Below are 55,865 nucleotides of genomic sequence, written 5' to 3'. Positions count from 1 at the left end.
GCACCGCCCCGACCGCCGCGACGACGAAGAGCACGCCGGCGAGGGCGACCCGCCACAGGAGGCCGGACCAGCCCCCGGCCGCGCCGAGCACGCCGCCGCCGATGGATCCGGCGAACGGCTCCAGGAACGGGGCGCGGTAGGACTGCATCAGCCCCGTGACGAGGTAGAGGAGGAAGCCCGTGGGCTGCAGGACGACGAACCACAGGTCTCGCTGCGCCTCGACGACGGCGACCGTCGACAAGGAGCGTGCCATCATGACCACGCCGACATAGGCCAGGCCGAGCGGCACCACGTAGGCGACGAGTTGGGCCACGATGCGGTAGCAGGCCTCCACGGCGTCGGGCGTGTTCGCGCCCCAGCCGGCGAGCGCCAGGCCAAGTACGACGAAGTCGACGACGACGATGACGTAGAAGAGGCCGACGCCGAGATCCCGGCCGATCAGACCCGGCCCGAACGGGATGACCACCATGGCAAGCGCGACCCCGCCGAGCGCCACCGCCGGCCCGGCCGGCAGCAGCCAGCGGTCGGCGTTGGGCAGGTCCAGGCCGCGCCTGAGGTCGACGTCGCGCGCCGGCCCGGCCTCCAGGCCCCGCCGCGAGAAGAGGCGCTCGACCGCAAGGGTCAGGGCGGCGCCTCCGAGGAGCGCAGCCAGCACCGCCGCGGCGCTCGCCACTACTCCCATCGCAGGCCGCCCATGCCCCAGGCGTAGGCGATGCCCGCCGAGAGGAGCGCGATGAACACCAGCATGTCCAGGAACGCGGTCACGCCGATATCGGCGAAGACGATCGCCCAGGGATACATGAAGATCATCTCCATATCGAAGGCGAGGAAGATCAGCGCGTATACGGCGTAACCGAAGCGGAACTGCGCCCAGGCCTGGGGTGCACGGCTCGTCCGCCTCGGGACCCGCGCGAATGCCGCCGCGGCCAGCAGCGCGAGGCCGGCGGTCATCAGCAGCACCAGCGCCACGAACGCGTAGTCGCTCACGGTCGACCCCGGCAGCGGTTCCATCCTTGCTCCTCCCCTCCCTCGACGGGCTTCGCTCGCCAGGCCCGGGCCACGGGACCGCACCGCCCCTGCGCCTGGAACCGATGTCGCGACGGCGGGATACGCCCCGGCCTTCCTCAATCTTCCTTGAACGCCCGCCGGACCTGATCGTTGAGGGGCTTCGTCAGGTAGGAGAGCACCGTCCGCTCGCCCGTCTGGATGAAAACCTCGGCCGGCATGCCCGGCACGAGCTTGATCCCCTTGAGCCGCGCGACGTGGTCCGGTTCCGGCTTGACGTGGACCTTGAAGAAGCTCGTGCCCGTCTTCTCGTCCGTGATCTGGTCGGCGGCGACGAGGCTGACCGTGCCCTCGATCTCCGGGGTGGTCCGCTGGTTGAACGCGGTCAGGCGCAGCACGGCCTTTTGTCCGAGCCGGACCTGGTCGATGTCCTTCGGGGCGACCTTCGCCTCGATCACGAGCGTGTCCGCCCTCGGGACGATCAGCATGATGGGTTCGCCCGGGCTGACCACCCCGCCGATGGTGTGGACGGCGAGTTGATGGACCATGCCGTCCTGCGGGGCCCGGATGTCGATGCGCTTGAGCTGGTCCTCGGCCGCGACCCGCTTCTCGACGAGCTCGGCGATCTTGCCCTGCACCTCGCTCAACTCCTTCGCCACCTCGCTGCGCAGGTCCTGGTCGACCTGGATCACCTGGAGCTCGGTTTCGGAGATCTTTCCCTTCGCCTGCGCGACGGAGGCGACGAGCTGCCCGTGCTCGCCCTCCAGGCGGGCGGCGTCGCGCTCCAGGGCGGTCACGCGCTGGATGGGGACCAGGTTTCTTGCGCCAGAGGTCGCGCACGCCTTCGAGCTCGCGGTTGATCAACTCGGTCTCGCGCCGCTTGCCGGCGATCTGGCCCGTCAGGCCCTGGATCTCCTCCCGGAGCTGGCCGGTCCTCTCCTTCAGCTGCGCCTTCTGGCCCGCGCGGGCGTCCCGGCGCAGCTCGAACAGCCGGGTCTCGCCTGCCATCACCCTCCCCGCCTCCGGGTCGCCTTGGGCGCGGCCCCGGAGGACGGCCGCGAACGAGACCCGGGGGGCGCCGTCGCGTTCCGCCTCCAGGCGGCCCTGGCGCGCGGTCAGCTCGGCCAGGCTCTTGTCGACGACGGCGAGGTTGGCGCGGGTCACGGTCTCGTCCAGCCGCATGACGACCTGGCCGGCGCGCACGAGGTCGCCGTCCCGGACCCGCAACTCGCCCACCACGCCTCCGGTGGGGTGCTGCACCTTCTTGACGAAGGAATCGACGACGAGCGTCCCCGGTGCCACGACAGCGCCGGCGAGCTCGGTGGTGGCCGCCCACCCCCCGAGGCCGACGGTGAGCAGGGCGGCGGCCGCCAGGCTCAGGACGAGGTGGCGCCGGACGGAGCGGCGGATGTCCCAAGGGCGCTGCGCGCTCATGCCCGCGCTCCTTCTGACAGGGCCCCTTCGGCGTCGGCGACCACGCGCAGCGGCACCGGTCTCTCGGATGGCGGGCGCTCCTTGCCCTCGACCCGAGGCAGCCGGGCGCTCGCGGCCGCGGCCGGGCGCTTCAGGGCGGACAGGACCTCATCCTTGGGCCCGAAGGCGCGGACCCGGCCGTCCGCCATGAACAGCACGCGATTGACCGCCGCGAGGGCGCTCGGGCGGTGGGCTACGATGATCACGGTGCCGCCGCGGGCGCGCACGTCCCGAATCGCGCGGTTCAGGGCGTCCTCGCCCTCCGCGTCGAGGTTGGAGTTCGGCTCGTCGAGGACGACGACGAACGGCTCGCCGTAGAGGGCGCGCGCCAGCGCGATGCGCTGGCGCTGCCCTCCCGACAGGGCGGCCCCGCCTTCGCCGATGGGCGTGTCGTAGCCCCTCGGCAAGGAGCACACGAGGTCGTGGACGCCGGCGGCGCGTGCGGCGGCGACGATGGCCTCGGAGGGCGCGTCCGGGTCGAAGCGCGCGATGTTCTGCGCCACCGTGCCGGCGAAGAGTTCGACGTCCTGCGGCAGGTAGCCGATGTGCCGGCCCAGCACCTCCGGCGGCCACTGGTCGAGGGTGGCGCCGTCGAGCCGGACGCAGCCGCGGAGCGGCGCCCAGATCCCGACCAGGGCACGGATGAGCGAGGACTTGCCGGAGCCGCTGGCACCGATGACGCCGAGCCCCTCGCCGGCCCGCAGCGAGAAGGTGGCGTCTTCGACGAGGGCATGTTCGAGCCCGGGGGCCGTGACCGTCACGGCCTCGACCCGGACGCTCTCGCAGGGGGGCGGCAGGGCGACGCTCAACCGCTCGCTCGGGAACGAGGCGAGGAAGGCCTTGAGGCGCCCCCAGCCCTGTCGGGCCGCCACGAGCGATTTCCAGTGCGCCACCGCCAGCTCCACCGGGGCCAGGGCCCGGGCGACCAGGATCGAGCTCGCGATCATGATGCCGCCCGTCGCCTCGCCCGCGATCACGAGGTAGGCGCCGACGCCGAGCACCAGGGATTGCAGGGTAAGGCGCAGCACCTTGGCCAGGGCCCCGAACCCGCCGGCGACGTCCGATATGCGCCGCTGGGCCACGAGGTTGCGCTCGCTCGCCTCGGCCCAGATGTCGCCCGTGCGCGGGGCCATACCCATTGCCCGCAGAACCTCGGCATTGCGCCGGCCGGCCTCTGCCAGGGTGTAGCGCTGTCCGGCCGCTGCGGCCGCTGCCCGCGACGGACGGCGGGTCAGGAGGTCCGTGACGAGGGTGATGGAGACGAGAAGCAGCGCACCCCCCAGCACCGCCGCGCCGATCCAGGGGTGGAAGGCGAAGCAGAGCAGCAGGTAGAGGGGGATCCAGGGCAGGTCGAACAGGGCGGCCGGCCCCGGGCTCGACAGGAAGGTGCGAACCTGGTCGAGGTCGCGCAGCGGCTGCAGTCCGTCGCCGTGACGCGAGGCGACGAGCGGGGCCTGCACCACGGCGTCGTAGGTGCGGCGCCCGAACGCCCGGTCCACGGACGCGCCGATCCGGACGAGGAGGCGGTTGCGCAGCACGTCGAACAGGCCCTGGAAGCCGTAGAGGACGAGAACGATGGCGGCGAGCCCGAGCAGCGTGGGCACGCTGCGGCTCGGCAGCACCCGGTCGTACACCTCCAGCATGAACAGCGAGCCGGTGAGATAGAGCAGGTTCACCAGGGCGCTCAGCAAGCCGACGCCGAGGAGCGCGCCCCCGATGCCGGGACGCACCTCGGCCGTCGTGGAAGACGGTTCGTCATCGTTGGCCGCCACGGCGTTGTTCGCGAGCGCGGTTGGCTGCATGTCGTTCTGCCTCATGCGAGGGGGCTGGCGCGGGATGGCCGGGCGGCCTTCCAGGTGCGGGCCGGGCAGCGCGAAGCACCCGGCCGCGCGGCCCCACGCATGAGCGCGGGGCCGCACCCGCTCAGGCGAGCATGTAGTCGTGCTCCGGGCTGGCGGACGCCGTCGCGGTCTCCTGGAAGATCAGCCTGGAGCCCTCGCCCGTGATGGCCGGGTCGTCGATGAAGGAGCCTCTCGTCCCGTCGTCGGCATTCCACATGAAGTCGTCCTGCGCGAGATCGCTCGTCTTCAGCCCCTGGAGCAGGATCGAGCCGTCGCCCTCCGTCGTCGTCCAGCTGACGCGCACCCCGCCCGAGACGTCGGCGACCGTGACCTCGTCCGGCGTGATGTCGCGGAAGGCGATATGGTCGAACGCGCCCGGACCGGCGTCGAAGCCGCCGGAAACGATGTCGTTGCCGGTGTCCGGACCGACGATGAAGGCGTCGGCGCCGTCGCCCCCGTTCAGCACGTCGTCGCCCCGGCCGCCGTCGAGCATGTCGTGGCCGGCCCCGGCGTAGAGCACGTCGTTGCCGTTCTCGCCCATCAGGTTGTCGGCCTGGTCCCCACCGTAGAGCTGATCGGCGCCGCGGCCCCCCATGAGGTGGTCCTGCCCCTCTCCGCCGTCGAGGACGTCGCGTCCGGCGTCGCCGGACAGGTCATCGTCCCCCGCGCCGCCGGAAAGATGGTCGGCGCCATCCTGGCCATAGTAGAAGTCGCGGTCGGCCGTACCCTCGAAGGCGTCCCGGCCCGCCGTGCCGACCTTCACGTTGAACTCGTCGAAGCGGAAGGCATCCTCGGCGGTCGTCGCGCTGCCCGCGTCGGGGGCGGAGAGGTTGCCGCCCTCGTCCTTGATGAACTTGTCGGCCGTGACGGTCTCGGCGTCGGCGCCGGTCGGACGGATGACCTGGCGATCGTCGGTGAACATGAAGTCGTCCTGGGCGAGCTGCGACTTCTCGAACCCGGCCAGGAGGACCGACCCCCCCTCGCCCACATCCCAGCTGATCCGCACGCCGGCGTCGGTGTCCTCGAAGCGAAGGTCCTCGGCGTTCAGGCCGCGGACGGCCAGGTGGTCGAACATGCCGGGGCCGCCCTGGAAGTCCTGGATCACGTCGTCGCCGCTGTCGGGGCTGATGACGAAGGCGTCGCCGCCGGGCCCGCCTATCAGGATGTCATCGCCGGCGCCGCCCTCAAGGTCGCCGTGGCCGACCCCTTCGTCGAGGTAGTCGCGCCCGTCCTCACCGCGGAGTCCGTCGGCCGCGTCGCCGCCGATGAGCACGTCGGCGCCCCTGCCGCCATCGAGGTGGTCCATGCCACCATCGCCGACCAGGACGTCGCGACCGTTGCCCCCGAGCAGGTCGTCGTTCTCGCCGCGGCTCGCCAGGTAGTCGGCGGCGCCCCGGCCGAAGGCGGTGTCCATCGCGCCCGTCCCGGGATAGGCGTCGAGGCCGGACCCGCCGATGTACAGCCTGTGGTCGCCGAAGCTCAGCTGGCTGGCAGGTTCGTCGTGGGAGCTCTGATGCTGCCGATTGTGCGTCATCTGCCGGGTCCCTGCGCTGTTCGAGGGAGCTTGCGTGCAACCCGCCGGCGTGTGGTACTAACCGGACATACCCCTGCAGGGTACACCTCGCTAGAACTCCGGCATTTGCCGCATTGTTTCCCGCTTTTCCTCCATCTGGGGCCGTTTGACGCGACCGGGTGCGCAGGGTCGGCGACGGAACCTTCGAGGCTCGGGCCGGGACGACTGCGTCGCATCGGATACCGTGGGAGGGTTTGTTGCGCCGGTCCGGGACGCTTCCGATGTGGATCGTGCCGCGTCCTGCGGGTCCGCGACGGCGGGCGAACTTGTCGTCGGCGCTCGGCCGGCGACGTTCGCAGGCCTCGCTCAGCGAGAGGAGCGGCGCGGCCTCGGGACCCCGCCTACGGCCGGAGGCGCGCGGTCACGGGACGCGCGATGGCCAGCACGCCCTTCAGGCCGCTGCCGAAGCGCGCGATGCTCGCGCGGTGGTCGCGGAGCTCGCTGTAGGGAAGGTAGCGCAAGTCCAGCTCGCCCACCCGGGAGAAGGCCGGACGGGCGAATTGCGCCCTGACGTCGCCCTCGCGACTGTCCGGGGCCACGAGGAAGAAGTTGCGGCCGGTTCCACCCTCGATGCCCAGCGCGAGGTCGAGCATGCGCACGATGCCGGAGTAGATGCTCGTCGTGTGCTCGACCTCGAAGGCCGCCGCGACGTCGCCGCTCGCCCCGTCGAGCCAGATCACGTCGATCAGGCGGACCGTTTCGGCCGAGCCGTTCGCGGTCAGCCGTGCAGGCAGGCGCTCCAGGCATCCGTCCGATAGCCGGCCGCCGGCGTAGGGCCGGCTCGCGTCGTTCGCGGCTATCCAGACGCCGAAGCCGAGCGCGAGGCCGAGATCCCGCAGCCAGCCCTGGATCTCGGTGTGTGTGTGGTCGGCGTCCCGGGCGGCCTCGACGGCCTTCGAGGCGCCGGCGGCCTCCGCCCGGACGCGGCCGAGGTCCTCGCGCCAGCGCTCCAGCGCCCCCGCCGTGTCGCGTTCCGGCAGCGGGTAACGGCCGGAGCCGACGTCGAACAGGAAGCCGGCGGCCGCGCCGAGGTCGTTCGAGAGAAGCGACCGGTGGGCGTCGTTGAGGGCGAGGATGCCCCGGCGCATGGCGAGGTACTCGTCCCACCTGCCGAGCTTCACGTTGGCGCCGGCGAGGGCGTTGTACCCCTTCACGATGGCGGTGTTGAACGGTGGCATCCAGGTCGGGTGCAGGAAGTAGAGCAGGTTCGCGGCCGCGGGGCCCAGGCCCTTGATGCGCGCCCGGTCGAGCGCCTGGACCGCCGACAGGACATGCGCCTCGGCGTTGCAACACAGGCACGTGTCGAGGAACCGGCCGAAGGCGAGCTGGTTGTCGCGGTTCTCGTAGATATCCGGGATGCGCAGCTTCGGCTTCCAGAGGAAGGCGTGGTCGGCGCCCTTGAAGACCTGGCGTTGCTCCGCGATGGAGTGGACAACCGTCTCCAGCGAGGAGCCTCGGTACGCATTGCCGAAGGCGCCGGTCCGGATCTCCTCGACGACGGCCTGGATGCCGCGCCGGATCGAGCGGAAGTTCTTGATACGCTCCTCCCACAGGAACCACGTCCTGTAGGAAGCGCCGGCATCCTCGCGCCAGTGCCGGAGGAGCTTGCCGACCCAGGCTTCGTCCACGTCCGTCCCCCCTCCTAGACCCGAGCCAGGCTTCCGCCGCGGAGCATGCCCCGGCCCGGTATCCGACGCCACTAGGTCAACTCCGAGTCGTTCCGGCGCCGCCGAGATCGCGGCGGCGGTGTCGCAACGGCGCAACGGCCTGGCCGTCGTTCGGACCACGGCGGCCGGTCAGCCGGACCGGGCTGCGGGCCTTGCGCGTGCACCGGCCACGGCCCCGGTGCCGGGTCGCCGTGCGCAGGCGCCGCCAGGAAGCCTTGATCGTCATCAGGGCGACGATCTCCGGTCCCGCGGTATCGCCATCGTTGTGAGGTCCCGGGAGGTCCCGGCGAGGCACGTGCGCAGGCGCGCGGCTCGCCCGGGGAGCCCGGCACCGCCCGCAGCCAACTCGCGCGTGGCGAAGTGGCGAGTCGGTTTGAATTGACCCGGGCGTCTCGACGGAGGAGGCCTGGTCTCGCCGCAGGACAGGACCGCACGTGCAGCAGTGCCAACGCTCGCCCCGCGGCTTTCGCTCCACCCTCGTGCAGGCCGAGCAGCCCGCCGTCGTGTCCCGGCGGCCGGGCATGACGAGGATCGCGCCAATCCTATCCGCTGCCGCCGCTAGCAGGTCGATGAGCAGGGCTAAACGGGTGGCGCGCAGGTGTTGCGCCGAATGGCCCTCGCTCGGCGCTCCTCGCGGCGCATCCCGCGCAGGGCGGGCACCGGCAGTCCCGCCTCGCGGCGGGCGCGGCGCTCGGCCGGGCCGTCCAGCCGCAGCAGCGGCGGCACCATGCGCGTGGGGTCGGTGGCGACCAGCACAGGCACGTCGCGCATGAGCAGGGCCGCGTTTTGCCGGGCGCGGGTGAGCGAGCGGTTGGCACCGCGCTCCGCCAGCCTGAGCACCGTCGCCCGCTCGCGTTCGTCAGCCCACGAGGTCTCGCGGGCAGCCATCCTGCGGGCCCTGCGCGCCCGGTTGCGCTCCGTGGTCACCGTGCACGCGTGTTCGGCCTTGGCTGGCCGATGGGCATGATCGGTGCCGACGCGGAGCAGCCAGAAGTTGTCTGTCGTGACCGACCAGTCGTCGGTGCCGCGGAAGCGCAGCTTCGGCAGCGGCCTGCCCGCCTCCCTGGTCATGACGCGGTCCCGCACGCACTGGACCCTGGCGCGGCAGCCCTCGGCGACGGCATTGTTGAGCATGGAGTACGGGAAGGAGCGCAGGACCGGGAGGCGCTCGCACGGCCGGGTCAGCTCCGGCTCGGGCCGACGGCAGTTGGTACGTGCAGGAACCTGGGCGACGTCTCAGGCGCCGGGGTAGGGCCCTTTCCATCCGCCTAACCTCACGGAGAGGCAGTGGGCAAAGGCGTGGGCGAAGGGGACGCGCGCCTCGATGGCGGCATTGCAGGGCAGACGGCAGAGTTGGCCGGCGTGGCCGAGCCCGCCGACCAGAACTGGTCGGCGAAGACGGTGCCGGACACGGTGCGTCCCCTTCGCCTTCCGCAGCGGCTGAGTGTTCCCCTTTCTTCCCGGATGGGCGCGGGCGTCTTCACGGTCAAACCTGATCGCGGCAGGACGCTGGCTTCCGGCGACGAGGGGGAACGAATTTAAGATGACCCACCACCCGTGGCGAGCCGGGCTTGGCGACCGCCTAGCTGGAAGGCTGATGGGCCGTCGCAGGGTAAGGGTCCCGGTGCGGAACGACATCGCATCCCACTGTCCGGCCTTCGCACCGGGACCGCGGCGTCATGCCGCCGGTGAAGGGGTATAGCCGGCGGACGCAACCGCCCGTGCCACGGCGGCCGCGTCTTCCGTCCCGCCGACGGTGAGCGTCTTGCTTCCTAGGTCGACGGTCACTCGCGTGCCGGGCAGGTCTCGCACGATGGCGGCCGTCACCGCTCGCACGCAGTGGCCGCACGTCATGTCCTCGACCCGAAGAACCACCGTGTCGGGTTGGGGCCGGCGTGCCGGGAACGGCGTGGCGACGGAGTTGTTCGTGCAGCAACACATTCAGGGTCTCCTTCTTGAGGACCCCGCCCAAATGGGGCTTCCCATCGTTGGAAGGTCAAGGGCCGCCCGGAGCGTTCGCAGCCGATGCGCCGACCTCAGTCAGCCGGCGAGCGCGGCGGCCGCTCAAGCGGGCGGTGCGAGGCGTCGACCCTTCCTCGGGTTGCGCCACCATCGAGCACGGATCCGGCGCGGGTACCGAGGCGCACCGCACTAGCCGGATTGGCGTGCCCGCCCCGGTCGCGCGTCGCCCCGGACGACCGCTCCCCGCGGGCCTGCCCCGCTTCGGGAACCCCGTTGCGCGGCGGCGATCCTGACGAGGCAGGCCCGGCAGGGGGCGGAATGCCCCGTTCAGCGACTGCCGCCGCCGCTGCCCTGCGGGACGGCGCGCGCCGGCTGGCCGGCGTTGCCAGCCGCTGCCGAGTCGGTCTGGAGGGTGGATGCCCCGGTCGGACCGGGGGCGACCACCACGTTCCGGTCGTTGCCGGTCGTGCCCGGCGTGCGCGTGACCACGGGCTCGGCGGATCCCGGCACGCCGGGCCTGGCGGGCACCTGCGCGGAGGCGGCGCCGGGAAGCGCCGCGGCGAGCAGGCCGGCGAGCGCGAGGGACAGCTGACGCATCGATGTTCTCCGTCTCGCGACGATGCTGTGGTGGGAGAGCCCCTCGGGCTCAGGCGGCCATCTTGCGGCAGCTCTCGGCACAGCGGCGGCACTGCTCGACGCAAGCCTGCATGTCGCCGACCTGCTCGCAGCTGCGGGCGCAGTCCTCGCAGACGTCGGCGCACTCGGCGCAGGTATGCTTGTGGTGCTCCGTGCCGAGCAGCATGAAGTGCGCCGAAGTCCGGCAGATCTCGGCGCAGGCAAGCATCAGGCGCAGGTGCCCGGGCTCGACGTGCTTGCCGCCGGCGGGCAGGCAGTGGTTCGAGGCCATGCCGAGGCAGGTCTGGTAGCAGCGCAGGCACTCGTCGATGCAGGCCTGCATATCGTGGCTCATCTGATGCATGTCGTCGCTCGCATTGTTCGGGAGGATGCTAAGCCTTACTATCAGGGGAAGCCCCGAGGCCGACGAGGCCGGGGCGTCGCGAATGTCAACATACCCAACCGGGGTATTGTTCCGGGTCCCAGGGCCAGCGGTCGCCCGACCATCAGAGGTACACGGCAGCATGGCAGGTTCCGAAGAGGACCATGGAGGCGTCCCGGTCGACCATAGGCAGCAGATCCCGCGGCTCCGTCGAATCGAGGGGCAGGTGCGCGGCGTGCAGCAGATGATCGAGAACGGGCGCTACTGCATCGACGTCGCGCACCAGATCGACGCGGTGGTCGCTGCGCTCAGGCGCGTGCAGTCGGACATGGTGCGCGACCACATGCACGCGCTGGTGCAATCCTCGCTGGCCGGGAACCTCTCGGATACCGAGCGGCAGCGCCTGGCCGACGAGGTCGGCGGTCTCATCGCTCGCATCGTCTGACACCTCCGGCATTCCCGCCAGGCCCGCTCAAGGTCCCGCGCCTGGAAGTCCGGGCAAGAGGCGCGCCATGGCGCCGCCGTAGCTGCCGTCCGGCGCTGCATTCTGCCGGCTGGCCATCGCGGAGGTTGCCCGGCATGGGGCGTTACGATGGCGCCGGGGCAGCCTGCCCCGCCGCCCGGATTGTCGCACTTTGGCAACATCCCGCCGGATCCGGCCAGGAGCCGCGGATTAACTCGCGACTGGCTTTGACGAACGATTGTCGGCGCGTTTACCCATGAGGGGTATAACGGAGGTGCCGATGGCCGGTATGTCGCGACGAGCCCTTCTCACCGGCGCCGCCGGGGTCTTCGGCGCGGCGGCATCCCTGCCGCGGGGCGTCGGCCGGGCCCTCGCGCTCGAACAGCGCAACGGGGTGAGCTTCCTCAAGGGGCCTTACAACCTCGCCTTCTTCTACCGGCACAACCGCGCGTACCGCATCGGCGCCGGGATGCACTTCTTCCACTCGAAGCAGCACGACTTGCTGCAGTTGACGCGCTTCGAGGACCACGCCGCCGTCGACGCCCGCTTCGACAAGGAGGCCCAGGAGTGGCTGCGCGATCCGCCGGCGACCGAGCCGGAGATGCCGTACTACTCAAGCTACGTCGACCGGGCGATGCACACGCTGTTCCGGACGATCGACTGGACGCACATGCATCACGAGCAGACCTACGACGTGATGTCGTTCCGTGAGATCCCTTGGGCCGAGAAGAAGGTTTGGACGGACCGCACGGTCCGCTACTACCTTGAGATGCAGACGCCGGGCGTGCCCCGCAGCGTGGCGCCGCTCGAACTCACGATGCGGCGCGCGGGCATCATGATGAAGCCCTACCTGAACAACTTCCGGAACTTCTACCCGCTCGACCAGAGCCTGTTCTACGTCGCCCACTGGTGGCATCCGGCCGTCTACGAAGCCCAGATGATCTCGGGCAACCATGACCAGGAGGCCGCGATCAAGGCCGTCGAGGAGACCATGTACCGCGAGGTCCTGCCCGACCGCCCCCAGCGGATGGTGCTCTCGCGCGAGATCATGCCGCGCTACTCCCGAATGAGCCCGGAGAGCGCAAACATCTTCGACAACCTGCACATGCTGCACGGCATCGCCTACTCGATCCTGGCCTACAAGGGCTGGTCGGTCGAGGAGAAGCGGGCGGAGATGTACCGCGTCATCGAGGCCATGGGCTACCAGCCCGGCGACGAGGTTTACGCGCGCAAGTTCCGCGAGCCGTATCCAGGATACGATCCGCGCACCTACCCGGCCTGGGTGCGCTCGCCCCAGGGCGCGATGGGCATGATCATGATGGACATGCTCATGGAGATGCTGCCGATGATGTATCCGGGCGGCCTCTCCAAGGACCGGAAGGCCGCCGTCATGCGGCAGATGATGATGAACGGCCGGCTCGGAATCGAGCCCGGCGAGGTTCCCGGCTCGCTCCACGACGCCTTGATGCAGGTCGCCCCCGGCATGCGGATGATGCCGGGCTCGACCGAGCCCGGGGAGACGCCGGCCATGATGGTCGAGCACATGGTCTCCGCCTGGAAGGCCAAGGCCGCCCGCATCCCGGACGTGGCCCCCATCGACATGGGCGTCGAGCCGAGCCTCGGCCCGGCCCGCGTCGCCGTGCGCTGAGGAGCCCCGCGCCATGCCGAAGATCGTTCGCGCCGTCCTCGCGGCCGCCCTCGTCGCCTCCGCCGGCCCGGCGCTCGCCGCGGATCACACCAACCTGGAGGAGGGGCTGCCCATCACCGTTGAGGACGCCTACCCGATCAAGGAGAACGGCCTCGAAGTGCAGTCCTACTTCCAGTATAACCGCACCCGGAACGACCCGCGTGGCCTCAGCAGCCTGATGGCCGTGCCCCGCGTGGAGTGGGGGGCCTTCAAGAACTTCCAGTTATCTGTCGAGGCGCCTTACAGGGTCGGCACGGCGAGCGACACCGACCAGGGAGCGTTCCGGGCCCAAGGCTTCTACAACTTCAACCAGGAAGACCTCGTCCTGCCGGCCCTGGCGGTCGCGCTCGGCGTCAACACCCCCTACGGCCGCATGGCGGGCGGGACCGAGACCGAGCTCAAGTTCCTGGCGACCAAGAGCATCGGCACGCCGGACCCGGAGGGGCTTTCGCCCTACTCCTACGTGCCGCGCCGGATTCACTTCAACGCGTCATGGTTCCACAACTACGACCCAACCACAGGGCGCGAGGCGGAGCGGCGCGACCGCTACCGTGTCGGGGTGGGCTACAGCCAGCTGGTGTCGAACAACGTAGTGCTGGTCGCCGACATCTTCCGCGAGACCGACCGCGAAAGGGGGCGCGCGGTGAACCTGGCTGAGATCGGCGCCCGCTACATCGTCACGCCCCAGACAGTCTTGACCGGGGGTGTCGGGGTCGGCTTCGGCGGCGACCGCCGGCAGGACTTCCGCGTCACGGCCGGCCTGCAGCATTCGCTAAGCTTCCCGTACTCGTTCGACCCGCCCCGCTGAAAGGCCGGACGCGCAGCCTCCCGCAGCCCTCGGCTGGTTTACCGCGAGATCGGAGAGTTCGAATGGGCCCGGAACGCCATGCCTGGACATCCAGGAACGCCGGGCGAAGGCGCCGTGTGCGGCCGGGCGTCCTGGCGGCCGCGCGGAGGACGTTCCTGCGCATCCTGTTGGCCATCGCCGTCGCGGGGGCGTGCGGCGTCGTCGGCAGGCAGATCCTAACCTCCGCGGCCTCGACGGAGCCCTACGCGAGCGGCCAAGGCCCGCGCGAAACCCTGGGAACGCTGCGTTGACCGGCTTACGCCGGCGAAGGCGGTCGTCGGATTTGGGGCAATCCGCGCCGACGCGCGACGGGGCGGCGGCTGCACGGTCGCGGTGCGTCCATGCACGCTCGCACAGGACCAATCCCGGCGGCTGCTGGTGCCGCCGGGTGCCACGGATGCGCGGCGTTCTTCGAGGGGCTCCTTGTCCGCGCGTGCGGCACAGGAGGCCGGCGAGGCGCGCGTGCGCGGCGAGAGGTCGAACACGTGGCCCCGGCGCCCGAGCGGTCGAGAAGCGGGTCCGGGACGAGTGCGGGCGCGCGCGACCGGACGAGCGGGTCGGCGTCTTGCGTTCGCCGTCACCACGGTGAGGGATCTACGCATGCACCTCTGCATTGCGTCGTAGCTGGCCGGGAGGCGTCGCGGCTGGGCCGAGGGGTGGACCGGCTGCCGTTAAAACTTCGAGAGGCATCCAGGGTCCGACGAACCCGCTCCCGAGAACGCCCGCCGGCTCAGCCTGGCCGGAACGTGCTGGGGGGGCGGCCGGCCGCGACCGGTGAGGCCGCGAACAGGTCCGCCGGCGAGGTCTCGTCGAGCGCCGTGGTCGGCCGAGCCTCCATGGGCGCCTCCGACCGCCTCCGCTGTCTTGGTAACCGCGAAGTGCCGGCCGGGTATCCGACCCTGCGACGGCGGCGACGAACGTGACGGACGTTCGCCGAATCGAGCGTACCGCAACGAATCTTAAGCGGCCGTGTCGCCTACCGCCAAGCTAGCTGCGCGGCATCCGCCGGATCATCCGCGGCGCGCAGGCCAGGGCGGTCCGCATCGTGACCTGCCCCGCCCGCAGCGGTCCCAGGGCTGCCCGGGTCATGCGGCCTTCGTCCCGGCCTTCCGGCGCAGGAAGGCGGCGGCCTCGGCCGCGGGCAGGGGTTTGCCGAACAGGTATCCCTGCGCCTCGCCGCAGCCGGACAGCCGCACCGCGTGGAGCTGCCGCTCCGTCTCGACGCCCTCGGCCGTGACCGCAGCGCCGAGGGAGGCCCCTAGGCCGGCGATGGCCCCGACGATGGCTGCCGTGCCCGGATCGTCCACCGCCTCGACGAAGGAGCGGTCGATCTTGATCCGGTCGAGCGGGAACCTCCGCAGGTAACTCAGCGAAGAGTATCCTGTGCCGAAGTCGTCGAGCGCGAAGCGCACGCCGAGGCCTCGCAACTCGTGCAGGAAGGCCAGGACCGCGGGGTTGTCCCGCAGGAGCGCGGTCTCGGTGATCTCCAACTCCAGGCGACCGGCGTGCAGGCCGGTGGCGGCCAGCGTCGCGACGACGCCCTCGACCAGGCCGGGCCGCATCAGCTGGACGGCCGAGACGTTGACGGCCAGGCGGATGTCTCCCGGCCATCGCGCCGCCTCCTCGCAGGCGTTGCGGAGCACCCACTCGCCGACCGGCACGATGAGCCCCGTTTCCTCGGCCACCGGTATGAAGGCGTCCGGCGGGACGCGGCCCCGGGTCGGGTGCGTCCAGCGGATCAGCGCCTCGAACCCGGTGACCGCCAGCGAGCGCGCGTCGACCACGGGCTGGTAGTGCAGCTCGAACTGGTCCCGCGCGAGCGCGCCGCGCAGGTCGAGCTCCAGCCGCTGCCGGCCGCTCGCGGCCTGGCCCATCGCAGGGTGATAGAACCGATACCCGTCGCGGCCCGAGTCCTTGGCCGCGTAAAGCGCGAGGTCGGCGTTCTTGAACAGCGTGTCGCCGTCCCGGCCGTGCTCCGGCGCGAGCGCGATCCCGATGCTGGCCCCGACCGTGATCTCGTGTCCCTCGATGCGGAACGGCGCCTGAAGGGCCTCGACCAGGCGCGCGGCCACGGCGGCGGCCTGCCCCGGGTTGGCGACGGGAGCGGTCAGCACGGCGAACTCGTCCCCGCCGAGCCGCGCCAGGACGTCCCCCTCCCGCAGGCGGTCGCGCATCCGGGCAGCGACGGACCGTAGCAGCGCGTCGCCGGCCGGATGGCCGAGCGTGTCGTTCACCGCCTTGAAGTGGTCGAGATCCAGGCAGAGCACGGCGCACGTCGCGTCGTGGTGGCCGACCTCCGCGAGCCGTCGGTCGAGGCACTCGCGGAAGCGGGTCCGGTTCGCGAGGCCGGTCAGCGCGTCGTGGTGCGCCATGTGGGCGATCTGGGCCTCGGCCCGCTTGCGCGCGGTGATGTCCGTGTAGGTGCGCACCATTCCGCCGCCTTCGAGCGGCACCGTACGGACCTCAAGGATGGTCCCCTCCGGGCGCTCCCGCTCGTGGATCCGGCTGTCGGCCTCCCTCCCCTGCTCCCGTCCCGACGGACGCGGCGCTTCGGCCGGGTCCGCCGTCTCGCCGCGGGCGGCCTGATGGCGCCGCACCGCCTCGAAACTCGGCTCGCCGCGCAGGAGCTCTCCCGGCAGGTCGAGAAGCTCAAGCGCGCGCCGGTTGTGCACGCGGACACGCCGTGCGGCGTCCACCATGAGGAGGCCCTGGTCCATGTGCTCCAAGGTCGCGCGGAGCAGCGCCGAGGTCGCGCGCAGGTCGTCCTCGACCCGGACGAGGTCGGTCACGTCCATGCAGGCGCCGAACAGCCCGACGACCTCGCCCGCGGCGTCCCGCTCGGCGACCGCGTGGGCCAGCACGACGCGGATCTCGCCGTCCGTACGAACGAAGCGCGGACGATGCTCGTAGGCCTCACCTCCCATGGCGGTCCTCTCAAGGGCGACGCGCACATCCTCGCGGTCCTCCGGATGGAACGTGTCGAGCACCGCTTGCTTCGTCGGCGCCCCGGCCCCGGGTGGACGGCCGAAGATGGGGTACATCCCGTCCGACCACGTGATGCGCTCGCTGGGGAAGGCGATGCGCCAGTGGCCGATCTTGGCCCAACGCTCCGCCATGCCGAGGTCGCGGTTTGCCCGGTGCAGTTCGTTCTCGCGCGCCTGCAGGGCGACTTTCGTCTCCTGCAGGCGAAGGTGCGAGACGGCGAGTGCGGCGAAGTCGCGGAGCCGGCGCCTCCGCGCGTCATCCAGCGCCCGCGGCTGCGTGTCGATGAGGCAGAGGGTGCCGAGCCGCAGGCCGTGCTTCAGGCTGAGTGGCGCGCCGGCGTAGAACCGGATGCCGGGCGCGCCGGTGACGAGCGGGTTGCCCGCGAAGCGCGGGTCCAGGCCGGCATCCTCGACCACGAGGATGTCGTCTGACCGGATGGCGTGGTTGCAGAAGGCGGCATTCCGGGCCGTGCTGACCGCGAAGGTCCCGACGCCCGCCACGAACCACTGCCGTTCCGCGTCGACGAGGGAGACGGCCACGGTCGGCGTGCCGAGCATCTCGGCGGCGAGGCGGCAGATGGCGTCGAGATCGGGATCGGGCGGCGAACCGAGGATGCCGAGGCTGCGCAAGGCCGTCAGGCGTTCGGCCTCGTGATCGGCAGGCGGGATCATGCGCTCGTCCAGTGCCCGGCCGTTCGACCGGCCTTCATCGGGAGGGGCGGGCGGCTCGCTGCGCCGCCGTTCAAGCAAACGTATCGCCGTCAACCGTTAAGGCATACCTACGGGGGGTTCTGGTCCGGCATTCTGGCCCGGCCGCCTCGCTAGACTGGCCATGACAGGGCGCCGGCGTCTTGTGGGCCGGGGCGTGGGCTCGCGCGGCATGCCGCGTCCCCCGGCCGGCCTTCCCTCGAAACGGTCGCGACACGCGACTTGCGGGAGCCGCGGTCTGAGCCGCGCGGCCTCGGCCCGCCGACCCACGCAGGGCCCAGCGGGGGCCTGGCCATGGCCGGTCTACCCCAGGGCCGGGCTGCATCGGCGCCGGTTCCCGACGGCGCCATGGCCGTGTTCGGCACAATGTCCGCGAGCGAGCGCTGCCGCGAGGGAGGCTCCGCACCGGCACCTGGCCCTGGGCTCCAGCGGCGTCGCGTCGGAACGGGCGACCGCGTCCGGCCCGGTGTCCATTCGGGTGGCGCGCCGAGGCGCGGCCGAGATGGCTCCGGAGGGCGATACGCATCCGCTGAAAGGCTTGTTTAACCTTACCGCCATTCGCTGGCGGGCCATGGTCCGAAATGCTTGCCGTCCGTCGCCGGGTGCCGTAGGTATGGCCATGGCCATGGATGCCCTGGCCTGCAGCTTCGTTCAGGGCTGCGCCGCTTCAGGCCAGGGGAGCACGCCATGTTCAACGACCTTCGCTCCGCCGTCAGGCGCATCGAGGAGGAGATCGAGAAGGTCGTCGAGGAGCAGAACAGGTTCCTGCGCTCGACCGCGTCGCGTCTGGCGGTCCTCTACCTTCAGAAGGAGCGCATGGAGGAGCTGTTGGCAAAGGCGGGGACGGAGCCTGTCCCGATGCCCTCGCCCGTGACGCCGACCTCGCCCCCCGCGCCGGCGAAGCCCGTGCGGACGGGGGCGCCTTCCCTGGTCCTAGGTCGTGCGGCCACGGTGATCGTGGAGGCGCTGGAGCGGGCTGGAGAGGCCGGCCTGTCCGGGACCGAGCTGAACGATGCCGTCCGAGACGCCAAGATGAGCAAGGACGCTTCCGAGAAGGCGAAGACGCGTTTGAAGCGCCTGGGCCTGGTCCGCCACGATGAGCTTGCTCGCCGGTGGTACGCGCTGCCTCCGGCGTAAGTAGGCGCCAGATGACGGCGGCCGGAGAAGTCGGGGCGGGCGGGTGCCTGAACCTTAACCAACCGGGAAAAGTCAGTCCGGGCAAGCTACACCGCAGGTGTAAAAACTTGCCGGAACATGGTACTATTCGACTTGGATGATGGAGGCGTGCATGGCGGCCAGTCACCTCAAGCGGGCGTTGACCTCTCGCCCGCATGCTCCGGCGGCTGACCGGCCGGTCGGGCGGGCACGGGCTCGTGGCCCGCCCTTGGGTCGGGCTGACCCGGGACCTCAAGTCTCGGACGGGCAAAAAGAAACGCGCGGCCCATGGGCCGCGCGCTTTACCCTGAACTCGCCTCTCAGTGTCGCAGCTGCCGCGAGTGTCAGGCATCCCGCGCCCAAAGGCTCGGGATTGGCCAGCCAAGGCCAGCGGGTTTCTCCGAGAGGCTGCCAGGCCGCTCGGATCGACGAGAGTACACTAGCCGCACATGCGCGCCTGCGCAAGCGTCTCGTTGCGTTCGTCCTGGATCCCGTTGGCGACCATCGCCGAGGACCCGCCCCCGAGGGGCGCGGGCCCGGTCCCTTCGCCTGCGAGAGGACAAGACCCATGGACGACCTGGATTTCGGTGGCCTCACCGACGACGACCCCGTCTCCGCTGCCTTCCTCGACCCCGACTTCGACCGGTGGGACGGCGACATCGCGCGCGCCCTGGGCCGCCGGGCCGCCGACATCGACGGGCGGGGCCCCTCCGACGGGGACGACGCCGACCGCTGAGCGTCCGCACCGCGGTTCGCTCCCCTCCCCCGGCCCAGGCCGGGGGAGTCCCCTGTCCAGCGACGGGCCGCCCCGCGGCCGTCATGCCGGAGTTCCGTGATGAAGACCCGTGACCAGGAAACGAACGCCTCCCCTCCCGCCCTCGATGATCCCGCCCGGGCAGCATCGTGCCGCCAGGTGCCGCCGGACGCGCACGACCGGTACAGGCCGGTCAACGTCCCCTCCCCGCGTGCGCTGGCGTGCGTAGGCATCAGCCAGGCAGCCCTCGCCGTTCGCGTCGCGGACCTCGGCCTCGACGTCGTCCACATGACGCTGGGCCGCGACGAGGGCACGGGCCTAGTCGTCGCCGCCGCCCTCGACGCGGAGCGGCGCAGACCGGTCGATGTCCTCAGGCTGTTCGGTGACGGCTCGGGCGCGGCGGGCGGGCTCGGTGCGGCCTGGCCGTGCCTGGGCGTGCCGGAAGTCATCGTGGTGGACCACGCCGTCGGGTACCATGACACGGGCTTCCACGAGGCCGCGTGGCGGATGGGGATCCAGGTCCTGCACCGGCCCGCACGTGCACTTCCGGGACAGGCGCACCTCAACGCCCTGTTGGGCCGGTCCGGGGCCTGTCGGGACGGTCAAGGGCGAAGCGCCGTGACCATGGCGGCGCTCGTCGGCGCGGTGCATGCCTGGATCGCCGCGTGCTACGCGTCCCCGCGCAGCCGTGACGTGGATCCGATGCGGACCGTCCCGCCCGCCGGCCCGCCGGCAGCGTCGCGGGCTCATGCCTGGGCGTTGCGGGGCAAGGCCGGCCGGAACATGGTCGACCGGATGGCGGCAAGCCGCCGCTAGGCCCGGCAGGGCCATGGGCCGCCGTCGCCCGCCGGGCCCTGACGTCCGACCCGGAGGGCGAGGCGCGCCCAATCCAGGGGCCGATGTCCCTGCTTCGCGGCCCCAGCGGACATCGGGCCGCGGCAATCCCTCGCCGAGTGGCAGGGGCCGTCGGAAGCCAAGCCGCTCGCCGGGCGCAACCGACAGGCGCTTTGAGAAGGCGTCGAGGCGGGGGCAGGGGCGCGCGATGGTGGGCACGAGCGTCGCCGTCCCCGCGCCGCTGCAGCGATGCACCGACGGGGCCCGGCACGACCGCGGCCCCGCCGGGCTCGCCCTCGCCCTCCGGCCGGTCGGATGGTGCGGAGCGCCCGGCGCACCCCTCCTCGTCGAGACGCACGTGCCCGCCTCGGGCACCCGGCGGCCCGGGCCACGGTTCCTGACCCGGCGCCATCGGCGAACCATGTCCCCCGACCTCCGCGGCCGCCACCTCCTCGGATTGGAGGGCCTCGTGGGCGTCGAGCCAGTCACCGATGCGCTGGTCGACCCGGTCGGGAAGACGCCAGGGCACCGAATTGCACATGGGAGGAGCAGAACTCGCCCGGGAAGTCGAAGGGGGAAGCAGCCACTCGCCGCCGGTCTCGTGGTCGAGACGCCCGAGGAAGGTGGGCTCTCCGCTCGCGGGATCGCGCGGTACCAAGCTCCACCGCATGTGCATGGCGTTAAGGACGAAGGACTCGATCAGGGCCCCGCAGGTGCCGAGCGATAAGCTGGCAACGCGCCAGGTGCCGCAGCATGCTCGACCGTGAGCGCGCCCTTCCCCGCGAGCAGATCCCCGATCCCGGTCAGGGGTTCCGAGCGGTTGTGAAACACGCGGAAGGTCCAGACCCCGCTCAACTCCCCGTCCGCGTCACCGCCCTCACCGGAGTTAGGCGAGACCAGCGCTCGGCCTGAGAGCCACGCAATCCTGTGACCGCGCGGGCCAGGCCTTGCTTGGCACACGGATGTCCCCGCTTGCGGCCGAGGATCGGAGGGCGGGCCGCAGCTTGTCCCTTTCACGACCGCCCGGACGATCAACGCGTGCTCCCGGGCGGAGCAGCACTCTGCCGATTCGGGCCCGCGCCACTCGCGAGCAGCGGTCCCGGCGGGCCCCGCGAGGGTGCCTGATCCGCGGCGGGGCGGCTCCGTCCCAACTCTCCGGTGCCCGCATGCCCACTTCCGGCCAAGTTCCGTGTGCCTTCAACGCGTCCGACGCTTCTACCGCCGGCATCCCGCCCGTCTCGGAGGAGGAAATCCGTCGGGCGATGCGGGCCGTCTTCGCGGTTTGCGCGCCCGAATCGAGCATGATCCTGAACGTGTTGCTGGACAACCTTCTCACTGCCAGCCAAGCGGGAGGCATCCTGCGGTCCAAGCTGCACGGCCTGGACGTCGGCTTACGCAAGCACCTCAGGCAGACGTGGCTCGACGGGGTCGTCATGCCGCTCGCCAGGTCGCGCAACCCACTCCATCGCGCCGCCTTCTCCGCCTTGCCGCAACTGCGGGACCCGCGGGACGTCTCCGGCCTCCTCGCGGCTGTCGGACAGATCGCGGGCGAGGTCCCGGAGCACACCACGGCGCGGGATCACCTCGACGGTGCCGTCCGCTTCCTGGAGGCGCTCCCGATCCTGATGCGCGCGGTCGAGGCCCTCGAAGCCCGGACCTTCGCCCAGGGGGCGGGCCGCTCGCGAGCGGTCGGGTACGATTCGGGGGCACGCGACGACACGCTTGCCCGTCAGGTGCGGTCGGTCGCGCATGAGTTCCGCAAGACGGCGCGGAAGGCGCTCGCGCCCCTCGTGGTGCGCCTCGCGGACGCCATCTTCGAGGCGGAGTTAGGAGCGGTCCGAAGCGCGTCGTTCGCCCGGGCCGCGCCGGTTCTGCGGTCGCCCCCGGTCGGGGGACCGAGGAAGCGGGGCTTGGAGGGGCCGCCCTGGCGTCGTCGCCTGCTCGAAGGGCTGCAGGGCGATATCTGGGGCGGCTTGGGGGAGGCGCTGGAAACCGTGCTGCGGCGCCATCCCGGGCTGGAGGTCATGGAGGTCGCCGTCGAACGCAGCGGCGACCTGTCCGGGCGGGCTCGGGCTATCCTGGCGCGACACGGGATCCGGTTTGCGGTCGCCACCTGCTTCGACCTTCAGCTCGGCTCGATGCAGCACAGGGCAGAGGATCTCGTCGGGCCCGGCCACCGGGCCGACCGGCCCGCCTGGGCCGAGGTGGACGCGTGTCTAGACGCCCATGTGCCGCCGGAACTCGACACCTCCTCCTTCCGCCTGATGCGCCGCATCCTGGAACGGGACGGCGGCGACGGCTTCGTGCTCGATGCCTACGCGGAGGACCAGCTCGTGATCGCTTGCCGCGCCGGTGGCCAGCTTCCGGCGGATTTCGCGGACTGGCTCGTCCGGGCCGCCGACGCCGAGGGCGTGACCCTGCGGTTCGCCGCCGACGACGGTGGACCAGCGGTCTCCAAACTGGCGCGCGTCGGCTTCGCGTGGGTGGAGGGAAAGGAGCGGTTCTTCATGACGCGGTCGGCCGCGCCCGATCCAGGAACAGGCCCCTTGCCCTGAACGGCGTTCTGCCGGGCGCGGGTTGAAGGGAGGGCCGGCCGATGTCGCGGGCGCCGGCCCCACATAGCGCGAGCGGCGCAAGCCCCGGGCCGACGTCGCCGGTCCGGGTTCGATGATGAACCGGGGCGCCTTCGGGGCGCGCCGGCACCGGTCGGCAGCCGCCCTGCCGGCTCGGCACGTGGCGACGGAAGCCTCGGGCCGCACAGTATCGTAGGAGGGATCGAGCGGGCACTCTCCGGTTCCCCCTGTCCTCTTGAAGCGACGCGAGGCGGCACGGCGGCGCCATGTTCCTCGGGCCGCACCTACCATGGCCGGGCGCGTGCCGGGATCGGACGCGGATGGAACGGCCGCGGGCATGCTCCACGGCCGCTCGCGTTGCCGGTGGCGAGGCCTCGGGATGTCGCCCAGCCGCGCGGGCATTGGAAACGGCCAAGGTTCCCGCGACCGACGGTCCGGCAGCCGGTGAAAGCACGCAGCGCCTTATGGACACCAAGCTCGAACTCATGTTGTTGTCGAGCTTAGATGACAGGGGGAGCCGACATGGTGATCGTCAGGATGCCGGGTGGCGACGTCGAGTATATCGCTCCGGACGAGCTCCTGTGGATGCGTCAGGCTTTTGACCACGAGTTCAAGGATGCGGTGATGCTCCGCATCACAGGTGACCGGATCTACTCCGTGGAAACGGTGGCTTCCCTGGCCGCGAAGTTCGCCGCAGCCGGGGCTGCCATGGCTCGGCTGACCCCTCCCGAGGGGGCCATCGAGATGATGGTCAGCGCGGAACGGGTCCGCGAGGTCGAGCCGCCGAGCCCCGCCATCCACCACGAGGGCGCCGGATCGGTCCTCAAGTTCGGTCCCAAGCTGATGCTCGCTGTGCGTGAGAGCGAGGCCGAAGCGGAGGCCGTCCTGGCCGAGGCGCTCAAGGGTCGGTCGCCGGCACCTGCGGCATTGGCCGCGGCGGCCCTGGGAGGCGCCATCGTCGGTGCTGCGGTCGCCGTAGCCGTGACGGCGCCGGGTGCGGAAGGCCCGGATCGCGAGCCACAGGAGCGCCCGGAACCGGCGTGAGGGCCGCGGCGGCGCGCCGGGCCCGCTCGTGCCCCCTCGCCCGGCCCGCCAGTGCCGTCGGGGCGGGCCATCTGTGTGTTCGCGCGCCGGGTGTGGCTGCCGGCGGGCACGGCTGGCGATGCAGACGACGCGTCGCCGCGCGCCGCTTCCGCTCAGGGTGCGGGCTCCGAGCAGGACACGCCGGTCGCGCAGGGCGCTGGCATGCGCCGCTCCTCCGAGTTCGGTGTAGGCGGGGCTAGGCCGAGCCCTCCGGAGCGGCCGGTCCCCGCCGATCTCGTTCGCCCTATGTTCCAATCCTGGTGCGCCTGCCCTAGTGTCTTGCCGGCGCGAGTGGCACCGTTCCGAACGGAATCCGTGGACAACAGCGGAATCCCGGCGTGACGCGTCGGCGGGCCGGAACGTAGACCGGGGTGCACGGTGTTGTGGGTGGGCGGTGGACCGGGCGTCCTCGCCGCAACGGGATCGAGGGATGGCAGATCAACTCGACTGGGGACGCCTCCTCAACTCCCAGCGGCGCAAGGGTAAGGCCGCAGGCAGAGCCTACACGGCGCGGCTGGGCGAGGACCGGACCGAGCACGAGCGTGACCACGACCGTATCCTGTTCTCGACGCCGGTGCGGCGCCTCCAGGACAAGACCCAAGTCTTCCCCTTGGAACGCAACGACAGCGTCCGCACCCGGCTGACCCACAGCCACGAGGTGGCGAACATGGCGCGGAGCATGGGGACCACCCTCGCCTTCGTGCACGGCGGGGCACTGGGGTTCCCCGCGGAGGTCGAGCCCCTGCGCAACGTGCCCGCCCTCCTTGAGGCCATCGGGCTCGCCCACGACCTCGGCAATCCGCCATTCGGACATCAGGGTGAGACCGCGATCCAGACCTGGGTGAAGCGCCACTCCGCCCGGCGAAAGGATGACCCGACCTCGTTCGACATCTTCGACGCGCCGGACCTGAGCGAGCCGATGCGCCGTGATTTCCTGAAATTCGAGGGCAACGCACAGGCGTTCAGGCTGCTGACGCGATTGCAGATCCTGAACGACGACTTCGGCCTGAACATGACCTATGCCTTCCTGGCGGCCCTGATGAAGTACCCCGTGCCGTCGGACGCGGTCGACAAGACCTCCCAGGCAAGAAAGAAGTTCAACTTCTTCCAATCGGAGGCCGAGATCGCCGCCGAGGTCTGGGCCGAGACCGGCTTGCGGCAGGGCGTCCGCCATCCCCTGACCTTTGTGATGGAGGCTTGCGACGACATCGCGTACTCGGTGGTGGACGTCGAGGACGCGGCCAAGAAGAAGCTGATCAACTTCAACGTGCTGATGGCTTGGCTGCGTCACGACGCTTGCGACGACGAGTTGACGCTCGACGTCTGCGAGCGGGCCGAGCGCAGCCACGCCGAGTTCCGGGACGCGGGATTGTCGCCCGGTGAACTCGACGACATCTCGATGCAGATGTTCCGCGTCGACGCCATCGGGAAGATGGTGCGGGCCGCGGTCGGGGCGTTCGTGGCGAACCGGGATGCCATCATGGCCGGCGCGTTCGACAGGGAGCTGATGGCGGCCTCCGAGGCGGTCGTGCTGTGGACCTCGTTGAAGCGCTTCGCCAAGTTTCACGTCTACCGCCACCGCAGCGTCCTCGAAGTCGAGCTCGACGGGCACCGGACCGTCCACGAGCTCATGGACATGTTCTGGAAGGCCATCGTCGGGCGCAAGGATCCGGACGACCTGCGCTCCGACCGCGAGGCGTTGCCGGCCTACGTGTATTCCCGGATCTCGGAGAACTACCGGCGCGTCGCCGAGGCGCCCGGGAACGCGATGCCGTTGCGCTACCGCGAACTGCAGCTCGTCACCGACATGATCTCGGGTATGACCGACACGTTCGCGGTGTCCCTGCGCGACGACCTGAGGCGGCACCATGGCTGACCTTGGCTCCCCCGTCCGCGACGGCGCGGAGCTGTGCCGGCGGATGCAGGCCTTCCTCGCGGACGAGGCTCGCGGGGGCCCCGAGATCGCGGATCTGATCGGCCATCTCGGGCAGGTGGGCGAGGTTGCGATCTTCGGCGGCATGGCTCGGGACCTCGCCCGGGGCGGGGCTGCGGCCTTCGCGTCGGACGTGGACCTGGTCGTGCACGCGCCGCCGGCGCGCTTGGCGGAGCTGATGCGGGACGGCGCGGCCGTTCGGAACCGCTTCGGCGGCTACCGCATCGCCGGGCGCCGCCACACGTACGACGTGTGGGCCCTACCCTCCACTTGGGCGGTCCGGTCCGGCCACGTGCAGGCCGCCCATCTGGCCGACCTGGTGCACACCACCTTCTTCGACTGCGACGCCGTGGTTTACCTGTGCGGCTCCCGCCAGGTTCACCACGGGCCGCGTTTCACGGCCTGGCTGCGCGACGCGGTCGTCGACACCAACCTGGAAGAGAACCCGAACCCGCACGGGGTCGTGGTCCGCGCGTTACGGATCCTCCTCGAACATCAGCAGGCCGTCGGGCCTGGCCTGGAGAGGTATCTCCGCAGGATGGCCAAGGGGCATGCGGGGAGCCTCGACAGGAACCTCGCATCACGCCTGTCCAGCATCCTGGCAGACCTGCGCCCGCTATCCTCCGGCACGGGGCCACGGCCGCCGGCGCGGCACGCGGGCGCGCCGACCGGCCTTGCCCGGAGCGAGCAAGCACGACCGTGATAATGGGGCCCTGCGGCCCTCGCCACCGTGGCGGGTGAAGAGGAACCCGGCCGGGACGGGCGGGACCGGACGAACCGGTTTAGGAGCCCCGACCGTGCCCATCGTGCGCCGCCGGCGCCGAGGTGCCCCGGATCGTCCTGGTCCGGCCCGCGCGATCCCGGCTTCGAGGCCGGGGCGCCTCGCGAGTTGCCGGGCCTTGTCCACGGAACCGACCTTGCGCCGAGGCGGACGCCACCACCCCTGGCCACCGGGCCGAGGTCGGGCGTCAATCAACCCACGGCAGCGCGCGGCGGGCGGCAACGCATGGTGACTGCGTGCGAGCATGGCCGTGTGGCCAGGGCGCGCGCCGACCACGTCCCATCGGGGCGCGGGCGCGTTTCCCGGACCGGAATGCCCTTGGAGATGGCCGGTCGACGGGGTGCGGCGCCGCGACGAGGGGAAGGGGCGCGGGCCGGGCGGCACGCTCCCGGGTCCAGCTCGATCAAGGCCGTGGGTTGGGACGCTGCAGGGCGCCTGACGGATGCTTCCGGGGGTGTTCCTCGGCGGGCTCCTCCAGGTCGGCCAGGATCGGGCAATCCGGCCGGTGGTCGCCCGAACAGCAATCAACCAATGTCTGGAGCGTGGCGACCATCTGGCTCAGGTGGGCGATCCTCTCGCGAAGCTCGATCATGTGCGCCGTCGCGACCCGCTTGACGTCGGCGCTCCGCCTTGACCGGTCGCGCCACAGGTCGAGGAGCTCGTTGATCGCGGCCATGGAGAAGCCAAGGTCCCGGGCCCGCCGGACGAAGCGCAGCATGTGCACGTCCTCGGACGAGTAGTCCCGGTAGCCAGAATCCCTGCGGCCGGCCGGCGGGATCAGGCCGGTCTGCTCGTAGTAGCGGATCATCTTGGCCGAGACGCCGGAGGCCCTGGCTGCCTGACCGATGTTCATGGAGTTCCTCCCATCGCCGGCGCGCCGACCTGGCGGAGGCCGGCGCGCGGTATCGCCTCCTCCGGACGGAAGCCGCGCAGCCGCAGCGCGTTGCCGAGGACGAAGACGCTCGACAGGGCCATCGCGGCCGCGGCGAGGACCGGCGACATCAGGACGCCCCAGGCGGGGTATAGCGCCCCTGCTGCCACCGGGACCAGGGCCGTATTGTAGGCGAATGCCCAGAACAGGTTCTGCCGGATGTTGGCGATGGTCGCGCGCGACAGCGCGATGCCGGTCGCGACCCCGCCCAGGCTGCCCGACATCAGCACCACGTCGGCGGCCTCGATGGCGACGTCGGTGCCGGTGCCGACTGCCAAGCCGACATCCGCTTCCGCGAGTGCGGGCGCGTCGTTGATGCCATCGCCGATGAAGGCCAGCTTACCGTGCTCCGCCTTCAGCCTACGCACCGCCTCGACCTTGCCGGCGGGCGGCACCTCGGCGACCACCTCGTCGATGCCGAGCCGCCGCGCGACGGCCTCAGCCGTGCGGCGGTTGTCGCCCGTGATCATCGCGACCTTGAGCCCGAGGGCGCGCAGCGCGGCGACCGCGGCTGGGGTCGTGTCCTTCATGGGGTCGGCGACCGCGATGACCGCGGCCAAGCGCCCGCCGATGGCGGCGTAGAGCGGGGATTTGCCCTCGTCGCCCATCCGCGCCGCGGCCGCGGCGAAGGCCCCGACGTTCAGCCCGAGCTCACGCATGTAGCGGTCGGCGCCGATCTCCACCCGCTCGCCGTCGACCTCGGCCCTGGCGCCGAATCCGGCGACGGCTTCGAAGGCCTGGACCTCGGGTAGCGGAATGGCCTCGGCCTGCGCCGCCGCTACGATGGCCCGTGCGATCGGGTGCTCGGACCTGTCCTCGACGGCCGCGATCCGCCCCAGTACGTACGCACGGTCGAAGCCTGCGGTCACCTGCAGATCCGTCAGGGCGGGACGACCCTCGGTCAGCGTGCCGGTCTTGTCGACCGCGACGACCTTGGCATCCCTCAGGAGTTGGAGCGCCTCACCCTTGCGGAAGAGGATGCCCAGCTCGGCGGCCCGACCGGTGCCGACCATGATCGAGGTGGGTGTGGCGAGGCCCATGGCGCAGGGGCAGGCGACGATGAGAACGGCCACCGCATTGACGAGCGCGAAGGTCAGCGCCGGCGACGGCCCGAGCACGATCCAAGCGGCGAAAGTCAGCGCCGCCGCCGCCATCACGGCTGGCACGAACCACATGGTCACCTTGTCGACCAAGGCCTGGATCGGCAGCTTCGAGCCTTGAGCCTCCTCGACCATGCGGATGATCTGCGACAGCACGGTCGCCTCGCCGACCGCCGTCGCGCGACAGGTGAGCGCACCCTGCCTGTTGACGGTCCCGCCCACCAGCGTGCTGCCTCGGGTCTTCGCCACCGGGACCGGCTCGCCGGTGATCATCGATTCGTCGACGTAGCTCTCCCCGTCGGTCACGGCGGCGTCCACGGGGATGCGCTCGCCGGGGCGCACCTCGACGATGTCGCCGGCCACGACGTCTGACACCGGGATCTCGACCGAGGTGCCGCCGCGCCGGACCCGGGCGACCTTCGCCTGCAAGCCGGCCAGTCTCGTGATCGCCTCGGAGGTGCGTCCCTTGGCCCGGGCCTCCAAGAAGCGGCCGAGCAGGATCAAGGTGACGATGACGGCCGCCGCCTCGTAGTAGACGTTGACCGTCCCCGCGGGCAGCAAGGATGGCGCGAAGGTCGCGACGGCTGAGTAGGCGTAGGCCGCGAGCGTGCCCACCGCCACGAGCGAGTTCATGTCCGGCGCGAGGCGAACCAGCGCGGGGATGCCCTTCACGTAGAAGCGGATGCCGGGCACGGCGAGGACCAAGGTCGTCAGCGCAAACTGGACGTACCAGCTTTGCTGCATGCCGATGGTCCGCGCGACCATCGCGTGCATGCCGGGGATGAGGTGCGAACCCATCTCCAGGACGAAGATGGGCAGCGTCAGCACGGCGGCGATGGAGAGATCGCGCCCGAGGCCCGAACGCTCGGTCTCCCTGCGCCGCGCGGCCTCATCGTCGACGGAGGGGGACCCGCCGACCGGACGCGCGGTGTAGCCCGCGGCGGAGATGGCGGCGGCGAGTGCGTGCAGGTTGGCCGTGCCGCGCACGCTCGCCCGCTCGGTCGCGAGGTTCACCGTCGCCTCGGCGACACCCGGCACCGCCTTGAGCGCGCGCTCGACGCGTCCGACGCACGATGCGCAGGTCATGCCCTCGATGGAGAGCTCGACGGCTTGTGCAGGCACGGAATAGCCGGCGGCCTCGACGGCCTGCGCCAATCGCTCAGGATCGAGCGAACCACTGGCCCGGATATCTGCGCGTTCCGTAGCCAGGTTGACGCTGACGGCCTCGACGCCCTCGACCTTGCCTAGGGCCCGCTCGACACGGCCGACGCAGGACGCGCAGCTCATCCCCTCGACAGGCAGGCTGATTGTCGTTCCCGCGGCCTTCCTCGGCCTGGACTGAGCCTCCATCGGCCAACTCCTCAGGTGTCATGAACCGGACGCCGCCGGAAATGGGGCTTCCCATCGTTGGAAGGTCAAGGGTGGGATCTCGCGAAGGCGGGTTTCGCCCTTCCGGCGGCGCGCGGATGCGTCGTCCTCCATGCCTCGAAAGAGATCCGGTCCCTTTGCCGCCTTCCGTCGCGGAGATGGCGTGCGGCTGCCGCATGAGGCACGTCGCGTAGGCAGCGCGCGTGGCCGGCCCGCACGCCACGGCCGGAGCCGGAGGGCGCTGGCGGCGGACGTCGAACGCGGGAACCTGGCGGAAGCGAGACGGGGATGAACATGCCCGCACATCTTCGTGGCCGGCGCTCTTCCGTCGCCGGCAGGACGGCGGTCGAGCCCGGCAGGCGGCCGTCCGTGCGGACGTGATCGGCCGGTGCGGGCCAGGGACCGACGCCGAAACGGGGCCTGCGCCGGCGGCACGGCGGCGTCCCCCCCCCCCTGCTCCCGAGCCGGTTCAGCAGCCGGGCCGGTGCCGCTTTCCCGAGGCGGCTCAGGTGCATCCTGCCGCGTGGTCGGAGCCGCTCAGGCGGCTGACACGTCGGTGCTCACCGCCGGAATGCGGACCGGGCGCTGCGGCCCGCACCCGGCCGTCGACCGCGACGGACGACCCGGGAGCGTCGTCGGTCGTGAACGCCGGAGGCCCCCGGGTCGCCGTCATGTTCGGTCGGGATATTCATTTTCATCCACAAGCAGCAGCGCCGCGTCGACGACGTCGCGGAAGGCCTGCGAGCGTTCGCAGGCCGCGAGGAGGCGCCGCGTCCATGCCTCCGACGGGAGGGCGGCGCCCTTGTGCCGGCCGCCGAGGTAGGATCGTATCGCTGCCTCCAGCTCCGGGCGGGGGGTATGTCGACCGCGCAAGAGTTTTGAAATGTTGGCTTGGCTGGAGCCCAGCGTGCGGGCGAGCGCGTCCTGGCTCAGGCCGTCCTCGCGGCGGGCTCGTTCCAGCGCCGCCGCGATGGTGGCGCGCTCTCCGTCGCCGGATCCTGCCTTGCGTCCTCTCATGGTTTGAATGAAAATGAATATCCGGGGACGGCGTCAAGGGGAATCGCGACTATGCTGCTCGAAGCGGACGGCCGCCCGAAGGCTGCACGGCGTACGCTGCCCGATCCGGATGCCGAGGTCGTGCCCGGGGTCCGCTGGGGTCGGCCCGAGTGGGTGCCGAGTGCCGCGTTCTGGGCGGACATGGTCAGCCGCGCCAGCGAGCAGTCCGACGGGTTCGTCAACCGCGACGGCTCCCTGCAGGAGGAGGTCGGGTTCTGCCTGCTCGGCGGCTACGGCATCACGGCTGAGGTCAACCATGCCGTTCACGACCGGTTGGTGGAGGCCGGCGTGTTCGTGCCGGGACGCCGCCCGGCCGAGGCGGATATCGAAGCTCTCCTGCTGCAGCCGGTCCTGCTCGGCGGCCGCCCGGTCCGCTACCGCTTCCCGCACCAGCGGGCCCGACGGCTCGCGGTCGCGTTGGGGATGATCGAGGATGAGCCGCCCCCGACCGACGACGCCCTGGGGTTCCGCCGCCACCTCATGCGGATCCCGGGCATCGGGCCGAAGACCGCATCCTGGATCACCCGCAACTGGCTGGGCAGCGACGAGGTCGCGATCCTGGATATTCACATCATCCGGGCCGGTCTCCTGATCGGCCTCTTCGACCGCTCGATGCGGGTGCCGCGCGACTACGAGGCGCTGGAGCGGCGCTTCCTGGAGTTCTGTGGGGCGCTCGGCGCCAGGCCGTCCCTGCTCGACGCGGTGATGTGGCGGGCGATGAGGAATATCGGCCGGGGTCCCGTTTGACGGCGGCCGGCGAAAGAGGCCACTATCGTCTAGGTTTGCGTCCAGGGATCGCGATGTCAGGCGGTAGCAAGTCCAGCACACGCAGGGGCCCGCGTCTGGGGCCAGGTACGCCGTCACCGGTGTCGCCCCGGGGGCAGGAGGGCCAGGGCGGCGTCGAAGGGCTCGGCGGGAGCGCGGACCCATGCAACCTGCGCTACGACACCGACCTGACGGGCGTCCGGACCCCTGCGGTGGCGACGGTCCGCGAGCGGGACGTCCTGGACGTGACCCTGCACCGGGAGGATCCCTTCGAGACGGCCGTGTGCCGCACGCGGCCCGCGGCCGACATCGTCGGCTCGCTCGCGGGCATGGAGGGCTTGGACCAACTCCTCGGCTGCCTGCGGGCCGGGCATCGGTACGAGGCCCGGGTCATCGAGGTCGACCGCACCCGCTGTCGCGTCCTGGTCGAGCGGGTGGCGCGTTGATCGTCGCCGGCGGCTGCTACCTGGAAGTCTGTGCCGTCCCGCGCTGGAGGCGCCTCTTCGGCTCCGGAGGGCGGGCCGCCGCATCGGTCGGCCGGCTGTCGCCCGGGACCGAACTCCATACCTATGCCCACCGGGGGTGGGTCTCGGACGTCCGAAGCTCGATGCACGCGTTCGGCGTGGGCGCGACCGTCCAACCGATCGACGAGAGGATCTCGTTCTCCTACTTCCATCCCCTCTCGCCCGCGCTGCTCGAACCGGCCGTGCCCGCTGCGCAACCTGCCCTCACCGTGTCCGGCGACGTGGTGCTGCGGTTCGGCTTCGTGGAAGGCGACGCCGTCGTTTCGGCGCGGCGCGCCGTCCACGATCCGCAGACCGGCCATGCGGCGAGCCCCTTCCGCGCCAACGGGTCCCGGGCCGAGCGCCTCGCCGTCGTGCTGAACCAGGGCGAGGCGGAGGCCGCGACCGGCGCGGCGGGCGACGACGTGGGCGCCGCGCTGCTCGCCGCGCACGACGCCGAGGTCGTCGTGGTCAAGCGCGGGTGCGAGGGCGCGCGAGTGTTCCGGGCCGGAGGCGTGCCGGCCGACATCCCGGCCTACCGCTCCGAGCGCGTGTTCAAGATCGGGTCCGGCGACGTGTTCAGCGCGGCCTTCGCGCACCATTGGGGCGAGCGCGGGCTGGGCGCCGTCGACGCCGCGGACCTGGCCTCGCGCAGCGTCGCACACTTCGTCGACTACCACGCGCTGCCCCTGCCCCCCGCTGCCGAACTCGCGTCCCAGCCCGCCCTCCCCGCTGGCCGACGTCCCGGCCTGATCTACCTGGCAGGACCCTTCTTCGACCTCGCGCAACGTTGGCTCGTCGAGGAGGCGCTCGAACGGCTCCAGGCACTGGGCGCGCCGGTGTTCTCTCCCCTGCACGACGTCGGTACGGGCCGTCCGGCCCAGGAAACCGCGGCCGCCGATCTCGAAGGCCTGGACCGCTGTGCCGCGCTGCTCGCGCTGCTCGACGGCGCCGATCCGGGCACCCTGTTCGAGGTCGGCTACGCGCGCGCTCGCGGCAAGCCCGTCGTCGTCCTTGCCGAGCGGCTCGACGACCCGAACCTGACGATGCTCGTCGGCACCGGCTGCCGGGTCGCTCGCGACCTGACATCCGCGCTCTACCAGGCGGCCTGGGCCGCCATGGAATGAGGGCGCTCCTGCTCTCGGGGGGCCTCGACTCGGCGGCCATCGCCGCCTGGCAGAGGCCGGACGTCTGCCTCACGGTCGATTACGGACAGAGGCCGGCCGAGGGCGAGATCGCCGCGGCGGCCTCGGTCGCGCGCGAGCTGGGGCTTCGCCACGAGGTCGCGCGGGTCGACCTGTCGGCCCTTGGACTCGGCCCGCTCGCGGGGCGTGCGGCCTCGGATCTGGCGCGCGCGCCCGAGTGGTGGCCTTACCGCAACCAGATGCTGGTGACGCTCGCCGGCATGCGGTTCGTGGCCGAGGGACTGACCGAGATCATGCTCGGGGCGATCCGGACGGACGTCCATGCCGACGGTCGCGCCCCCTTCCTGCGGACCGTCGACCGGCTGATGCACCTTCAGGAGGGAGGCGTCCGGGTCACGGCCCCGGCGCGCCACCTCTCGGCCCTGGAGCTTGTCAGGCGGTCGGGGATCCCCCGTTCACTCCTGGGCGCCACCTTCTCCTGCCATGTCATGGAATACGCCTGCGGTCGGTGCCGTGGCTGCGTGAAGCACCAGGAAACGCTGGCGCGCATCGATGGCGGCCCGGCCCGCGCCGACACCCCGGCCCAGGCGTCCGCGACGACGGGAGGTTGAGGCATGTCGGGAGGCCCCCCGGGCCGGCGAGGCCGGGCACCGCGGCGATTGCAACGATCCGGCGACGGTTGCGACCTCCACCTCACCGTCGACTTGGTAGGGGTGCGTCGTGAGGCGGCGGACCGGGTACGCGCGGGCGACGGTCTGGGGGTCGATCTAGTCCACGAGGGGGGCGCGGTCGGTGCGGTCTGCCGGAACGACGAGGGCGCCGTGGTCGGCGCGCTCGCCGCCTTCCCGGGTCTGACGCGGCTTCTCGACTGCCTCGCGCGGGAGGTGTCCTTCGTCGCCCACGTCGAGGAGGTCTCATCGACGCGGTGCGTGGTGACGGTATCGAGGATCGACCCATGATCATCGTGGGCGGCAGTTACCGGGAGGTCTGCGCCTACCCGGAATGGGACCGGATCTATGGCTCCGGTGGCCGGGCCGCCGTGGCCGTGAGCGGGCTCTCGCCCGGCTCCGTGCTGCACACCTACGCCTACTCGGGTTGGGCGGCGGACGTACGCGCGACCATGGCCTCGTTCGGGGTCCGTGCCGAAGTTGTCGAGATCGCGGAGGAACTCGTCTTCGAGTACTACCATCCCCTGAGCAAGGAGTTGGTGCCCCTGGCTTCGGCCGGTCTGCCTCGCATCGCGGTCTCCGGGGACGTCGTGTTGAGCTTCGGGATGCTGGAGGGGCCGGCCACGGTCGTGGCCGGCCGAGCGGTCCACGACCCGCAGTCGGACAGTCGCGAGGCGGCCTTCTCGGCGTCGGGATCGCGGGCGGGCGAACTGACATACGTGGTGAGGGATTATATGCTCTCCGCGGCGGACCCGTCGCAGGAGGCGATGGACGCGGCGACGCGCATCATGGCCGACGAGGGCGCCGCGGTCGTCGTCGCCCGCCACGCCATCGGCGGCGCCAGCGTCTATGTCGGTGACACGAAGCCGCGGCTGGTTCCGGCCTACATCTCGGACACCTGGTTCAAGATCGGCTCCGGCGACGTGTTCTGCGCCGCCTTCGCGCACTACTGGGGGGAGCGCCGGCTCGACCCCGTCGAGGCCGCCGACCTGGCGTCGCGCAGCGTCGCCCATTTCAACGACGGTCATCGCCTGCCTCTCCCGGCGCCGCATGCCCTGAGGGATCTCGTGCCGCAGCCGGACGCGACGCGGGGGGGACGGGTCTTTCTTTCGGGACCGGCGGCGACGCTGCCCCAACGCTGGCTCCTCGACCAGGCACGTTGGTGGTTGACGGGACTCGGGAGTGAGGTGTTCTCGCCGTTCCATGAGTACGGCGAGCGGCTTGCCGTGAGCGCCGGTCCCGCGCTCGCCGGGCTCAGGGACTGCACGGCCGTCCTCGCGCTCGCGGATGGCGGCGATCCAGGAACGAGCGCCGTCATCGGGCACGCCCGGGCCGTCGGGGTTCCCGTGGTCGTCCTGGCGGAGGCGGTGGCTGCGACGGACCTCGCGATGCATGCGGGCATGTCGTGCGAGATCGCCCGCGACTTCACTTCGGCCCTGTACCGCGCGCACCTGGCCGGAATGCGCTGACCCGACCGGACACCGTTGATGAGACCTCCGACCCGACCACCTCCCAAGCCGATCCGGGGCGTCTCGGCGGAGCCGGTCCAGCCGCATGGCCCGGCTTCGGCCGTGGACACCGTGGAGCGTCTCAAGTCGGCGCAGGAGACCTGGCAGGCGTTCCAGGATTATCTGGACCGCCGGATGCACTCGCGCTGGGTCTTTCGGGGCTGCGCGTCCCGCGAGTTCCTATGCGTGCCGAGTGCGGGTCGTGCGCCGAACCACGACCCGCTGTTCGAGGAGCACCTGTTCCGCGCCTTCAAGCGCGAGGCACGCTTGCACGTCTCGCTGCCGGGGGCGACGGATTGGGACTGGTTGGCCCTGGGGCAGCATTTCGGGCTGCCGACGCGCCTCCTGGACTGGACGACCAACCCGCTCGTCGCGTGCTTCTTCGCTGTCTCCAGCGACCCCCTGGACGCCGATGCCGTGATCTACGCCTACCCGGTCGACGACACGCTCGTCATCAATCCGGAGGAGGGGCCGGGCCCGTTCGAGATCGACCGCGTGGGCTTCCTGCTTCCGACCACGACGGCCCCGAGGATCGCGAGCCAGCGCGGGTTGTTCTCCGTCCATCCCAGGCCCAGCGAACCGTGGATGCCGAGCGGACTGGCTGAAAACAGCTTCGTCATACCGCGAGCAGTCCGGTCGCGCTTCCAGCGCAAGCTCTTCAGCCTCGGCATCGATGCGGCCCATATCTGGGCTAGCCTTGAGGGCGTGTGCCTCTCGCTGAGCTGGCAGTATCGGCAGCGTCTCGGCATTGGCGCCGCCGTATTCTGAGGAGGTTGCATGCCGGGCCCTGACGCAGCGAACACGGATGCGGCTGTCCTCCAGGCCGTCGCGACGGCCGTGCGGGAGATCGACCTGAGCGGGACCGAAGCCTGGGCTGACCTGGACGCCCTGTCGTCGAACACGCACGTCGACTCCGTCGAGGTCTTCGCCGACGAGATCAAGGTGCGTGGCGGCAGCTTCGAGGGACCGATCAACGTCCATTGCACCCTGAATTACGGGAGCGTCGCAGACGGCCTTACGGTATCGGAGACCTTTCCAGGCCGGTTCGAGGGCAGCCTCTCCCCCGCGGGACCGGTCATCCTGCGACTGAAGGTGGACACGAGCAGCTTCTACGCCTGAAACGGCCGCGGAAACCGCGGAGCATATCGATGACGACGGCGCGGAAGGATGGACACCACGCCCACGTCAGGCACGACGCTGACACGGACTTCTGACCGAAGACGGGACGTTTGTGCCTGACCTTGATTGCGGTCGTGTGTTCTTTGAACCTGACGAGGCCTTCGGATCATCAACGAGAAGGCGGACGGGCGCGACCTGCCGTTCAAGAGCGAGCCCGGGTCGTTACGAAATGCCCGGCGATGGTTGAAGCCGAGGGCCTGGGTCCCGGACGGCGTACCTGCCGCTGGGTGTAGTCGGCGGGGCGCCACGCACCCGGGGCTGGTGGCGCGGCCGCGCCGATATACGCCAAGCCTTGCTGCTCCCCACTCTCGTAAAGGCCGGATAATCTCTCCCCAAGGACTTCCGACTGCACGGTGTGCTCCCGAGCCCGGCGAGGTCTGAGGGGGACGCCGGCCTTGACGCAGCGAGTAGGCACCTTGCGCCAATTTCCTGCTAGCGAGCGCTACGGATGGCGAGCGCTCTTCTCGGCCTCGGTCTCGAACGCCAGCTGCCTGTTGACCACACCACGATGTCCGGAAGAACACCTAATCGCTTTCATAGGTCAGCCCATTCGCTTTGAAAGGCAGCCTAATCGCTTTCCCCCAGACTCCCCCGGCCTCACACGTCGAGATTGGCGACGGTGAGGGCGTTGTCCTGGATGAACTCGCGCCTCGGCTCGACCACGTCGCCCATGAGCTTGACGAAGAGGTCGTCGGCGTCGGTCGTGTCCTTGACCTTGACCTGGAGCAGCGAGCGCGAGTCCCGGTCGAGGGTGGTCTCGTAGAGCTGGTGCGGGTTCATCTCGCCCAGGCCCTTGTAGCGCTGGAGCTGGAGGCCCTTGCGCCCGAAGGCCATCACCGTCTCGAACAGGCCGACGGGCCCGTGAAGCTCGCTGGAATCGGTCTTGCGCACCAGGGTCGCGGGCTCGCCATAGACCTCGCGCAGGTTGTCCGAGAAGCCCGCGAGGCGGCGCGCCTCCTGCGAGGCCACCAGCCCGGCATCGAGGCTCGCCACCTGGCGGACGCCGCGCAGGGTCCGGCTCAGCCGGTAGCCGCCCTCGAAGGCCTCGCCCGTCCAGCCGCGCTCGATCTCGTCGGCGATGGCGTCGAGGCGCCGGGCCGTCATGTCGGCGAGCACCTCCGCCTCGGCCGGGTTCTCGGAGGCGTCGGGGCGGAAGGCGCCGGCGATCACCGCCTGCTCCACCACCGCGCGGTCGTAGCGGGTGTGCAGCGCCCCGAGGGTGGCGCGGAAGGCGCGCGCCTCCTCCACCAGGGTCCGCAGCTGCTCGCCGCCGAACTCGACGCCCGAGGCGAGGCGCAGAACGGCGCCCTCGATGCCCTGGTCGACGAGGTAATCTTCCAGCGCCCGCTCGTCCTTGAGATAGAGCACCTTGCGGCCGCGCTCGGCTTTGTAGAGCGGCGGCTGGGCGATGTAGAGATGCCCGCGCTCGATCAGCTCCGGCATCTGCCGGAAGAAGAAGGTCAGCAGCAGCGTGCGGATATGGGAGCCGTCGACATCCGCGTCGGTCATGATGATGATGCGGTGATAGCGCAGCTTCTCCGGGTTGAAGCCCTCGCGGTCCGTCGATGAGCGGCCGATGCCGGCGCCGAGCGCGGTGATGAGCGTGCCGATCTCGGCCGAGGACAGCATGCGGTCGGCGCGCACCCGCTCGACGTTGAGGATCTTTCCGCGCAACGGCAGGACGGCCTGGAAGGTCCTGTCCCGGCCCTGCTTGGCCGAGCCGCCGGCGGAATCGCCCTCCACCAGCAGGATCTCGCATTTCGTCGGGTCGCGCTCCTGGCAGTCGGCGAGCTTGCCGGGCAGCGAGGCGATGTCGAGGGCGCCCTTCCGGGTGACGGTCTCGCGGGCCTTGCGGGCAGCCTCGCGGGCGGCCGCCGCCAGCACCACCTTGGCCATCACCGAGCGGGCCTGGGCCGGGTTCTCCTCCAGCCAGGTCGAGAGCCCGGCGTTGAGGACGTTCTCCACCGCCGGGCGGACCTCCGAGGAGACGAGCTTGTCCTTGGTCTGCGAGGAGAATTTCGGGTCCGGCACCTGCACGGAGATGACGGCGGTCAAGCCCTCGCGGCAATCCTCGCCGGTGAGCGTGACCTTCTCCTTCTTGGCGATGCCGGAACTCTCCGCGTAGCCGGTGATCTGGCGGGTGAGCGCGGCGCGGAAGCCCGCCATGTGGGTGCCGCCGTCGCGCTGCGGGATGTTGTTGGTGAAGGGCAGCACCGTCTCGTTGTACGAGTCGTTCCACCAGAACGCGCATTCGACGCGGATATCGTCACGCTCGGCCCGCACGACCACGGGCTTCGTCATGCCCTCGATGGGTTTGCGCGAGCGGTCGAGATAGCGCACGAACGCCTCGATGCCGCCCTCGTAGCAGAGCTCCTCGCGCTTGTGCTCGGCATGGCGCGCGTCGGTGAGCACGATGCGCACGCCGGAGTTGAGGAAGGCGAGCTCGCGCAGGCGCTTCTCGAGGGTCGGATAGTCGAACTCCGTCATCGAGAAGGTCTCGGTGGAGGGCGTGAAGGTCACCTCCGTGCCGCGCCGGCCGTTGCCGGGCCCGACGATCTCGAGGGGGGCCACCGCGTCGCCATGGCGGAACTCCATGGCGTGCTCCCTGTCGTTCCTCCAGATCCTCAGCTTGAGGCTGATCGAGAGGGCGTTGACCACGGACACGCCGACGCCGTGCAGGCCGCCGGAGACCTTGTAGGAATTCTGGTCGAACTTACCGCCGGCATGGAGCTGGGTCATGATGACCTCGGCCGCCGAGACGCCCTCCTCCTTGTGGATGTCCACCGGGATGCCGCGCCCGTTGTCGGTAACGGTGACGGAGCCGTCGGCGTTCAGCGTCACGGTGACGAGGTCGGCATGGCCCGCCAGCGCCTCGTCGATGGCGTTGTCCACCACCTCATAGACCATGTGGTGCAGGCCCGAGCCGTCGTCTGTGTCGCCGATATACATGCCGGGGCGCTTGCGCACGGCGTCGAGCCCCTTGAGGACACGGATCGATTCCGCGCCGTAGTCGTTGGCGGGCTCACTCTGCGGACTGTCGGACATGGATTTCCTCAGGCAGGCGCTTTCGGCTCGAAGCCTGTCGCGGACCCCGCTCCGGGGCCGCGCGCCTGCGATTCGTCTGAAGCGCCCAACATAGGCGCTGCGCGTTGAAATTGCATCGATTCCGGGCCTCCGGGAGTCCCGAAACCACCCGCCGCCGATCCGGTTTGCCGCATCCCTCGGCCCGGTGCAAATCTCGACCGTTCGGGCCGGTCCTCGGCCTTCAGGTCAGCCTTGCAGGAAGGGGTTCGTCAGGCGCTCCTCGCCCAGCGTCCCGGTGGGGCCGTGGCCGGGGATGAAGGCGACGTCGTCCCCGAGCGGCAGCACCTTCTCGCGGATGGCGCGGATGAGCTGCTCGTGGTTGCCGCCGGGCAGGTCGGTGCGCCCGACCGAGCCCTTGAACACCACGTCGCCGACCAGCGCGAAGCGCGCGTCCCGGCTCACGAACACGACGCTGCCGGGGGAGTGGCCGGGGGCGTGCAGGATGTCGAAGGCGAGGCCGCCGACGCTCACGGCGTCGCCCTCGTCGAGCCAGCGGTCGGGGGTCACGGCGCGGGCCTCGGGCAGGCCGTAGCCGGCGCCGGTCTCGGGCAGGCTGTCGAGGAGGAAGCGGTCGGCCTCGTGCGGGCCCTCGATGGGAACCCCGCCGAGGCGTTCCTTCAGCTCGGCCGCGCCGCCGGCATGGTCGATATGGCCGTGGGTGAGCAGGATCTTCTCGACCGTGATGCCCTGGTCGCGGATCGCCGCCTCGATCCGGTCGAGGTCGCCCCCCGGATCGACCACGGCGCCGAGCTTGGTGGCGTCGTCCCAGATCAGGGTGCAGTTCTGCTGGAAGGGCGTGACGGGAATGATTCCGGCGCGGGGCGTTCCTGGCATCGGGCGTCCGTGAGTGGCGCCGCCGAAGGGGCGGCCGCCGGAGTTCTAGCGCGGAGCGGGCGGCGGCGACAGCGCCTTCAGCGCTGCGATTCCGTGACCATCCGCAGGGCGAGCGCGCCGAGCACGAAGCCCATCAGCCAGCGCTGCACCACCACCCAGACCGGGCGCCCGGCGAGGAAGCGCGAGATCGCCCCCGCGCCCAGCACGATCAGGCCGTTGATGCTGACGCTGACGACGATCTGGGTCGAGCCGAGCACGACGGACTGGGCAAGCACGCTGCCGTGGTCCGGCGCCACGAATTGCGGCAGCAGCGAGAGGTAGAGCACCGCGACCTTCGGGTTGAGCAGGCTGGTGAGCAGCCCCATGGCGAAGAGCTTGCGCGGGCCGTCCGGCCTCAGCGCCCGCACCTCGAAGGGCGCCCTGCCCCCCGGACGGACCGCCTGCCAGGCCATGTGGGCGAGGTAGAGCCCGCCCGCGATGCGCAGCGCGTCGTAGGCATAGGGCACCGCGAGCACGATGGCCGTGATGCCGAGCGCCGCGCACAGCATGTAGAGGGTGAAGCCGAGCGCCACGCCGCAGAGCGAGATCAACCCGGCGCCGCGCCCCTGCGAGAGGCTGCGCGAGATCAGGTAGATCATGTTCGGCCCCGGCGTCAGCACCATGCCGAGGCAGATCAGGGCGAAGGCGGCGAGCGTGCCGGGATCGGGCATCGGAAGGGTCCTTCGGGGCGGCCCGCACGGGCCGCGTGGCCCGGCGTTACATCGCCTCGGCGCGCCGGATACAAGGTACGGTCGCCGCCGATTTCTCCGGACAGCCGCGCGGCGGTCCGGCTCTCCGGGACGGTCCTCGCTGGCCGGAGCGTCGAAATCTTAAGGGATCGTCTCGTAAGACGCGGCCCGCCGGCCGCGCCCCTCGAGGCGCCGTCCGGCCGGACCGGCAACGATGGGGGAGTGTGGCATGGCGCGGTCGAACCGGGTTCTCGTCGCGGTCGCGCTCGCCGTCGGTCTCGCGGGCCCGTCGGGAGGCATGGCCGCCGACGATGTCGGATCGGCCGCCGCCCGTGCCGCCGCCGCCGCGAGGCGGGAAGCGCCGGCCCCCGCCACTCCCGCTCCTGCCACTCCCGCCCCAACCCCTGCCCCTGCCGCCGCGAGCGCCACGGTCGCCGACCTCGAGAACCTGGAGCGGGCGGTCGAGGCGATGAAGGCGCGCATGCCCTTCACCCAGCGCAACGTGATGTTCGTCTCCGCCAAGGCCGAGAGCTTTCGCGATGCCGCCAAGCGTCCCTCCGGCGTCTTCGCGAAGGGCGAGACGCTGCGCAGCTATGCCGAGCCGCTGGGCTACACCCTGAGCCCCACGGCGGACGGCGGCTTCAAGCTGGCGATGACGATGGATTTCGCCATCAAGACGGCCGGAGGCCAGGTCATCGCCAGCCAGAAGGCCTTCGACAAGGTGGACCTCTCCTATCCCGACCGCACCAAGCCGCTGTTCCTGAATCTCAGCCTCAACATCAACGGCATCGAGCCGGGCGACTACGTCCTCGTCTACACCCTGCACGACGACAACGGCGGCAAGGACACCAGCTTCGAGCAGCCGTTCTCGATCAAGGGCTGAGGCGCCCCCTCCTTAAAACAGCCGCGTTGTGCAGCCCCTATTCAGCGCGGCGGGCTTAAGAACACGGGCACGCTGAACATCAGCGTCCCCGCCCGGTGCCCGCCTTCGCGATGAACACCATCCTGATCAAGCTGTTCGCGACGGCCCTGACGCTCAGCCAGGTGACGACGCATCCCGAGAGCGTGCGCACGAGCTTCGATGCCGCCAAGGACGGCCCCGAAGTGGTGCGCATCCTGCGCGAGGGCTGCGCCCATATGCGAAAAGCCTTCGACATCGAGGACATCAACCTCGACGAGCTTATTTCCACCGCGATGGAGGACCCGAGCGCGGTGGCGGGGCCCGGCGCGCCCAAGCTCCTGCACGGGCTCGACATCAACGAGCTGAACACGAGCTACAAGCAGTTCTGCAAGGGCGAGAGCCCGCAGAACTCCCCCTTCGACGCCGCCGAGGTGATCGCCTTCTACAACAAGGCCGCCACCGACCTGCCCTCGGCCGAGGCGCTCCGCGACATCAAGCTGCCCGGCGCCAGCATCATCCTCGACCAGTCGGGAAAGCCCTTCTCCGAGACCTTCGAGGCCAATGGCCGGCGCCTGGTGGTGCCGATCGAATCCGTGCCGCCGCTGGTGCGGAAGGCCTTCATCGCGGCCGAGGACAAGCGCTTCGAGAGCCACCACGGCATCGACGAGCGCGGCGTCATCCGCGCCTTCATCGGCAACCTCGCCTCGCCGGGGCGCCCGGCCGGCGGCTCGACCATCACGCAGCAGGTGGTCAAGAACCTCTCGGTCGGCGACGACGTCACCTACGAGCGCAAGATCCGCGAGATGATCGTGGCGTCGCGCCTGGAGCGCATCCTCGGCAAGCCGCAGATCCTCGGGCTCTACCTCAACGGGATCTATCTCGGCCGGGGCGCCTACGGCCTCGAGATGGCGGCCCGGAACTATTTCGGGAAATCGGTGGGCGCGCTGACGCTGCCCGAGGCGGCGCTGCTCGCCGGCATGCCGAAGGGCCCGAACTTCTACAGCCCCGACAAGTATCCCGACCGCGCCCGCGAGCGCCGCGCCTACGTGCTCTCCCGGCTGAAGGAAGAGGGCGCCATCACGGAGGCCGAGATGGCCGACGCCGTGAAGGCCGATCTCGGCCTCAAGCCCGTCGAGACGGCGCGGCGCGATTCGGGGCTCTACGCGGTGGAGTATCTCAACCGCGAGGCGCGCACCTTCGCCGGCCTCGACTCCCTCACCGCCTCCTCCTTCACGGTGCGCTCGACGCTGAACGCCGGCCTCCAGCGGGCGGTGGAGGGAGCGCTCCAGGACGGGCTGGCGAACTACGAGCGCGGCACCGGCCGCCAGACATTCGCCGGCCCCGAGCTCAACCTCGCCGACAGCGTGAGGCGGATCCAGGCGGCGATCCCCGCCCCGGAAGCCTCCCCCCAGGCGGCGCCGACCGTCACCGGCGCCGAGGCGAAGGCCGCTGGCACAAGTCCCGCCGCAGCGAGCCCCGCCGCTCCGAAACCCGCCTCCGCGAAAAAGATCGCGGCCGCCCAGCCGAAGGCGCCGGCCCAAAAACCCGTCTGGCTGCGCGCGCTCGAGAGTGCCCGGCCGGTGCTCTACGACGTGCATTGGCCGCTCGCGGTGGTGCTCGAATCCGGGCGCGGCGCGGTGAAGGTCGGCCTCGCGGACGGGCGGATCGCCACCCTCGATCCGGGCATCGCGCGCGGCAAGCTCGCGCTCTACGACGTGGTGCGCGTGAAGCTGCGCGAGGGGCGCGGAGCCTTGCGCGCCGAGATCCGGGTGCGCCCGAGCGTCCAGGGGGCGGCGCTGGTGATGGAGAACCGCACCGGGCGCATCCTCGCCATGGCGGGCGGCTTCTCCTATCCGGCGAGCCAGCTCAACCGCGTCACCCAGGCCGTGCGCCAGCCTGGCTCGACCCTGAAGCCGCTGACCTATCTCGCCGCGCTGAACGCGGGGCTCCAGCCCAACACCCTGGTGATGGATTCCGCCGTCACCCTGCCGCCCATCGGCGGGATCGGTGCGTCCTGGTCGCCCAAGAACTACGACGGCGGCGGCTCCGGCCCGACGACCCTCCGGCGCGGCCTCGAATTCTCGAAGAACCTCGTCACCGCGCGCCTGCTCCAGGGGGGCATCGCCGAGAAGGCGCCGGCGAGCCTCCAGCGGGTCTGCGACATCGCCCTCGAAGCCCAGATCTACGCCGCCTGCGAGCCCTATTATCCCTTCGTGCTCGGCGCCCAGCCGGTGCGGATGCTCGACCTCGCCGGCTTCTACGCGGCGGTGGCCAACGAAGGCGCCCGGCCGGCGCCCTACGCCCTCGAATCCATCGAGCAGAACGGCCGGAGCGTCTATGCGCACGCGGCCCGCGAGCCGGTGCGCATCGGCTCGGCCGACCGGGTGGCCTTCTACCAGCTCAAGACCATGCTCCAGGGCGTGACCCAGCACGGCACCGCCGCCGCGCTGTCGCGGTTCTCGTCATCGCTCGCCGGCAAGACCGGCACCTCGGAGGACGAGAACGACGCCTGGTTTGCCGGCTTCACCAACGAGATCACCGTCGTGGTCTGGGTCGGCTACGACAACGCCGCCGGCACCCGCCGGACCCTGGGGCGCGGCCAGACCGGCGGCCATGTCTCGGTGCCGATCGCGGGCGCGATCCTCCAGGCCGCCTGGGCCAACGGGGTGCCGCGCACGCCGCTCGCCCCGCCCTCCCCCGAGGCGCGCCGCTTCCTCGTCGACCGGACGGTGGACGCGCGCAGCGGGCAGGTCGGCGCCGGCGGCTTCGTCGAGCATTTCCGCTCCACGGGCGACGGGCGCGTCGCCGACACGCAGTACCGCCTCGTCCCGCGCGAGACGCTCTATGCGATGCGGCCCGATTCCGAGGACGGCGACGTCGCCTTCGGGGGCTCGGAGGACGGCGCCGACACGAACGGCGACTATGCCGGCACCATGCCGCGCGAGCGGGGAGGCGATTTCCTCGATCCGTTCGGCGAGCGCCGCCCGTCCGCGCCGCGCCGCCGGCAGGCGGAGGGCGAGGGGGACGGCTACCGCCCCTGGCCCGGCACCACCCGCTCGCCCTTCGGCGACGACGAGCCCGCCGCCCGTCCGCGCCGGCGCGATCCGGACTACCTGTTCGGCGACGAACCGCGCTACTGAGCGCGCCCTCCCCTCCCCGTTGCAACCGTCAGACCCGAGGCCCGCGACGTGCCCCAGCAGAGTCCTGCCCGTTCGTCCCTGCGTCCCGCCCTTCTGCTCGCGACGATCCTCGCCCTCGCCGGCGGGAGCTTCGGCGCCGCCGCCGTGGAGGGCATGAAGCAGCAGGAGCCGGCCGCCACCGACCGCATCCGCGACGTGCCCTCCGTCGGGGCCGTCGATCCGGCCGGCTTGAAGCCGGGCGCGATCCTGTTCACGGACCACCGCGACAGCTCCTCCGCCCCCGAGAACGGCCTCGTGCCCTTCACCGACTGGAGCGCCTTGCGCCCGGCGGAAGCCGCCGCGCTGATGCCCTATCCCGGCTACAAGGAGCCGGACTACACGGTGACGCTGAACGGCGTCTCGAAGCCCCGGCACGAGGCGCTGAAGGTCTACGTGGCCGAGGGGCGCTTCGTGGTGCCCCGGCCGCCGGAGGCCATCGACCTGTCGCGCTACGCCAATCTCGGCTTCGTCCAGGCCATGGACCCGCAGATCCGGCACAAGCTCATCGCCCCCGCCGACGCCACCCCGACGAAGGACCCGGCCGCCGCCTTCGCAAGGCGCCCCGACCGGCCCTGGTGCGCGGAGGGCAGCACCTGCATCGAGTCGCGCTACGATCTCGAGGGCAAGCTGCCGCTCGGCGTGAAGCTCGCCAACAAGCTCGAGGAGGGCGGCGCCAAGAAGATCGCTGAGTTCGTCTCGTTCCAGAGCGAGCTGCGGGCGGTGCCCCCGGCCGAGGCCGCGCCGCTCTCCGCGCTCACGAAGGTCGACACCGCCGTGACCGGCGCGCTGGAGCAGCGCATCTTCTGGGTGAACCAGATCCTGCGCTTCGGCACCTTCCTCGCGGTGTTCCAGCCGATGCCGGGCGATCCCACGAAGACGGTGGTGACGACCTACATGGCGCTCGCCATCAAGGCCGACGTGCTCGACCGCAAGGCCGAATACGCCCGCGTGCCGGTGCTGAAGAACCTGCTGCCGGCCCAGGTGCTGATGGGCAAGTCGAGCTTCAACACCGGAAGCTCGATCAGCGCCGGGCTGCCCACCTACGCCCGCAACCGCGTCTCGGCGCTGGCGGACGCGCTCTCGAAACGGTGAGGTCCCCGCTCGTTGCCGATGCCCTGACGCTCGGGGCATCGGCGTTCCGCCGCATACGGGGAATGCGCGATACGGGCGGCGGCGCGCGGTCGCGCTCCCCGCGTCGCGGGATGGCCGCGCGGGGGCGCCGGCCTCAGTTCCCGCGATTGGCGATCGAGGGCAGGCTCGGCTGGGTGTATTGCCGGTTCACGTCGCGGCGCATCTGGGTGCCGTTGGTGTCCGAGGAGCGGCGGAAATTGTCGGCGCTGAACTGCTCGGCATAGCCGCTGCTGGCGCCCGGATCGTTGGCGCAGGCGGCGAGGCCGAGGGCGGACCCGGCGGCGAGCGCGGCGGCGAGGAGGGACTTCAGGCGCATCGGAAAAACCCGTCGTGACCGAGGAAACGTCTCGGCCGGTGGTTCTGCCGCTTGGCCCCTCCCGTCAAGCCGGCGATGCGTAGTCTTACTCCCGTTGATGCAAGGTGATGTCCGGCGGCCACGCAAAACTCACCATTGCGCAGTGTTTCCGTCGATGGACCATGGCAATCGTGTGGAGCCGGACGGGTCCGCGCTGGTCAACCGGCCGCAATTCGGCGATGACTTCACCCATGAGCAACGTGGTTCCCTTCCGCAGACGCCCGCCGCCGGCGCAGCTCGCGCGCTGCGAGGTCGTCGCCGTGGCCGGAGATCTGCTCGACATCCTCGAACAGCTCGAGGGATTGAGCGCGCGCGCCGCCGCCATGAGCCGACCCGCCCTCGAGGTGGAGCGCACGGTGCGGCACGTCCTCGAAGCGGTGGGCGCCGTCGAGCGCGCGCTCGACTGCATCGGCGAGGGCGACGAGGCGGCGCCGGGCCGGTAGTCCCGCTCGCGATCGCGTGATCGCGCCGGGAACCCTTGACCTTGAGCATTCGTTAAGCTTCGACCCGACGCGAGTATGCGGGCTTCCGGGAGGATTCCATGACGGCACGGACGCATCGCACGCGCGGGCGCGCCCTTCTCATGGCCGCCGCGGGATGCCTGATCGCGATGCCCTCGGCCGGCGTGCTGGCCCAGGACGGCGGCGATTTCTTCCAGCGTCTGTTCGGCGTCGCCCCGAGGCCGGTGGAGGCGGTGGCGCCCTCGGCCGGTCCGGGCGCTTCGCCGTATCGCTCCCGCCGCCGGGCGGCGGTCCGGCGTCCGCACTCGCGCTACGCCGCCCTCGGCCAGGGCGAGCCGCTGAGCTTGCGCATCACCGACCGGCAGGCGCCCCTCGACATGAAGGCCGGGCCGGTCGCGGCGCTGATGAAGGACGAGACCCTGCGCCCCGGCGACATCGTCATCCTCAAGACCGGCGCCCGCGTGTTCACGGGGGAGCGCGAGAAGACGCACGATCTGGCCGATTTCGAGCCCGTCGACCGCTCCTCCCTGGTTTCCCGCAAGACCCGCGCGCTGCTGGCCGCGATGATCGCGCCGCGCGGCGCGCTGCCGGTGGACGAGGCCCGCAGGCTGGCGGCTTCCCTCAAGCGGATCGGTCCCAAGCCGGCGGCCGACGCGCCCGTCGCGGCGGAGGCGCGCGCCATGCGCGTCATCAACCCCTGGAACGCAGCCGAGGCCCGCTGAGGGCCTGACCGCCGTTCAGGTGCTGGCGACCCCCGAGAGGCTCGCCCAGATCGTCCCGTAATGGCAGGCGGTGCCGAACAGGACGAAGGCGTGCCAGATCGCGTTCTGGAACGGCAGCGTCCGCCAGACGTGGAAGATCACCCCCAGCGAATAGAGCACGCCGCCGACGGCGAGCAGCCACAGCGCGGTCGGCTGCAACGCCGCGATGACGGATTCATAGGCGAGCAGGCCGCTCCATCCGAGCAGCAGGTAGAGCCCGATGGACAGGCGGTCGAACCGGCCCGGCATCAGCAGCTTGATGGCGATGCCGATGCCCGCGACGATCCAGATGAAGGCGAGGAGCGCATAGGCCGTCGCCCCGGTGCCGACGAGGGCGACGAGGGGCGTGTAGGTTCCCGCGATCATCAGGTAGATGAGAGCGTGGTCGGCCCGGCGCAGGAGCCATTTGCGCGGGCTCACCGGATGCAGGTTGTAGATGGCCGAAACACCGAGTATCGAGACCAGGGCCGCCGCGTAGATCGCTACCGCCGCGCGGGCCTCCCAGCCGAGATGCGCCGCCGCCGCCGTGACGATCAGGGCCGCCGCTCCGGCGAGGCCGAGGGCCACGCCCAGACAGTGGATCACCCCGTCCGCGACGATCTCCCGGCGCGTATAGTGCCAGGTTAGACCAAGGGGCCGTCCATCCGTATCCAGGAACATCTCTGCCTCCTGCATGTGGCAAAGAGTAATACGCTCGTCTCCAAGATGTTCCTTCGGCAGATTGCGGATATGCGCCCGATGCGAGGATGTTTGTTGATAAGGTGAAGACGGGCGCTCCTGTCCGTTCATGCCCGGCGTCCCGCGAGCGCCTCGAAGCCGAACGGCACCATCGGCCGCCCCGGCGCGGCGGCGAGCGCCCGGACGCCGCGACTGAGGCGGGCATGGACGACGCACATGGTCAGCACCGCCATGGCGAAGACCTGATGGGCGAGCGCCGCGTGGAGCGGCACGGCGAGGAGCAACGTCGCGATGCCGAGCGCCGCTTGTGCAAGGACGAGGACGGCGATCCCCCTGGCCCGCCGCGCGGTCCCGCTGCCGGGCATGCGGAGGCTGGCGTCGAGGGCGTGCAGCACCGCGACGGCGACGAGCAGATAGGCCGTCATGCGGTGGTTGAACTGCACGAGCGTGAGGTTGTCGACGAGGTTCTCGACGAGCGGGCGCACCGCGAACAGCGTGTCGAGCGGCGGAACGAGCATGCCGTCCATGGTCGGCCAGGTGTTGTAGAGGAGGCCCGCATGGGAGCCGGCGACGAGCCCTCCAAGAAAGATCTGTGCCAGCACCAGCACCGGCAGGGCATAGGCTGTCCGGCGCAGGCGGGCCGGCGCGCGGATGGCGGGCCGCCCGCGCTCCCCCGCCGCGAGCCAGACCAGCCCGCACAGGATCAGGCTCGCCAGGGTCAGGTGGATCGCGAGCTTCAGGGGCGCCACGGCGGTCATGCCGGGCTGGAGCCCGGAGGCGACCATGATCCAGCCGACGGCGCCCTGGAGCCCGCCCAGCAGGCCGAGTCCGACGAGGGCGAGGCCGAGGCGCCTGTTCAGCCGCCCCCGCCACCAGAACCAGGCCAGCGGCAGGAAGAAGACCAGCCCGACGACGCGCCCGAGCAGCCGATGCCCCCATTCCCAGGCATAGAGAACCTTGAAGTCGGAGAGCCCGAGGCCCTGGTTGAGGATGCGGTACTGGGGCGTGTCGCGGTACTTCTCGAACTCCGCCGCCCAGGCTTGCGCGGAGAGCGGGGGCAGCGCTCCGGTGACGGGGCGCCATTCGGTGATGGAGAGCCCCGAGCCCGTCAGCCGCGTCGCGCCGCCGACCGCGACCATCGCCACCACCAGCGCGGCCAGGACATAGAGCCAGACGCGCACGCCGCTCCGGCGATCGGGGGCGGCGGGTGCGGGGGAGACGGGCAGGTCGGTCACGCTGGGGGCGGCTTCGCGAAGGAGGTCGGGTCCGGTCCGTGGTAGGCAAAGCCCGGCGGCGGGGCAACGCCCGCCTCTGCGGCACCGGCGCGCGCGGATCCGGCGCGCGGATCTCCGGGGAGCCGGATTGTCTTCCGCCGCGCCCTGGCCTAGCCCGGAGCGGCCGCCGGGACATCAGGACCTAGACACAGCATGCGCCGCCGCACCCGGACCCTTCTCGGGACGATCGCCATCCTCGGCTTCGTCATCGTCTACGCGCCGCTCGCCATGGCGCTCGCCGACAGCCGCATCGCCGAGACGCCGCCGCCCGTGCAGACGGTGATCTACTGCATCCTCGGCATCGCCTGGATCTTCCCGCTGATGCCGGTGATCCGCTGGATGGAGCGACCGGACGCCTGAAAGGCCCTCGTTTTCGCCGCAGTCCGGGACGAGAACCGGGGCGATTGCCGTATCCCCCGCGTCAGGCCGCCGATCCCCCCTCCATGACCAGCCCCCTCAGGTTCTCCCTCGCCGCGCTCTGCGGGGTCGTCGTCCTCGGCTCGGGCGCCGCGCTCGCCGTGCCGCGCTCCGTCTCGGACTGCGAGAGCCTCAAGAACGACCTCGCCTACAACCAGTGCCTCGCCATGTTCGGGCCCGAGGCCAGGAACGTCGGCGGCGGGGATGGCGGCGGCGGGGGAGCGCCGATGGCGACGGCCTCGGCCTCGGCCAGCGCCGCCGATCCGGTGGCCGCCGAGCCGGCGGTGGAAAGCCGGCGCGGTAGGCGCGGGCGCTCCCGCTACACCCGGCGCGGGCGGCAGGTCGCGGCCTTCGCCATCACCGAGGAGACGCCGCGCTTCCGCCGGCGCCGGCACTGAGACCTCACCCGACGTCGAGCCGCCTGAGGCGGTTCCAGGCCAGGAACGGCACCCCCGAGAGCAGGCCGGCAAGCGCCGCCTCCGACTGGTGCAGCCCGTTCACGGAGACGCGCGGCAGCGCGTGGAGATGGGCGGCATGCCCGGCGAAGAGATGGCCGGGCCGCGTGGTGACGGCGGTGGCAAAGCCCTGCTCCCGCGCCATGGCGAACTCGCGTGGCCCCGCCGAGGTCGGATCGCCCACCGGATAGGACAGGTGGCGCACCGGGCGCCCGGTCTCGGCCTCGATCCGCGCCCGGCTCTCGCCGATCTCGCGGGCCGCCGTCTCGGCGCCGTGCTTGGCGAGCATCGGATGGCTGAGCGTATGGGCGCCGATCGTCACCGCCGGATCGCGGCCGAGGGCGCGGAGCTCGTCCCAGGTCAGGCAGAGCTCGGCCGCGACCCCGCCCTCCGCGAACCCCGCCTGCCGGCAGAGCCGGGCGATGCCTGAGAGCAGCGCCGCCTCCGGCCCCCGGCGCAGGGCGCCGTAGACCGCATCGAAGGCCGCCGCCTTCTCGTCGGCGGACCGGGCGGGCAGGTCGAGGGCCTCGGGGCCCGGCAGCACCACGCGGTCGAGCCGGCCGATGGCGCGCTCCAGCTCGATCCACCACAGCCGCCCGCGCCGGTCGGCGAAATCGGCGGTGACGAACAGGGTCCAGGGAGCGCCGTGCCGGCGCAGGACCGGCGCGGCGTGGACGAGGTTGTCGCGATAGCCGTCGTCGAAGGTGAGCACCGCGAAGGGGGCCGCACGGGACGCCGCGAGGCGCTCGGGCAGCGCGTCGAGGCCGATGAGATCGAATCCGCGCGCCCGCAGCGCCGTCAGCACGGCGTCGAGGAAGGCCGGCGTGATCGCCAGCAGCCCATTGGGATCGAAGGCGCCCGGAGGCTCCGGCCGGACATGGTGGAAAGTGAGGATCAGCCCGCGCCCCCGCGCCACGGGCGCCAGCCAGCGATCCGCCCGCGCGGCGCTGATCGCGGCGAACCCGGCCCCGATCAGCCGGTGCTTCGTGCGGGACGAGGGCATGGCGCGGGCCTTCTCCGGCGCAAGGGTGGCGCCCCCGTTGCTAGCCCCGCGACCGACAAGGTTTCGTTACCCAAGGCCGCAGATCGTGGTCGTCGGCATACGCCGATTTAGGCTCGGGCGCGTTAAGCGGGTCTCTCTGAACGGTCTTCGGGGGACGGGATGTCGGTGGGCGTGACCGGGGTATCGGGCATGGTCGGGGCCGGGACACGCGCAGCGGATCGTGCGAGCGCCGAGATCCTGCCCGATCTCGCCGCCGCCGAGGCGCTCTGGCGCGGGCTCGACGCGGCGCCGGGACGCCTCGGCACGCCCTATCAGCGCTTCGACTGGGTGAGCGCCTATGCGCGCTCGGGGGCCGCCGACGGCGCGATCCGCGTCGCGGTGGTGCGCGATGCCGGCGGCCAGCCGCGCCTGCTGCTGCCCCTGGAGATCGCCCGCGCGCGCGGGCTCACCGTGGCGCGCGGGTGCGGGGCCACGCATGCGAATTTCCACCTGCCCCTGTTCGCCTCGCGTGAGGCGGCGGCGATCGGCGCGGAGGATCTGGTCCACGCCCTGGTGCTCGCGGGGCGGGCGGCGGGGATCGACGTCTACGACCTCGCCCAGCAGCCCCGAAGCTGGGAGGGCGCGATCAATCCGCTGGCGCTGCGGGGCGAGCCGGCGGCGAGCGACGCCTACGGCATGATGCTCGGCCCCGATGCCGATGCCACCCTGAAGCGCGCCTTCAGCGCCGACGCGCGCAAGAAGCTGCGCTCCAAGGAGAAACGGCTGACGGAGGCGCTCGGCCCCCTCGCCTATCGCCGCGCCGGGACGCCGGAGGAGGCGCGCGCGATCCTCGCCGCCTTCCACGAGCAGAAGGCGGCGCGCTTCGCCGCGATGGGCATCGCCGACCCCTACGCGCCGCCGCCGATCCGCGACTTCCTGGCGCGGGCCGCCGAGGGCGCCGATCCCACGATCGAGCTGCACGCCCTGGTGTCGCAGGAGAGCGGCCGGGTGCTCGCGACCTTCATCGGCGCCGTCGACGCCACCCGCTACAGCGGCATGGCGACCTCCTACGATCCCTCGCCGGAGGTCTCCCGCTACAGCCCTGGCGACCTCCTGCTCCATCATCTCGTGCGCGAGCAGACGGAGCGCGGCCGCCGCGCCCTCGATCTCGGCGTCGGCGAGGCGCGCTACAAGGCGAGCGTCTGCGACGAGACCATCGAGCTCGTCGATATCGTCATCCCCGTCACCCTGCGAGGACGCCTCTACGGTCTCGTGGCGACCGCGCGGACCCGGCTGAAGCGCCGGATCAAGCGCAGCACGCGGTGCTACGCCCTGGTCGTGAAGCTGCGCCGGATGGCGCGCCGGTAGCGGCTTCCCGCTCGCCCTCAGGCGGCGGAACGCTGCGGGGGCGCCGTCTCGGCGGCCGTGGCGACGGTGTCGCTCGCCACCAGCACCTGGCCCGCGCCGGCCTTCTCGGCGAGGCCGTAGAGCGTGACGAGGCGCGGATCGTCGGCCTTGGCGTCCGAGACCAGGACGACGCCGTCCATATGCGCCGCCACCGCCTCTAGCAGGGCTTCTCCGTCCTCGACGCCGGCATCCATCGCACAGACGACCCAGGGGTAGGCTTCCGGCAGCGCCTCCAGGCAGATCGCCAGCGCCTGCGGCTCCTCCAGCAGCACCGCCATCTCGACGAAGCCGCGCTCGACCCGGTGCAGCCGCGAGCGTCCGACCGGGTGGATGACGTGCACGAAGTCGACATCGCCCGCGACGAGGTCGGTCAGGCCCGGCCTGTCCAGATGCGAGGGTTCGCCGGCGAGGTCGACATGCAGCGCTGCGCCCCGCTCAGCGAGCGCGCGGGCCAGGGTCTCGCCGAGACCGCCGTTCCCGGCGGCGCGGTCCTGCGTCTCGACCACCAGGACCGTGCGGCCGACGCCGCGGCGGGGGCCGTCCGCGAGGCGCCCGATCAGGGCGTCGAGATCGAAGGGCGCGTCGGGCTCCGGCGTGGCGGCCGGCTCCGGCTGTGCAGGCATGGGCTGCGGCGGCGCGGCGGCCGGCATGGCCTGTTCGACGGGCGGGGCCGCTTCCGGCGCGATCGTGCCGCGCAGGGCCGAGGCGATGCGGGGCATCTCCTCCTCGCGCACGGGCGGCGGCCCCGCCTCGGGGAAGGCGAAGGGCGCGGGCTCGATCCGCGCGGCCGGCCGGCCGGTCACGACGTCCGCCTCGTCCTCCTCGCCGCGCTTGCGCGCCGCCGTGGGAGCGGGCTCGGCCAGGAGATGGCGGCCCATGACGGCGCCCATCGCCAGCAGGAAGGCGAGCAGGGTCGAGAAGCCGACGATCGGCAGCTTCTTCGGGAAGGAGGGCAGGTCCGGCGTGATCGCGCGCGAGACGACGCGGGCATCGGCCGGCACCACGCTCTCGCCGTCGCGGGCGGCGGCCTCGCGGAAGCGGGAGAGGTAGGATTCGAGCTGCTCGCGCTGGGCCTTGGCCTCGCGCTCGAGCGCCCGGAGCTGGATCTCGCTGGTGTTGCCCTTGGCGACGACGTCGCTCTGGCCGGTGACGGCGGCCTGGAGACTCTCGACCCGCGAACCCGCGATCTTGGAGTCGTTCTCCAGGGTGCGCACGATGCGCTCGGCCGCCGACTTGATCTGCCCGTCGAGCTCGGCCACCTGCGCGGTCAGCTCCTTGATGCGCGGATGCGCCGGCAGCAGCGTGCGCGATTCGAGGGCGAGCTGCGAGCGCAGGGCGATGCGGCTCTCCACCGTGCGGCGGATCAGCTCGTTGTTGGCGACGTCCGGGATCTCGAAGGCGCGCCCGTCCTTGATCATGTCCTTGATGGCCTTGACCCGGCCCGAGAGCTCCGCCTGGACGGCGCGGGCCTGCGAGAGCTGGCTCGACAATTCGCCGAGCTGCTGGCCGGTGAGCGGCTGGTTCAGGGCGTTGCCGGAGCCGATCAGCCCGCTGCGCGCCCGGTAGGCCTCGACCTTGGCCTCCGCCTCGGCCACGCGCCGGCGCAGGGTCTCGATGTTGCCGCCGAGCCAGCTCGTGGCGTGGCGGGCGGTGTCGACCTTCGCCGCGTCGAGGGAGGCGATGTAGAGCTCGGCCACCGTGTTGGCGGCCTTCGCGGCAAGTTCCGCGTCCCGCGAGCGGAACTCGACGGCGAGGATGCGCGACTTGCCGGCGGGGTAGACCAGCAGCCGGTCGAAATAGGCTTCCAGCACCCGGTCCTCGGCCGGCCGGTCGAGACCGCTCTTGCCGAGGCCGAGCAGCATCATCGCGCTGCGGAGCGGGCCCGCGCCCTCCACGCTGGGGTCGAATTCGGGGTTGCCGACGAGCTTCAGCCGGCGGATCGCCTCCCGCGCGATGTCGCGGGACATGGCCACCTGCACCTGGCTCGCCACCGCCTGCTCGTCGATCTGCGGGAGCACGTCGCCGCGCTCTCCGGCCGAGCGGGTATAGGCCGTCTCGCGGTTCTCCAGCAGCAGCTTGGTCTCACCCGTGTAGCGCGGCGGGACCACCTGCACGAAGGCCACGGAGGCCGCCGCCGCCGCGAGGGTCGGCAGCGCGATCCAGGCCCAGGAGCGGCGCAGCACGCGCCCGAGATCGCCCACGGCGAGACCCTCGGTCGAGGCCGCCGGGGGCCGGAAGGCGGTGGGCGCGGTGCGGGGCATGACGCGGTCTCTACGCAAGGCATCGACTCGAAGAAGCGGCCGGGTGCCGCATCGCGCCATCAGACATCGTTAAGGTTGACTGCGGGTTAAGGGCTGGAAGCGGCCCCGCAGCCCCTTTCGGGACGACAGGTTTCCTTAACCATATCCGCCTAAATCTCCGCCTCAGCGGACAATCACGGCGGACAATCGGTGATGAACCGGCGGGCACTCCTTCTTGCACTCACATCGAGCCTCGCGCTCGGCGGCTGCCTGCGACCCGATTACCGGACGGCGCAGCTCGACGCGACGGCGACCGGATCAATCGGCGGACGCTACACCCTGTCGGCCGGCGACAAGCTGCGCGTCATCGTGTTCGGCCAGGACAACCTCTCGAACATCTACGCCGTCGACGGCGGCGGCCGCATCGCCATGCCG

49 protein-coding genes and 1 pseudogene (1 of these 50 running past the window's edge) are annotated in these 55,865 nt (G+C 71.3%); 28 read left to right on the top strand and 22 right to left on the bottom strand.

Annotated features, from left to right (window positions below; all coding sequences use genetic code 11):
* The 7 genes and pseudogenes from ACP56T_RS19320 to ACP56T_RS19290 form a co-directional block, all read right to left on the bottom strand.
* On the bottom strand, positions 1-682 hold the 5' portion of the coding sequence (locus tag ACP56T_RS19320; protein WP_241101794.1) for a complex I subunit 1 family protein. 224 nt of this gene lie to the left of the window's left edge; the window shows 682 of its 906 coding nt (coding positions 1-682); the start codon lies at positions 680-682; the stop codon falls past the left edge of the window.
* Positions 673-1,011, bottom strand: coding sequence for an NADH-quinone oxidoreductase subunit A (locus ACP56T_RS19315; RefSeq protein WP_241101793.1), 339 nt, complete (start codon positions 1,009-1,011; stop codon positions 673-675). The genes ACP56T_RS19320 and ACP56T_RS19315 overlap by 10 nt, the downstream gene beginning before the upstream one ends.
* A gap of 113 nt (positions 1,012-1,124) precedes the next feature.
* Positions 1,125-2,439: pseudogene (locus ACP56T_RS19310) on the bottom strand (HlyD family type I secretion periplasmic adaptor subunit).
* Positions 2,436-4,280: a type I secretion system permease/ATPase gene (locus ACP56T_RS19305; protein WP_066919349.1), complete on the bottom strand. Its 1,845-nt coding sequence runs from the start codon at positions 4,278-4,280 to the stop codon at positions 2,436-2,438. The pseudogene ACP56T_RS19310 and the gene ACP56T_RS19305 overlap by 4 nt, the downstream one beginning before the upstream one ends.
* Positions 4,281-4,401: 121 nt before the next feature.
* A complete protein-coding gene (locus ACP56T_RS19300) occupies positions 4,402-5,853 on the bottom strand; it encodes a calcium-binding protein (protein ID WP_241101791.1) in 1,452 nt (483 codons plus the stop codon).
* 380 nt (positions 5,854-6,233) lie between these two features.
* Entirely contained in the window at positions 6,234-7,520 is a 1,287-nt protein-coding gene (locus tag ACP56T_RS19295; RefSeq protein WP_144766841.1) for a type II restriction endonuclease, read from the bottom strand.
* Between the two features lie 618 nt (positions 7,521-8,138).
* On the bottom strand, positions 8,139-8,693 hold the full coding sequence (locus ACP56T_RS19290; protein WP_144766840.1) for a hypothetical protein: 555 nt from the start codon (positions 8,691-8,693) through the stop codon (positions 8,139-8,141).
* A 153-nt stretch (positions 8,694-8,846) separates the two neighbouring features.
* Between ACP56T_RS19290 and ACP56T_RS19285 the strand changes: the two genes are divergently transcribed.
* Positions 8,847-9,101 (top strand): hypothetical protein, encoded by a 255-nt coding sequence (locus ACP56T_RS19285; RefSeq protein ID WP_430913788.1) that lies wholly within the window; start codon positions 8,847-8,849, stop codon positions 9,099-9,101.
* A gap of 135 nt (positions 9,102-9,236) precedes the next feature.
* On the opposite strand, the gene ACP56T_RS19280 is transcribed toward ACP56T_RS19285, so the two are convergent.
* The 3 genes from ACP56T_RS19280 to ACP56T_RS19270 all read right to left on the bottom strand — a co-directional run bounded on the left by ACP56T_RS19280 (position 9,237) and on the right by ACP56T_RS19270 (position 10,500).
* A complete protein-coding gene (locus tag ACP56T_RS19280) occupies positions 9,237-9,500 on the bottom strand; it encodes a heavy-metal-associated domain-containing protein (protein ID WP_082773351.1) in 264 nt (87 codons plus the stop codon).
* 348 nt (positions 9,501-9,848) lie between these two features.
* Positions 9,849-10,118 (bottom strand): hypothetical protein, encoded by a 270-nt coding sequence (locus ACP56T_RS19275; RefSeq protein ID WP_066927216.1) that lies wholly within the window; start codon positions 10,116-10,118, stop codon positions 9,849-9,851.
* A gap of 49 nt (positions 10,119-10,167) precedes the next feature.
* Positions 10,168-10,500, bottom strand: a complete 333-nt coding sequence (locus ACP56T_RS19270; protein ID WP_144766838.1) for a four-helix bundle copper-binding protein — start codon at positions 10,498-10,500, stop codon at positions 10,168-10,170.
* Between the two features lie 160 nt (positions 10,501-10,660).
* Here ACP56T_RS19270 and ACP56T_RS19265 point away from each other — a divergent pair, with 160 nt between their 5' ends.
* The 3 genes from ACP56T_RS19265 (at position 10,661) to ACP56T_RS19255 (ending at position 13,476) form a co-directional block, all read left to right on the top strand.
* Positions 10,661-10,963 (top strand): metal-sensitive transcriptional regulator, encoded by a 303-nt coding sequence (locus ACP56T_RS19265; protein WP_066920382.1) that lies wholly within the window; start codon positions 10,661-10,663, stop codon positions 10,961-10,963.
* Positions 10,964-11,270: 307 nt separating this feature from the next.
* On the top strand, positions 11,271-12,629 hold the full coding sequence (locus ACP56T_RS19260) for a hypothetical protein (protein ID WP_430913787.1): 1,359 nt from the start codon (positions 11,271-11,273) through the stop codon (positions 12,627-12,629).
* Between the two features lie 13 nt (positions 12,630-12,642).
* Complete coding sequence (locus tag ACP56T_RS19255; RefSeq protein ID WP_241101787.1) at positions 12,643-13,476, top strand: hypothetical protein; 834 nt, start codon at positions 12,643-12,645, stop codon at positions 13,474-13,476.
* Between the two features lie 1,124 nt (positions 13,477-14,600).
* Here the strand turns inward: ACP56T_RS19255 and ACP56T_RS19250 are convergent.
* Positions 14,601-17,171, bottom strand: a complete 2,571-nt coding sequence (locus ACP56T_RS19250) for a sensor domain-containing phosphodiesterase (RefSeq protein ID WP_430913786.1) — start codon at positions 17,169-17,171, stop codon at positions 14,601-14,603.
* A 723-nt stretch (positions 17,172-17,894) separates the two neighbouring features.
* Here ACP56T_RS19250 and ACP56T_RS19245 point away from each other — a divergent pair.
* From ACP56T_RS19245 to ACP56T_RS19215, 7 genes are all read left to right on the top strand, one after another.
* On the top strand, positions 17,895-18,344 hold the full coding sequence (locus tag ACP56T_RS19245; RefSeq protein WP_430913785.1) for a hypothetical protein: 450 nt from the start codon (positions 17,895-17,897) through the stop codon (positions 18,342-18,344).
* A 586-nt stretch (positions 18,345-18,930) separates the two neighbouring features.
* Complete coding sequence (locus tag ACP56T_RS19240; RefSeq protein ID WP_156453582.1) at positions 18,931-19,098, top strand: hypothetical protein; 168 nt, start codon at positions 18,931-18,933, stop codon at positions 19,096-19,098.
* Positions 19,099-19,197: 99 nt separating this feature from the next.
* On the top strand, positions 19,198-19,932 hold the full coding sequence (locus ACP56T_RS19235; protein WP_430913784.1) for a hypothetical protein: 735 nt from the start codon (positions 19,198-19,200) through the stop codon (positions 19,930-19,932).
* 1,280 nt (positions 19,933-21,212) lie between these two features.
* Positions 21,213-22,505 (top strand): hypothetical protein, encoded by a 1,293-nt coding sequence (locus ACP56T_RS19230; protein ID WP_430913783.1) that lies wholly within the window; start codon positions 21,213-21,215, stop codon positions 22,503-22,505.
* A 540-nt stretch (positions 22,506-23,045) separates the two neighbouring features.
* On the top strand, positions 23,046-23,567 hold the full coding sequence (locus ACP56T_RS19225) for a hypothetical protein (protein ID WP_144766833.1): 522 nt from the start codon (positions 23,046-23,048) through the stop codon (positions 23,565-23,567).
* 433 nt (positions 23,568-24,000) lie between these two features.
* Positions 24,001-25,482, top strand: a complete 1,482-nt coding sequence (gene dgt, locus ACP56T_RS19220) for a dGTP triphosphohydrolase (protein WP_430913782.1) — start codon at positions 24,001-24,003, stop codon at positions 25,480-25,482.
* Positions 25,475-26,242: a nucleotidyltransferase family protein gene (locus ACP56T_RS19215; protein WP_430913781.1), complete on the top strand. Its 768-nt coding sequence runs from the start codon at positions 25,475-25,477 to the stop codon at positions 26,240-26,242. The genes dgt and ACP56T_RS19215 overlap by 8 nt, the downstream gene beginning before the upstream one ends.
* A 481-nt stretch (positions 26,243-26,723) precedes the next feature.
* On the opposite strand, the gene cueR is transcribed toward ACP56T_RS19215, so the two are convergent.
* The 3 genes from cueR to ACP56T_RS19200 form a co-directional block, all read right to left on the bottom strand.
* Entirely contained in the window at positions 26,724-27,173 is a 450-nt protein-coding gene (gene cueR / locus ACP56T_RS19210; RefSeq protein WP_144766831.1) for a Cu(I)-responsive transcriptional regulator, read from the bottom strand.
* Positions 27,170-29,701 carry a heavy metal translocating P-type ATPase gene (locus ACP56T_RS19205; protein ID WP_430913780.1) on the bottom strand — a complete coding sequence of 844 codons (2,532 nt, stop codon included), beginning with the start codon at positions 29,699-29,701 and terminating at the stop codon, positions 27,170-27,172. The genes cueR and ACP56T_RS19205 overlap by 4 nt, the downstream gene beginning before the upstream one ends.
* 687 nt (positions 29,702-30,388) lie before the next feature.
* Positions 30,389-30,736 (bottom strand): helix-turn-helix domain-containing protein, encoded by a 348-nt coding sequence (locus ACP56T_RS19200; protein ID WP_430913779.1) that lies wholly within the window; start codon positions 30,734-30,736, stop codon positions 30,389-30,391.
* A 51-nt stretch (positions 30,737-30,787) separates the two neighbouring features.
* Here ACP56T_RS19200 and ACP56T_RS19195 point away from each other — a divergent pair, with 51 nt between their 5' ends.
* From ACP56T_RS19195 to ACP56T_RS19160, 8 genes are all read left to right on the top strand, one after another.
* Entirely contained in the window at positions 30,788-31,522 is a 735-nt protein-coding gene (locus tag ACP56T_RS19195; protein WP_430913778.1) for an 8-oxoguanine DNA glycosylase, read from the top strand.
* Between the two features lie 119 nt (positions 31,523-31,641).
* On the top strand, positions 31,642-31,986 hold the full coding sequence (locus tag ACP56T_RS19190; RefSeq protein ID WP_430913777.1) for a hypothetical protein: 345 nt from the start codon (positions 31,642-31,644) through the stop codon (positions 31,984-31,986).
* On the top strand, positions 31,983-33,170 hold the full coding sequence (locus ACP56T_RS19185) for a nucleoside 2-deoxyribosyltransferase (protein ID WP_430913776.1): 1,188 nt from the start codon (positions 31,983-31,985) through the stop codon (positions 33,168-33,170). The genes ACP56T_RS19190 and ACP56T_RS19185 overlap by 4 nt, the downstream gene beginning before the upstream one ends.
* Entirely contained in the window at positions 33,167-33,799 is a 633-nt protein-coding gene (locus tag ACP56T_RS19180; protein WP_430913775.1) for a 7-cyano-7-deazaguanine synthase, read from the top strand. Before ACP56T_RS19185 ends, ACP56T_RS19180 begins: the two co-directional genes overlap by 4 nt.
* Positions 33,800-33,847: 48 nt before the next feature.
* Positions 33,848-34,147 (top strand): hypothetical protein, encoded by a 300-nt coding sequence (locus ACP56T_RS19175; RefSeq protein WP_430913774.1) that lies wholly within the window; start codon positions 33,848-33,850, stop codon positions 34,145-34,147.
* Positions 34,144-35,325 carry a hypothetical protein gene (locus tag ACP56T_RS19170; RefSeq protein ID WP_430913773.1) on the top strand — a complete coding sequence of 394 codons (1,182 nt, stop codon included), beginning with the start codon at positions 34,144-34,146 and terminating at the stop codon, positions 35,323-35,325. The genes ACP56T_RS19175 and ACP56T_RS19170 overlap by 4 nt, the downstream gene beginning before the upstream one ends.
* Positions 35,326-35,343: 18 nt before the next feature.
* Complete coding sequence (locus ACP56T_RS19165; protein WP_430913772.1) at positions 35,344-36,132, top strand: FRG domain-containing protein; 789 nt, start codon at positions 35,344-35,346, stop codon at positions 36,130-36,132.
* Between the two features lie 9 nt (positions 36,133-36,141).
* Entirely contained in the window at positions 36,142-36,483 is a 342-nt protein-coding gene (locus ACP56T_RS19160; protein ID WP_066924823.1) for a pPIWI-associating nuclease domain-containing protein, read from the top strand.
* A 657-nt stretch (positions 36,484-37,140) separates the two neighbouring features.
* Here the strand turns inward: ACP56T_RS19160 and gyrB are convergent.
* From gyrB to ACP56T_RS19145, 3 genes are all read right to left on the bottom strand, one after another.
* Positions 37,141-39,588 carry a DNA topoisomerase (ATP-hydrolyzing) subunit B gene (gene gyrB, locus ACP56T_RS19155; protein WP_430913771.1) on the bottom strand — a complete coding sequence of 816 codons (2,448 nt, stop codon included), beginning with the start codon at positions 39,586-39,588 and terminating at the stop codon, positions 37,141-37,143.
* Between the two features lie 225 nt (positions 39,589-39,813).
* Entirely contained in the window at positions 39,814-40,461 is a 648-nt protein-coding gene (locus ACP56T_RS19150) for an MBL fold metallo-hydrolase (RefSeq protein ID WP_430913770.1), read from the bottom strand.
* A 77-nt stretch (positions 40,462-40,538) separates the two neighbouring features.
* The gene (locus tag ACP56T_RS19145) at positions 40,539-41,171 is read right to left on the bottom strand and encodes a LysE family translocator (RefSeq protein ID WP_430913768.1); all 633 of its coding nucleotides are present in this window, start codon (positions 41,169-41,171) and stop codon (positions 40,539-40,541) included.
* 247 nt (positions 41,172-41,418) lie between these two features.
* On the opposite strand from ACP56T_RS19145, the gene ACP56T_RS19140 reads away from it, so the two are divergent.
* From ACP56T_RS19140 to ACP56T_RS19130, 3 genes are all read left to right on the top strand, one after another.
* The gene (locus tag ACP56T_RS19140; RefSeq protein ID WP_430913767.1) at positions 41,419-42,072 is read left to right on the top strand and encodes a hypothetical protein; all 654 of its coding nucleotides are present in this window, start codon (positions 41,419-41,421) and stop codon (positions 42,070-42,072) included.
* Positions 42,073-42,182: 110 nt separating this feature from the next.
* Complete coding sequence (locus ACP56T_RS19135) at positions 42,183-45,230, top strand: penicillin-binding protein 1A (RefSeq protein ID WP_430913766.1); 3,048 nt, start codon at positions 42,183-42,185, stop codon at positions 45,228-45,230.
* A gap of 48 nt (positions 45,231-45,278) precedes the next feature.
* Entirely contained in the window at positions 45,279-46,361 is a 1,083-nt protein-coding gene (locus ACP56T_RS19130; protein WP_430913765.1) for a hypothetical protein, read from the top strand.
* Between the two features lie 133 nt (positions 46,362-46,494).
* Here ACP56T_RS19130 and ACP56T_RS19125 read toward each other — a convergent pair whose 3' ends face one another.
* Complete coding sequence (locus ACP56T_RS19125) at positions 46,495-46,716, bottom strand: hypothetical protein (RefSeq protein WP_430913764.1); 222 nt, start codon at positions 46,714-46,716, stop codon at positions 46,495-46,497.
* Between the two features lie 230 nt (positions 46,717-46,946).
* Between ACP56T_RS19125 and ACP56T_RS19120 the strand changes: the two genes are divergently transcribed.
* Entirely contained in the window at positions 46,947-47,198 is a 252-nt protein-coding gene (locus tag ACP56T_RS19120) for a hypothetical protein (protein WP_430913763.1), read from the top strand.
* 98 nt (positions 47,199-47,296) lie between these two features.
* Complete coding sequence (locus ACP56T_RS19115) at positions 47,297-47,938, top strand: hypothetical protein (RefSeq protein WP_430913762.1); 642 nt, start codon at positions 47,297-47,299, stop codon at positions 47,936-47,938.
* Between the two features lie 15 nt (positions 47,939-47,953).
* Here ACP56T_RS19115 and trhA read toward each other — a convergent pair whose 3' ends face one another.
* Together trhA and ACP56T_RS19105 are read right to left on the bottom strand one after the other, a co-directional pair.
* A complete protein-coding gene (gene trhA / locus ACP56T_RS19110) occupies positions 47,954-48,637 on the bottom strand; it encodes a PAQR family membrane homeostasis protein TrhA (RefSeq protein ID WP_430913761.1) in 684 nt (227 codons plus the stop codon).
* 125 nt (positions 48,638-48,762) lie between these two features.
* Complete coding sequence (locus ACP56T_RS19105; protein ID WP_430913759.1) at positions 48,763-49,890, bottom strand: COX15/CtaA family protein; 1,128 nt, start codon at positions 49,888-49,890, stop codon at positions 48,763-48,765.
* Positions 49,891-50,082: 192 nt separating this feature from the next.
* Here ACP56T_RS19105 and ACP56T_RS19100 point away from each other — a divergent pair, with 192 nt between their 5' ends.
* Positions 50,083-50,289 (top strand): DUF2842 domain-containing protein, encoded by a 207-nt coding sequence (locus tag ACP56T_RS19100; protein WP_430913758.1) that lies wholly within the window; start codon positions 50,083-50,085, stop codon positions 50,287-50,289.
* Between the two features lie 83 nt (positions 50,290-50,372).
* A complete protein-coding gene (locus ACP56T_RS19095; RefSeq protein WP_430913757.1) occupies positions 50,373-50,744 on the top strand; it encodes a hypothetical protein in 372 nt (123 codons plus the stop codon).
* 4 nt (positions 50,745-50,748) lie between these two features.
* Here ACP56T_RS19095 and ACP56T_RS19090 read toward each other — a convergent pair whose 3' ends face one another.
* The gene (locus tag ACP56T_RS19090) at positions 50,749-51,804 is read right to left on the bottom strand and encodes a polysaccharide deacetylase family protein (RefSeq protein WP_430913756.1); all 1,056 of its coding nucleotides are present in this window, start codon (positions 51,802-51,804) and stop codon (positions 50,749-50,751) included.
* 159 nt (positions 51,805-51,963) lie between these two features.
* On the opposite strand from ACP56T_RS19090, the gene ACP56T_RS19085 reads away from it, so the two are divergent.
* Complete coding sequence (locus ACP56T_RS19085; protein WP_430913755.1) at positions 51,964-53,151, top strand: GNAT family N-acetyltransferase; 1,188 nt, start codon at positions 51,964-51,966, stop codon at positions 53,149-53,151.
* A 17-nt stretch (positions 53,152-53,168) separates the two neighbouring features.
* On the opposite strand, the gene ACP56T_RS19080 is transcribed toward ACP56T_RS19085, so the two are convergent.
* Entirely contained in the window at positions 53,169-55,451 is a 2,283-nt protein-coding gene (locus tag ACP56T_RS19080; RefSeq protein ID WP_430913754.1) for a GumC family protein, read from the bottom strand.
* A gap of 192 nt (positions 55,452-55,643) precedes the next feature.
* Between ACP56T_RS19080 and ACP56T_RS19075 the strand changes: the two genes are divergently transcribed.
* The coding region (locus ACP56T_RS19075) for a polysaccharide biosynthesis/export family protein (RefSeq protein WP_430913753.1) at positions 55,644-55,865 on the top strand (222 nt) is incomplete at its 3' end.

This window comes from Methylobacterium endophyticum, from assembly GCF_050591105.1.
In the GTDB taxonomy this organism is placed as follows: Bacteria; Pseudomonadota; Alphaproteobacteria; order Rhizobiales; family Beijerinckiaceae; genus Methylobacterium.
The sequence above is the reverse complement of the archived record's forward strand: the minus strand, read 5'-3'. Positions and strand labels throughout refer to the sequence as shown.

Excerpts from the sequence above, each read along its gene's own strand:
- ACP56T_RS19315 (WP_241101793.1), bottom strand. The coding sequence starts at position 1,011 with ATGGAACCGCTGCCGGGGTCGACCGTGAGCGACTACGCGTTCGTGGCG.
- ACP56T_RS19305 (WP_066919349.1), bottom strand. The coding sequence starts at position 4,280 with ATGCAGCCAACCGCGCTCGCGAACAACGCCGTGGCGGCCAACGATGAC.
- ACP56T_RS19300 (WP_241101791.1), bottom strand. The coding sequence starts at position 5,853 with ATGACGCACAATCGGCAGCATCAGAGCTCCCACGACGAACCTGCCAGC.
- ACP56T_RS19290 (WP_144766840.1), bottom strand. The coding sequence starts at position 8,693 with ATGCTCAACAATGCCGTCGCCGAGGGCTGCCGCGCCAGGGTCCAGTGC.
- ACP56T_RS19280 (WP_082773351.1), bottom strand. The coding sequence starts at position 9,500 with ATGTGTTGCTGCACGAACAACTCCGTCGCCACGCCGTTCCCGGCACGC.
- ACP56T_RS19275 (WP_066927216.1), bottom strand. The coding sequence starts at position 10,118 with ATGCGTCAGCTGTCCCTCGCGCTCGCCGGCCTGCTCGCCGCGGCGCTT.
- ACP56T_RS19270 (WP_144766838.1), bottom strand. The coding sequence starts at position 10,500 with ATGCATCAGATGAGCCACGATATGCAGGCCTGCATCGACGAGTGCCTG.
- ACP56T_RS19265 (WP_066920382.1), top strand. The coding sequence starts at position 10,661 with ATGGCAGGTTCCGAAGAGGACCATGGAGGCGTCCCGGTCGACCATAGG.
- ACP56T_RS19260 (WP_430913787.1), top strand. The coding sequence starts at position 11,271 with ATGTCGCGACGAGCCCTTCTCACCGGCGCCGCCGGGGTCTTCGGCGCG.
- ACP56T_RS19255 (WP_241101787.1), top strand. The coding sequence starts at position 12,643 with ATGCCGAAGATCGTTCGCGCCGTCCTCGCGGCCGCCCTCGTCGCCTCC.
- ACP56T_RS19250 (WP_430913786.1), bottom strand. The coding sequence starts at position 17,171 with ATGATCCCGCCTGCCGATCACGAGGCCGAACGCCTGACGGCCTTGCGC.
- ACP56T_RS19245 (WP_430913785.1), top strand. The coding sequence starts at position 17,895 with ATGTTCAACGACCTTCGCTCCGCCGTCAGGCGCATCGAGGAGGAGATC.
- ACP56T_RS19240 (WP_156453582.1), top strand. The coding sequence starts at position 18,931 with ATGGACGACCTGGATTTCGGTGGCCTCACCGACGACGACCCCGTCTCC.
- ACP56T_RS19235 (WP_430913784.1), top strand. The coding sequence starts at position 19,198 with ATGAAGACCCGTGACCAGGAAACGAACGCCTCCCCTCCCGCCCTCGAT.
- ACP56T_RS19230 (WP_430913783.1), top strand. The coding sequence starts at position 21,213 with ATGCGGGCCGTCTTCGCGGTTTGCGCGCCCGAATCGAGCATGATCCTG.
- ACP56T_RS19225 (WP_144766833.1), top strand. The coding sequence starts at position 23,046 with ATGGTGATCGTCAGGATGCCGGGTGGCGACGTCGAGTATATCGCTCCG.
- ACP56T_RS19215 (WP_430913781.1), top strand. The coding sequence starts at position 25,475 with ATGGCTGACCTTGGCTCCCCCGTCCGCGACGGCGCGGAGCTGTGCCGG.
- cueR (WP_144766831.1), bottom strand. The coding sequence starts at position 27,173 with ATGAACATCGGTCAGGCAGCCAGGGCCTCCGGCGTCTCGGCCAAGATG.
- ACP56T_RS19205 (WP_430913780.1), bottom strand. The coding sequence starts at position 29,701 with ATGGAGGCTCAGTCCAGGCCGAGGAAGGCCGCGGGAACGACAATCAGC.
- ACP56T_RS19200 (WP_430913779.1), bottom strand. The coding sequence starts at position 30,736 with ATGAGAGGACGCAAGGCAGGATCCGGCGACGGAGAGCGCGCCACCATC.
- ACP56T_RS19195 (WP_430913778.1), top strand. The coding sequence starts at position 30,788 with ATGCTGCTCGAAGCGGACGGCCGCCCGAAGGCTGCACGGCGTACGCTG.
- ACP56T_RS19180 (WP_430913775.1), top strand. The coding sequence starts at position 33,167 with ATGAGGGCGCTCCTGCTCTCGGGGGGCCTCGACTCGGCGGCCATCGCC.
- ACP56T_RS19170 (WP_430913773.1), top strand. The coding sequence starts at position 34,144 with ATGATCATCGTGGGCGGCAGTTACCGGGAGGTCTGCGCCTACCCGGAA.
- ACP56T_RS19165 (WP_430913772.1), top strand. The coding sequence starts at position 35,344 with ATGAGACCTCCGACCCGACCACCTCCCAAGCCGATCCGGGGCGTCTCG.
- ACP56T_RS19160 (WP_066924823.1), top strand. The coding sequence starts at position 36,142 with ATGCCGGGCCCTGACGCAGCGAACACGGATGCGGCTGTCCTCCAGGCC.
- gyrB (WP_430913771.1), bottom strand. The coding sequence starts at position 39,588 with ATGTCCGACAGTCCGCAGAGTGAGCCCGCCAACGACTACGGCGCGGAA.
- ACP56T_RS19150 (WP_430913770.1), bottom strand. The coding sequence starts at position 40,461 with ATGCCAGGAACGCCCCGCGCCGGAATCATTCCCGTCACGCCCTTCCAG.
- ACP56T_RS19145 (WP_430913768.1), bottom strand. The coding sequence starts at position 41,171 with ATGCCCGATCCCGGCACGCTCGCCGCCTTCGCCCTGATCTGCCTCGGC.
- ACP56T_RS19140 (WP_430913767.1), top strand. The coding sequence starts at position 41,419 with ATGGCGCGGTCGAACCGGGTTCTCGTCGCGGTCGCGCTCGCCGTCGGT.
- ACP56T_RS19135 (WP_430913766.1), top strand. The coding sequence starts at position 42,183 with ATGAACACCATCCTGATCAAGCTGTTCGCGACGGCCCTGACGCTCAGC.
- ACP56T_RS19125 (WP_430913764.1), bottom strand. The coding sequence starts at position 46,716 with ATGCGCCTGAAGTCCCTCCTCGCCGCCGCGCTCGCCGCCGGGTCCGCC.
- ACP56T_RS19120 (WP_430913763.1), top strand. The coding sequence starts at position 46,947 with ATGAGCAACGTGGTTCCCTTCCGCAGACGCCCGCCGCCGGCGCAGCTC.
- ACP56T_RS19115 (WP_430913762.1), top strand. The coding sequence starts at position 47,297 with ATGACGGCACGGACGCATCGCACGCGCGGGCGCGCCCTTCTCATGGCC.
- trhA (WP_430913761.1), bottom strand. The coding sequence starts at position 48,637 with ATGTTCCTGGATACGGATGGACGGCCCCTTGGTCTAACCTGGCACTAT.
- ACP56T_RS19100 (WP_430913758.1), top strand. The coding sequence starts at position 50,083 with ATGCGCCGCCGCACCCGGACCCTTCTCGGGACGATCGCCATCCTCGGC.
- ACP56T_RS19095 (WP_430913757.1), top strand. The coding sequence starts at position 50,373 with ATGACCAGCCCCCTCAGGTTCTCCCTCGCCGCGCTCTGCGGGGTCGTC.
- ACP56T_RS19090 (WP_430913756.1), bottom strand. The coding sequence starts at position 51,804 with ATGCCCTCGTCCCGCACGAAGCACCGGCTGATCGGGGCCGGGTTCGCC.
- ACP56T_RS19085 (WP_430913755.1), top strand. The coding sequence starts at position 51,964 with ATGTCGGTGGGCGTGACCGGGGTATCGGGCATGGTCGGGGCCGGGACA.
- ACP56T_RS19080 (WP_430913754.1), bottom strand. The coding sequence starts at position 55,451 with ATGCCCCGCACCGCGCCCACCGCCTTCCGGCCCCCGGCGGCCTCGACC.